This is a genomic window from Pseudescherichia sp. AS216 (assembly GCF_037152055.1).
Lineage (GTDB): Bacteria > Pseudomonadota > Gammaproteobacteria > Enterobacterales > Enterobacteriaceae > Pseudescherichia.
In genome coordinates this window covers 1-57671 of record NZ_JBBCMV010000006.1, presented here as the reverse complement: position 1 = coordinate 57671, position 57671 = coordinate 1, and the positions used below count along the sequence as shown (strand labels likewise).

Annotated in this window: 41 protein-coding genes and 2 other RNA genes (1 of these 43 running past the window's edge); 14 read left to right on the top strand and 29 right to left on the bottom strand. The window is 58.1% G+C overall.

Annotated features, from left to right (window positions below; translation table 11 throughout):
• The 4 genes from WFN61_RS17145 to WFN61_RS17130 form a co-directional block, all read left to right on the top strand.
• Positions 1-200 carry the end of a 23S rRNA (adenine(2030)-N(6))-methyltransferase RlmJ gene (locus tag WFN61_RS17145; RefSeq protein WP_144817967.1) on the top strand. Its footprint begins 643 nt before the window's first position, so the window shows 200 of its 843 coding nt (coding positions 644-843); the start codon falls outside the window, past its left edge; its stop codon occupies positions 198-200.
• A gap of 69 nt (positions 201-269) precedes the next feature.
• On the top strand, positions 270-1622 hold the full coding sequence (gene gorA / locus WFN61_RS17140) for a glutathione-disulfide reductase (protein ID WP_337038984.1): 1353 nt from the start codon (positions 270-272) through the stop codon (positions 1620-1622).
• 213 nt (positions 1623-1835) lie between these two features.
• The gene (locus WFN61_RS17135) at positions 1836-2273 is read left to right on the top strand and encodes a CopD family protein (RefSeq protein WP_186370576.1); all 438 of its coding nucleotides are present in this window, start codon (positions 1836-1838) and stop codon (positions 2271-2273) included.
• A 236-nt stretch (positions 2274-2509) separates the two neighbouring features.
• Entirely contained in the window at positions 2510-4159 is a 1650-nt protein-coding gene (locus tag WFN61_RS17130; RefSeq protein WP_222889307.1) for an alpha,alpha-trehalase, read from the top strand.
• A gap of 45 nt (positions 4160-4204) precedes the next feature.
• Here WFN61_RS17130 and WFN61_RS17125 read toward each other — a convergent pair whose 3' ends face one another.
• Entirely contained in the window at positions 4205-5803 is a 1599-nt protein-coding gene (locus WFN61_RS17125; protein WP_144817963.1) for an STY4199 family HEPN domain-containing protein, read from the bottom strand.
• Positions 5804-6029: 226 nt separating this feature from the next.
• On the opposite strand from WFN61_RS17125, the gene WFN61_RS17120 reads away from it, so the two are divergent.
• Complete coding sequence (locus tag WFN61_RS17120; RefSeq protein WP_222889305.1) at positions 6030-6428, top strand: YdeI family stress tolerance OB fold protein; 399 nt, start codon at positions 6030-6032, stop codon at positions 6426-6428.
• Positions 6429-6478: 50 nt separating this feature from the next.
• Here the strand turns inward: WFN61_RS17120 and WFN61_RS17115 are convergent, their stop codons facing one another.
• Entirely contained in the window at positions 6479-7237 is a 759-nt protein-coding gene (locus WFN61_RS17115) for an SDR family NAD(P)-dependent oxidoreductase (RefSeq protein WP_144817961.1), read from the bottom strand.
• Positions 7238-7355: 118 nt separating this feature from the next.
• Between WFN61_RS17115 and WFN61_RS17110 the strand changes: the two genes are divergently transcribed.
• The 3 genes from WFN61_RS17110 (at position 7356) to WFN61_RS17100 (ending at position 10958) form a co-directional block, all read left to right on the top strand.
• A complete protein-coding gene (locus WFN61_RS17110) occupies positions 7356-8264 on the top strand; it encodes a LysR family transcriptional regulator (RefSeq protein ID WP_257758743.1) in 909 nt (302 codons plus the stop codon).
• Positions 8265-8322: 58 nt separating this feature from the next.
• The gene (yhjD, locus tag WFN61_RS17105) at positions 8323-9363 is read left to right on the top strand and encodes an inner membrane protein YhjD (protein ID WP_257758744.1); all 1041 of its coding nucleotides are present in this window, start codon (positions 8323-8325) and stop codon (positions 9361-9363) included.
• 272 nt (positions 9364-9635) lie between these two features.
• Positions 9636-10958: an MFS transporter gene (locus WFN61_RS17100; RefSeq protein WP_144817958.1), complete on the top strand. Its 1323-nt coding sequence runs from the start codon at positions 9636-9638 to the stop codon at positions 10956-10958.
• A 59-nt stretch (positions 10959-11017) separates the two neighbouring features.
• Here WFN61_RS17100 and WFN61_RS17095 read toward each other — a convergent pair whose 3' ends face one another.
• The 3 genes from WFN61_RS17095 to pdeH all read right to left on the bottom strand — a co-directional run bounded on the left by WFN61_RS17095 (position 11018) and on the right by pdeH (position 14636).
• Positions 11018-11530 carry a hypothetical protein gene (locus WFN61_RS17095; RefSeq protein WP_144817957.1) on the bottom strand — a complete coding sequence of 171 codons (513 nt, stop codon included), beginning with the start codon at positions 11528-11530 and terminating at the stop codon, positions 11018-11020.
• Between the two features lie 200 nt (positions 11531-11730).
• The gene (locus WFN61_RS17090; protein WP_144817956.1) at positions 11731-13791 is read right to left on the bottom strand and encodes an AsmA family protein; all 2061 of its coding nucleotides are present in this window, start codon (positions 13789-13791) and stop codon (positions 11731-11733) included.
• Between the two features lie 74 nt (positions 13792-13865).
• The gene (gene pdeH, locus WFN61_RS17085; RefSeq protein ID WP_144817955.1) at positions 13866-14636 is read right to left on the bottom strand and encodes a cyclic-guanylate-specific phosphodiesterase; all 771 of its coding nucleotides are present in this window, start codon (positions 14634-14636) and stop codon (positions 13866-13868) included.
• A 235-nt stretch (positions 14637-14871) separates the two neighbouring features.
• Here pdeH and WFN61_RS17080 point away from each other — a divergent pair, with 235 nt between their 5' ends.
• Positions 14872-15801: a sugar kinase gene (locus tag WFN61_RS17080; RefSeq protein WP_186370575.1), complete on the top strand. Its 930-nt coding sequence runs from the start codon at positions 14872-14874 to the stop codon at positions 15799-15801.
• Positions 15802-15856: 55 nt separating this feature from the next.
• Here the strand turns inward: WFN61_RS17080 and WFN61_RS17075 are convergent, their stop codons facing one another.
• The 9 genes from WFN61_RS17075 to bcsR form a co-directional block, all read right to left on the bottom strand.
• Positions 15857-17347: a M16 family metallopeptidase gene (locus WFN61_RS17075; RefSeq protein ID WP_144817953.1), complete on the bottom strand. Its 1491-nt coding sequence runs from the start codon at positions 17345-17347 to the stop codon at positions 15857-15859.
• Positions 17348-17533: 186 nt separating this feature from the next.
• Entirely contained in the window at positions 17534-18820 is a 1287-nt protein-coding gene (locus WFN61_RS17070; RefSeq protein ID WP_144817952.1) for a dicarboxylate/amino acid:cation symporter, read from the bottom strand.
• Between the two features lie 156 nt (positions 18821-18976).
• Positions 18977-20983, bottom strand: coding sequence for a biofilm formation regulator HmsP (gene hmsP / locus WFN61_RS17065; protein WP_312174443.1), 2007 nt, complete (start codon positions 20981-20983; stop codon positions 18977-18979).
• Between the two features lie 113 nt (positions 20984-21096).
• Positions 21097-24654, bottom strand: a complete 3558-nt coding sequence (bcsC, locus tag WFN61_RS17060) for a cellulose synthase complex outer membrane protein BcsC (protein ID WP_337038983.1) — start codon at positions 24652-24654, stop codon at positions 21097-21099.
• Complete coding sequence (gene bcsZ / locus WFN61_RS17055; RefSeq protein ID WP_144817949.1) at positions 24642-25745, bottom strand: cellulose synthase complex periplasmic endoglucanase BcsZ; 1104 nt, start codon at positions 25743-25745, stop codon at positions 24642-24644. The genes bcsC and bcsZ overlap by 13 nt, the downstream gene beginning before the upstream one ends.
• A gap of 3 nt (positions 25746-25748) precedes the next feature.
• Positions 25749-28115 carry a cellulose biosynthesis cyclic di-GMP-binding regulatory protein BcsB gene (gene bcsB, locus WFN61_RS17050; RefSeq protein WP_337038982.1) on the bottom strand — a complete coding sequence of 789 codons (2367 nt, stop codon included), beginning with the start codon at positions 28113-28115 and terminating at the stop codon, positions 25749-25751.
• 10 nt (positions 28116-28125) lie between these two features.
• On the bottom strand, positions 28126-30744 hold the full coding sequence (bcsA, locus tag WFN61_RS17045) for a UDP-forming cellulose synthase catalytic subunit (RefSeq protein WP_337038981.1): 2619 nt from the start codon (positions 30742-30744) through the stop codon (positions 28126-28128).
• The gene (gene bcsQ / locus WFN61_RS17040; RefSeq protein WP_257758754.1) at positions 30741-31508 is read right to left on the bottom strand and encodes a cellulose biosynthesis protein BcsQ; all 768 of its coding nucleotides are present in this window, start codon (positions 31506-31508) and stop codon (positions 30741-30743) included. Before bcsQ (WFN61_RS17040) ends, bcsA (WFN61_RS17045) begins: the two co-directional genes overlap by 4 nt.
• 14 nt (positions 31509-31522) lie before the next feature.
• Positions 31523-31714 carry a cellulose biosynthesis protein BcsR gene (bcsR, locus tag WFN61_RS17035; RefSeq protein ID WP_144817945.1) on the bottom strand — a complete coding sequence of 64 codons (192 nt, stop codon included), beginning with the start codon at positions 31712-31714 and terminating at the stop codon, positions 31523-31525.
• A gap of 168 nt (positions 31715-31882) precedes the next feature.
• Between bcsR and bcsE the strand changes: the two genes are divergently transcribed.
• From bcsE to bcsG, 3 genes are read left to right on the top strand one after another with little or no spacing between them, the layout of a single operon-like run.
• Complete coding sequence (bcsE, locus tag WFN61_RS17030; RefSeq protein WP_337038980.1) at positions 31883-33442, top strand: cellulose biosynthesis c-di-GMP-binding protein BcsE; 1560 nt, start codon at positions 31883-31885, stop codon at positions 33440-33442.
• The gene (gene bcsF / locus WFN61_RS17025) at positions 33442-33636 is read left to right on the top strand and encodes a cellulose biosynthesis protein BcsF (protein ID WP_186370577.1); all 195 of its coding nucleotides are present in this window, start codon (positions 33442-33444) and stop codon (positions 33634-33636) included. The genes bcsE and bcsF overlap by 1 nt, the downstream gene beginning before the upstream one ends.
• Positions 33629-35308, top strand: a complete 1680-nt coding sequence (gene bcsG / locus WFN61_RS17020; RefSeq protein ID WP_257758755.1) for a cellulose biosynthesis protein BcsG — start codon at positions 33629-33631, stop codon at positions 35306-35308. The genes bcsF and bcsG overlap by 8 nt, the downstream gene beginning before the upstream one ends.
• Positions 35309-35445: 137 nt before the next feature.
• Here bcsG and WFN61_RS17015 read toward each other — a convergent pair whose 3' ends face one another.
• From WFN61_RS17015 to dppA, 13 genes are all read right to left on the bottom strand, one after another.
• Positions 35446-35820, bottom strand: a complete 375-nt coding sequence (locus tag WFN61_RS17015) for a hypothetical protein (protein ID WP_257758756.1) — start codon at positions 35818-35820, stop codon at positions 35446-35448.
• A 159-nt stretch (positions 35821-35979) separates the two neighbouring features.
• Positions 35980-36987 (bottom strand): glycosyl hydrolase family 8, encoded by a 1008-nt coding sequence (locus tag WFN61_RS17010; RefSeq protein WP_312235037.1) that lies wholly within the window; start codon positions 36985-36987, stop codon positions 35980-35982.
• A 20-nt stretch (positions 36988-37007) separates the two neighbouring features.
• Positions 37008-37490 (bottom strand): cellulose biosynthesis protein BcsD, encoded by a 483-nt coding sequence (gene bcsD, locus WFN61_RS17005; protein ID WP_144817938.1) that lies wholly within the window; start codon positions 37488-37490, stop codon positions 37008-37010.
• A complete protein-coding gene (locus WFN61_RS17000; protein ID WP_337038979.1) occupies positions 37490-41470 on the bottom strand; it encodes a cellulose biosynthesis protein BcsC in 3981 nt (1326 codons plus the stop codon). The genes bcsD and WFN61_RS17000 overlap by 1 nt, the downstream gene beginning before the upstream one ends.
• A 14-nt stretch (positions 41471-41484) precedes the next feature.
• Positions 41485-43776, bottom strand: coding sequence for a cellulose biosynthesis cyclic di-GMP-binding regulatory protein BcsB (bcsB, locus tag WFN61_RS16995; RefSeq protein ID WP_337038978.1), 2292 nt, complete (start codon positions 43774-43776; stop codon positions 41485-41487).
• Positions 43773-45881, bottom strand: coding sequence for a UDP-forming cellulose synthase catalytic subunit (bcsA, locus tag WFN61_RS16990; RefSeq protein WP_144817935.1), 2109 nt, complete (start codon positions 45879-45881; stop codon positions 43773-43775). The genes bcsB (WFN61_RS16995) and bcsA (WFN61_RS16990) overlap by 4 nt, the downstream gene beginning before the upstream one ends.
• A gap of 18 nt (positions 45882-45899) precedes the next feature.
• Positions 45900-46703, bottom strand: a complete 804-nt coding sequence (gene bcsQ, locus WFN61_RS16985; protein ID WP_337038977.1) for a cellulose biosynthesis protein BcsQ — start codon at positions 46701-46703, stop codon at positions 45900-45902.
• Complete coding sequence (gene bcsO, locus WFN61_RS16980; RefSeq protein WP_337038976.1) at positions 46694-47230, bottom strand: cellulose biosynthesis protein BcsO; 537 nt, start codon at positions 47228-47230, stop codon at positions 46694-46696. The genes bcsQ (WFN61_RS16985) and bcsO overlap by 10 nt, the downstream gene beginning before the upstream one ends.
• Before the next feature lie 506 nt (positions 47231-47736).
• Positions 47737-48753 (bottom strand): dipeptide ABC transporter ATP-binding subunit DppF, encoded by a 1017-nt coding sequence (dppF, locus tag WFN61_RS16975; protein ID WP_144817932.1) that lies wholly within the window; start codon positions 48751-48753, stop codon positions 47737-47739.
• Positions 48740-49732, bottom strand: a complete 993-nt coding sequence (dppD, locus tag WFN61_RS16970; RefSeq protein WP_222889283.1) for a dipeptide ABC transporter ATP-binding protein — start codon at positions 49730-49732, stop codon at positions 48740-48742. Before dppD ends, dppF begins: the two co-directional genes overlap by 14 nt.
• Before the next feature lie 11 nt (positions 49733-49743).
• Positions 49744-50646, bottom strand: coding sequence for a dipeptide ABC transporter permease DppC (gene dppC / locus WFN61_RS16965; RefSeq protein ID WP_312283247.1), 903 nt, complete (start codon positions 50644-50646; stop codon positions 49744-49746).
• A gap of 9 nt (positions 50647-50655) precedes the next feature.
• Entirely contained in the window at positions 50656-51675 is a 1020-nt protein-coding gene (gene dppB / locus WFN61_RS16960) for a dipeptide ABC transporter permease DppB (RefSeq protein ID WP_103820436.1), read from the bottom strand.
• A gap of 162 nt (positions 51676-51837) precedes the next feature.
• Positions 51838-53445 carry a dipeptide ABC transporter periplasmic-binding protein DppA gene (gene dppA, locus WFN61_RS16955; protein WP_312174427.1) on the bottom strand — a complete coding sequence of 536 codons (1608 nt, stop codon included), beginning with the start codon at positions 53443-53445 and terminating at the stop codon, positions 51838-51840.
• A 710-nt stretch (positions 53446-54155) separates the two neighbouring features.
• Between dppA and WFN61_RS16950 the strand changes: the two genes are divergently transcribed.
• Together WFN61_RS16950 and WFN61_RS16945 are read left to right on the top strand one after the other, a co-directional pair.
• The gene (locus tag WFN61_RS16950; protein WP_144818085.1) at positions 54156-55322 is read left to right on the top strand and encodes an anaerobic sulfatase maturase; all 1167 of its coding nucleotides are present in this window, start codon (positions 54156-54158) and stop codon (positions 55320-55322) included.
• Positions 55319-57187: a sulfatase-like hydrolase/transferase gene (locus WFN61_RS16945; protein WP_337038975.1), complete on the top strand. Its 1869-nt coding sequence runs from the start codon at positions 55319-55321 to the stop codon at positions 57185-57187. Before WFN61_RS16950 ends, WFN61_RS16945 begins: the two co-directional genes overlap by 4 nt.
• Positions 57188-57362: 175 nt before the next feature.
• Here WFN61_RS16945 and WFN61_RS16940 read toward each other — a convergent pair.
• Both WFN61_RS16940 and WFN61_RS16935 read right to left on the bottom strand, forming a co-directional pair.
• A non-coding RNA gene (locus tag WFN61_RS16940) (RtT sRNA) lies at positions 57363-57497 on the bottom strand.
• Between the two features lie 32 nt (positions 57498-57529).
• Positions 57530-57664, bottom strand: a non-coding RNA gene (locus tag WFN61_RS16935) — RtT sRNA.
• Positions 57665-57671 lie beyond the last annotated feature (7 nt).

Here is a 57671-nt window from a genome sequence, read left to right as displayed (position 1 = left end):
GCATCCGCCGTATTTTGCAGATCGAGCTGGCGGTACGCCCGGACAGCGACCAGCGGGGCATGACCGCCTCCGGCATGATTGTGATCAACCCGCCGTGGAAGCTGGAGCAGCAGATGAACAGCGTGCTGCCGTGGCTGCACAGCAAGCTGGTTCCGGCTGGCATCGGCCACACGCTGGTGAACTGGGTTGTACCCGAGTAATCACAGCCATCGGTGGAACCTTAAGGGCATCGCGTTACACTCTAAGCAAAAATTCATTAAGGAAACGTTATGACTAAGCACTACGACTACATCGCCATTGGCGGCGGCAGCGGCGGTATTGCGTCTATTAACCGTGCGGCCATGTATGGCCAAAAATGCGCCCTGATTGAAGCGAAAGAGCTGGGCGGAACCTGCGTGAACGTAGGCTGCGTGCCGAAAAAAGTGATGTGGCATGCCTCGCAGATTGCCGAAGCGGTCAACCTCTACGGCCCGGACTACGGCTTTGACGCCACCATCAACAACTTTGACTGGCAGCGCCTGGTGGCCAGCCGCACAGCCTATATCGATCGCATCCACAGCTCCTATGAGAACGTGCTGGGTAAAAACAACGTGGATGTGATCCGCGGCTTTGCTCGCTTTGTCGATGCTAAAACCGTTGAGGTTAACGGCGAGACCCTCACCGCCGACCATATTCTGATCGCCACCGGTGGGCGTCCGAGCTACCCGGATATTCCCGGCGCAGAGCACGGTATCGACTCCGACGGCTTCTTTGAGCTTACCGCCCTGCCGAAGCGCGTTGCGGTTGTTGGCGCAGGCTATATCGCCGTTGAGCTGGCAGGCGTGCTGCACGGACTGGGCGCAGAGACGCACCTGTTTGTGCGTAAACATGCCCCGCTGCGCAGCTTCGATCCGCTGATCGTCGAGACGCTGATTGAGACCATCATGGCTGACGGTCCGTCGCTGCATACCCATGCCACGCCGAAAGCAGTGGTAAAAAACAGCGATGGCAGCCTGACGCTGGAGCTGGAAGATGGCCGTAGCGAGACCGTTGACTGCCTGATCTGGGCGATTGGTCGCGAACCCGCCAATGACACCTTCAACCTGGAAGCAACCGGGGTGAAAACCAACGACAAAGGCCACATCATCGTCGATAAGTTCCAGAACACCAACGTTTCAGGGATCTATGCGGTAGGTGATAACACCGGTGCGGTTGAGCTGACGCCGGTTGCGGTGGCGGCAGGTCGTCGTCTTTCCGAGCGCCTGTTCAACAACAAGCCGGACGAGCATCTGGACTACAGCAATATTCCTACCGTGGTCTTTAGCCATCCGCCTATCGGCACCGTAGGTCTGACCGAGCCGCAGGCGCGCGAGCAGTACGGTGACGACCAGGTAAAGGTCTACACCTCTTCCTTTACTGCCATGTACACCGCCGTCACCCTGCATCGTCAGGCGTGCCGAATGAAGCTGGTCTGCGTGGGCCCGGAAGAGAAGATTGTCGGCATTCACGGCATCGGCCAGGGCATGGACGAGATCCTGCAGGGCTTCGCCGTTGCGCTGAAGATGGGCGCAACCAAGAAAGACTTTGATAACACCGTGGCAATCCACCCAACGGCGGCGGAAGAGTTTGTGACGATGCGTTAAGGGTCTTTAAAAACGCTGGGATCGTAGGCCTGATAAGCGTAGTGCTATCAGGCCTCGTTCGTATTGCCGGGCGGCGGCTAAAGCCTTACCCAGCCTACGTTGTTTCAGTGCGCACGCTGCTGAAACCCCTTTCTTGCTCCCCTGGCCCGGAGTATGATCTCAGTTACAACCATTCTCAGTTACAACAATAAGATTACAGCTCAGGGGAAAGCGATGGACTATCGTTGGTTAGACGCCTTACATATCATGGCAGGCGTGATTTGGCTGGGCGGCATCTTTATGATGGCAGCAATCGTTGCGGCATGGTCGCAGAGCCGCAGCGCGGTGGCTAAAGGGGAGAGCAACCCCCTGTTAGAGTATGTGCGCCGCTGGAACCGGTTCGTCACTTCACCGGCCATGATTTTGCTGTGGGCCCTGGGTATTGCCCTAATGTTAAAGGGTGACTGGCTGCTGCCGCTGTGGCTGGGCATCAAGCTGGCGGTGCTGGTGTTCCTCTCGGCGGTGCACGGCATCCTGTCGGGGTCGCTGCGCAGACTGGCAACCGGTGAAACCGCTACCGTGTCCCTGCTGGCACGCAACGCTGCCTGGCTTACCCTGGTGGCCGTTATCATCGTTGTGGCTTTAGCGGTGGTAAAACCGTTTAGCGGCTAAATGTTATCTTGAATGCTCTGAAAATGCAGTCTGTTTAGTCAGACTGCAATGTCACAATTTTATATTTAAAAACAAACCGTTACGCTACATCCCTTTACAAATTGCCGCTTGTAATTGTGATCTTGCGCACACTTTGCACTTCAATACTCATATCAAATGTCTAAACTTTAGACTTAAATAATTACCGGGAAAATACCCGCCATTTTTTACGACGCCATCCGGAGGTCGCCACAGCTATGTTCAACCAGAAAATTAAGTTTGCTGATTCTGTTGAGTTCGAGATCGATGAAAAGATCTGTTACGAGACCGATCCGCGCGAATTAAAACTGGATGAAATGATCGAGGCGGAACCGGAACCGGAGATGATCGAGGGGATGCCCGCTTCTGACGCGCTGACCCCTGCCGATCGCTATCTGGAACTGTTTGAGCAGGTACAGTCATCGGGTCTCTTTGCCGACAGCAAAACCTTTCCTGACTGTGCGCCAAGAATGGATCCGCTGGATATCCTGATCCGCTATCGTCGTATCAAACGCAGGCCTGACTTTGACCTGCGCCTGTTTATTACACGACACTTCTGGCTGCCGCAGCAGATGGATAGCCAGTATGTCTCTAATCCAGAAAACTCGCTGAAAGAGCACATCGACCAGCTGTGGCCGGTGCTGACCCGCGAGCCGCAGGATCACATTCCCTGGTCGTCGCTGCTGGCACTGCCGCAGGCCTATATCGTGCCCGGCGGCCGGTTTAGCGAAACCTACTATTGGGACTCCTACTTCACCATGCTGGGGCTGGCCGAAAGTGGCCGAAACGATCTGCTGAAGTGTATGGCGGATAACTTTGCGTGGATGATTGAGAATTATGGCCACATCCCGAACGGCAACCGTACCTACTACCTCAGCCGCTCCCAGCCACCGGTGTTTGCGCTGATGGTGGAGCTGTTTGAAGAGGACGGTGTGCGCGGGGCGAAACGCTACTATGAGCACCTGCTGATGGAGTACGCCTTCTGGATGGACGGTTCTGAATCGCTGAACCTCAATCAGGCCTACCGCCATGCGGTTCGCATGCCCGACGGCTCCCTGCTCAACCGCTACTGGGACGATCGTGATACGCCCCGGGATGAATCCTGGATCGAAGACGTGGAAACGGCGAAGCACTCGGGACGTCCACCGAGTGAGGTCTACCGCGATCTGCGCGCAGGGGCGGAATCCGGCTGGGACTACTCCTCCCGCTGGCTGCGCGATACCCAGCGTCTGGCCAGTATCCGCACCACGCAGTTTATCCCTATCGATCTGAACGCCTTCCTGTTCAAGCTCGAGAGCACTATTGCTAACCTCTCCGGGCTGAAAGGCGACCGTGAGGGCGAGGCCATGTTCCGCCAGCGCGCCAGCGATCGTCGGGCGGCGGTGAACCGTTACCTGTGGGACGAAGAGAAAGGCTGCTATCGCGACTATGACTGGCGACGTGGCGAGCAGGCGCTGTTCTCGGCAGCGAGTATCGTGCCGCTCTACGTCGGGATGGTCACCCATGAGCAGGCCGATCGGATAGCCGTTGCGGTGCGCGAACGTCTGCTGACCCCAGGCGGTATGATGGCTACGGAGTATGAGACCGGTGAGCAGTGGGATAAACCCAACGGCTGGGCACCGCTGCAGTGGATGGCCATTCAGGGCTTTAAGCTCTACGGCAACGATGAGCTTGGGGATCAGATTGCCCATAGCTGGCTCAATACCGTTAACGGTTTCTATCAGCAGCACCACAAACTGATCGAGAAGTACCATATCGCCAGCGGCACGCCACGCGAGGGTGGCGGCGGTGAGTATCCGTTGCAGGACGGCTTTGGCTGGAGTAACGGTGTAATACGCCGTCTGATTGGACTGTACGGGGAGCCATAGCGCCCCCCCTGTTTATCAGCAAATAATTTATCAGCAAATAGCGTATTAGCGGATCACGTTATAGATCGCAGTCTGGATCGCCAGCCACTGGCGGGTGCTCTCATCAGGCTGCGCTTTATTACGGATCTTTGCCTGCTCGGTTTCGTAGCGTTGGCGCTCTACCACGGCAGAACGGGTACAGAAGGCGCGCAGGTAATCTTTCCGTTGCCCGGTAAGCTTCTCTCCGTTTAGCATCGCGTGACTGAGCGTCGCGGTAAAGCGACGGCAGGGGCGCGGCTCAACCATCTGGCGCTGGTAGCGCAGTAGCAGGGTCAGCACCTCATCATTGCCTGCCGACAACGCCTGCTCGGTCCAGGAGAGCTTCCAGTCCATTCCCCCCTTCAAAAAGAGCTGCGCGATGCGGGTATCGTTGCGGTCTATCGCCGAGCGAAGATTGCTCTCATCCCACGTGATGCCCATCCGGGTCAGCTGCATCCGTGAGGTAGGCGTGTCTTGCTCATTTTGCGTGTTGGTCAGCACCTGCGCCTGAGCGGGCGGCTCACTTACCGCGCGAGCGGGAGGGGTGCTGTTTATCAACATAACGCCGCCGACGATGATCGCCAGCACCATCACGCCAACCGCGCCCCAGAGAATACCCGAGACCAGCCGGATACGCTGCTCCGGTGAGCGAACGGCACGGCGCTCGGGTCGCTCGATATCTTCACCCACCTCGAAAATATCTCCTCCCGCGCCCGCCTTTTTAACCGTCCGCGCTTTAAACGCGTTAAGCTCGTCCACGTCGGTGGTTAACAGGCTGGCCGGATTAACGGTGGTGCGACCTTCGTTGAAGGCGCGCTGAACCGGGGCGGCGATCTGCGGGTAGTAGGTGTCCAGCATAGTCAGCTGGATGGCAGAGAGTGGCTTCTGCGCGGTAAGGGTATTACGGATCTGCCGAATATCATTGAGCAGGGTTTGCAGGGTCTTGCGCGGGTCAGCAAATAGCGTTAGTACCGAACTGTCGTTAAACAGCGAAGCGTAGTGGCGGGAAAACTCTTTTTTATCCACCAGCATCAGCGCCAGCTCGCTAAACAGCATTCCGCTGAGCACGTCGTTGCGCTCCCCCAGCTTTAACCAGCGGCGCACGCGATCCTGACCAAACTGCGTTTTCAGGTGGTTACGTAGCTTGACGCCATCCGGCCAGGCGGCATAAACCAGCCCGCTAATCATCAGCTCTAGGGCGCGCAGCTGGGACAGCCCCTTGAGCTGGGCTTCGCCGTTGACCGTTTCGGTAGAGGTGGGATAGGTCAGCAGAGGCTGCTGCAGACGAAGGTGCTCCAGCGCGGCGACAAAGCGCAGCGCGGCAATCAGCTGATTTTCACTGACGTCCTGTCCGCTTTCATACTGAGGAACCAGCTGCTGAAGATGGCGTAGCTGCATGGTGAACTGCGTTAGCTCGGCATCGTTGAGCTTCAGGCGCTGCGCCACTGCGCCCCAGCCGCCAAGGCTCTGGCGGGCGTTCTCCAGCTGCTCCAGAAACCAGCGCGGATCCTTCCCTTCACTTACGCGAACGTCCAGCAATAACAAAATTTCGATAGACGCCTGGCGAATAATCCCGATGCAGGTTTCAAATTGTTCGCGATTCCTGAGCGATGTGCTGTGTGTCATTATTTTCCCTTAACCACAATTAACGAAAGTTAATTCCAGCCGTCTACGCAGCTTAATTTTTCTTAGATTCCAGTGAGTTAAATCATAAGCCACTTTGTATTAAATATCAGTGATGGAGGTAATAAAAGAGAAAGGGAAATAAAACAGAGCATTCCTTATCCAGAGCGGAATTTCCTATGCCAGGCTTAGTGCAGAGGTATTTGAGGCACATGCGAAAGGAGTATCTATGAAGAAAATGTTACTTGCCGCCACGGTGGCCGCCTTATTCACCCTTCCGGCACTGGCCGAAGATACACCGGGACTGAATACGGATAAAGCACCGCCGCCGCCGCATAAGCTCGACGACGGCTATCGCGGCATTGAAGATGCTCGCACCATGAACGTTAAACAGGCGCTGGACATGCATGACGGGGGTTCCGTCTCCCTGCGTGGGCACCTCACCGCTAAAAAAGGGAATGATATGTATACCTTCCGCGATAAAACCGGTGAGGTCGATGTTTATATCCCTATGGCAGTCTTTGACGGTCGAGAGATCGATTCCGATCAGCTGGTCGGCATTAGCGGCTCGCTGGATAAGAAACAGAAGCCAGCCCAGATTAAAGTGCACCGCCTGCAAAAAGAGTAACTTACCCGGTAGGCCGGGCAAGCGCGAGCGCTGCCCGGCATGCTATACCCTTACAGGAACATCCCGCCTGACACCTCGACGCGCTGAGCGTTCATCCACCCCAGCTCATCGCTGAGCAGGGCCACTATGGCGTTGCCAATATCGTCTGGTAATCCCGTGCGGCCCAGCGCCGTTTGCGCGGCGACGAACTGGTTTAGCTGCTCATCATCACGTACCCGACCGCCACCAAAATCGGTTTCAATGGCCCCCGGTGCAATGATATTCACTGAGATCCCGCGTGCCCCCAACTCTTTCGCCTGGTAACGGGTTAACACTTCCATCGCCCCTTTCATCGCTGCATATGCGGCGTAGCCCGGCAGCGCAAAGCGAGCCAGCCCGCTGGATACGTTCAGGATCCGCCCGCCGTTTTTAATCAGCGGTAACAGGTGTTGGGTCAGGAAGAACGGCCCCTTGAAATGGATGTTCACAAGCTGGTCAAACTGCGCCTCGGTGGTCTCCGCAAAGGCGGCGTTTATACCGATCCCGGCATTGTTTATTAAATAATCAAAGGTGTCGCGCTGCCAGGTCTGTTTTAGCTGATCCTGTACCTGGCGGGCGAAGTTTTCGAAGCTGCTGCTATCGCCAACGTCGAGCTGCAATGCCACGGCCTTCGCGCCTTTCAGCGCAATTTCACGTACTACGGCAAGGGCATCCTCCTCACGACTATTCCACGTCAGGATAATGTCTACGCCCTTCTCGGCCAGCTTCAATGCGGCATTTTTTCCCAATCCACGGCTGCCGCCGGTCACTAAAGCAATACGATGCGTCATAAGAAACCTCATTTCTGATGGTGGGTGATTGAGAAAGAGCTTATTAAGTGATAGATAATCAATAAAGCCTGCTGAATACGCTTCACTGTTTCATTGATGACAACAATAGGTGGCAAGGATGGATAAAGTTTACGCAATGCAGCTTTTCGTTCGTGTTGCCGAGCTGGCGAGCTTTTCCCGCGCCGCCGACTCCCTTGGCGTGCCTAAAGGCAGCGTCTCGCGTCAGATCCAGAGCCTGGAGAACCATCTCGGTACCCAACTGCTGCACCGGACCACGCGCCGGGTTCAGCTCACCCAGGACGGTATGGTCTACTACGAGCGCGCCAGGGATCTGCTCTCTAACCTCGATGAGCTGGACAGCCTGTTTATCCACGATCCGGCCAGCATCAGCGGCAAGTTACGGGTAGACATGCCGGTGGGAGTGGCGCGTAATCTGGTGATCCCGCGCCTGCCCGCCTTCGTGCAGCAGTATCCCGGCATTGAAATTGAGCTCAGCAGCAGCGACCGACTGGTAGATGTGGTGCGCGAAGGCTTTGACTGCGTGGTGCGCGTTGGCACGCTGAAAGACTCCGGGCTGATCGCTCGCCCGCTCGGCAGGCTGTCAATGGTCAACTGCGCCAGCCCCGCCTATCTGGAACGTTTTGGCTACCCGGAAACGCTGGAGGATCTCTCTTCCCATGCGGTGGTGCACTACGCTGTCCATCTCGGCACGCGGCCGCAGGGCTTTGAATTTTATCAGGACAATACCACGCGGTGGATCAAAACCGGCGGTATCCTGACGGTCAACAGCACCGAGACCTATCATGCGGCATGCCTGGCGGGACTGGGGATTATCCAGGTGCCGCGTACCGGCGTGCGTGATGACCTGCGCCAGGGCACGCTGGTAGAGATCCTGCCCCAGTACCGTGCCGAGCCCATGCCGGTGTCGCTGATCTATCCCCATCGCCGTAACCTCTCCCGGCGGGTACACCTGTTTATGGAGTGGCTGACGAGCGTTATGAAGGATTACGTCGATTCACCCGCTTAGGTGATGAGGGTCTATAATTTGCGGTACATCACGCTAAGCAGAGAAGGAAGCCGTATCGATGACCCCGGAAAATAGCGCCAAGCGACCGGTCCCGCACCTGGACTACGAACCTGTTAAAAAGGTCGATACCACCGATAAGCCCGAATCTGAGTCAGAGCCGTTGCTGAGCGGCAAAGCGGAGGGCGTGGTAGAGACGGTCACCGAAGCGGCAGGGAAGATCCAGCGTCGACCCATGGTAGCGCACCTGATCCGCGCCACCGAGCGCTTCAATGACCGGATGGGCAACCAGTTTGGGGCGGCCATTACCTATTTCTCATTCCTGTCGATGATCCCCATCCTGATGGTGTCGTTTGCCGCAGCGGGTTTTATCCTGGTCTCCCACCCCACGCTGTTGCAGGATATCTTTAACAAGATCCTGCTCAACGTCAGCGACCGCACCGTGGCCGATACGCTGCGCAACACGATAAAAACCGCCGTCGAGCAGCGTACCACCGTCGGTATCGTTGGTCTGGCGGTCGCGCTCTACTCCGGCATCAACTGGATGGGCAACCTGCGTGAGGCGATTCGCGCCCAGTCCCGGGACGAGTGGGAGCGCAAGCCCCAGGACAATGAGAAGATCTGGGTAAAATACTTCCGTGATTTTATCTCCCTGATTGGCCTGCTGGTCGCGCTGGTGATCACCCTCTCTATCACCTCTATCGCTGGTGCGGCGCAGCAGATGATCATCTCTGCGCTCTATCTGGACTACATCGACTGGCTTAAACCGGCCTGGCAGCTCATTGGCCTGGCGATCTCTATCTGCGCTAACTTCCTGCTCTTCTTCTGGATCTTCTGGCGGCTGCCGCGCCACCGTCCACGCAAGAAGGCGCTGATTCGCGGTACGCTGATTGCGGCGGTAGGCTTTGAGGTGATTAAGATCATCATGACCTGGACCCTGCCTTCGCTGGTGACCTCTCCGTCAGGCGCGGCGTTTGGCTCGGTGCTGGGCATCATGGCCTTCTTCTACTTCTTCGCCCGCCTGACGCTGTTCTGCGCGGCGTGGATTGCCACGGCAGAGTACAAAGACGACGTCAAAATGCCGGGTAAAGAGACCCTCTAACCACACTATTGGGCTGAATCAAAACGCAAAGTTTCAGCCCAACTCCCCATTTCAGCATTAAAAACCACTCCGTAACTTTTATTTAACCAAAAAGTGGTTTTATCTGCTGATATCTCATTTCTGTGAAGCATTTCATAGATGTGAAAACTCAGGCACGAAAATTATTCACTTTTTGCCGTTTTTATCACCGCCTGCGTGCCCTGTTACAGATTGAAATGTCGCTTTTGCTGTGCGTAATATGGCCCTTCGTTCGCCAAAAATAAGAAAATTCTATGCAAGCTACCGCCACAACGCTCGATCACGAACAGGAAAGCCCCCCGGTCAACTCGCGTAATAAAGTTGTCATCGCCTCGCTCATTGGTACGGCGATTGAGTTTTTCGACTTCTATATTTACGCCACCGCGGCGGTCATCGTCTTTCCGCACATCTTCTTCCCGCAAGGTGACCCGACGGCGGCCACGCTACAGTCGCTGGCGACCTTTGCTATCGCCTTCGTGGCACGTCCAATCGGCTCTGCGGTATTTGGTCACTTTGGCGATCGCGTCGGGCGTAAAGCCACGCTGGTGGCGTCCCTGCTGACGATGGGTATCTCTACCGTACTGATCGGCCTGCTGCCGAGCTATGCCACCATCGGTATTTTTGCTCCGCTGCTGCTGGCGCTGGCGCGCTTTGGTCAGGGTCTGGGTCTCGGCGGTGAGTGGGGCGGCGCAGCGCTGCTGGCAACCGAGAACGCCCCGCCACGCAAGCGGGCGCTCTACGGCTCCTTCCCGCAGCTGGGCGCACCCATCGGCTTCTTCTTTGCTAACGGCACCTTCCTGCTGCTGTCGTGGCTGCTGACCGACGAGCAGTTTATGGAGTGGGGCTGGCGCGTGCCGTTCATCTTCTCCGCCGTGCTGGTGCTGATCGGTCTCTACGTCCGCGTCTCCCTGCACGAGTCGCCGGTGTTCGCCAAGGTCGCCGCAGCCAAGAAGCAGGTGAAGATCCCGCTGGGCACGCTGCTGACCAGGCACATGCGCGTCACCGTGCTGGGCACCTTTATCATGCTGGCGACCTACACGCTGTTCTACATTATGACCGTCTACTCCATGACCTACAGCACGGCACCTGCGCCAGTGGGCCTTGGATTACCGCGTAACGAGGTGCTGTGGATGCTGATGCTGGCGGTAATTGGCTTTGGCGTGATGGTACCGATTGCTGGCCTGCTGGCGGACGCCTACGGTCGTCGCAAGAGCATGATCGTCATCACCTCGCTGATCATTATCTTTGCGCTGTTTGTCTTCCCGCCGCTGCTGGGTTCAGGCAGCCAGGCGCTGGTGATGGCTTATCTGCTGATCGGCCTGAGCCTGATGGGGCTGACCTTTGGTCCAATGGGCGCGCTGCTGCCGGAGCTGTTCCCGACCGAGGTACGCTATACCGGGGCATCGTTCTCCTATAACGTCTCCTCCATCCTGGGTGCGTCGGTGGCACCGTACATTGCCGCCTGGCTGACCGCCAACTACGGCCTGTTCTACGTCGGCGTCTACCTGGCGGCCATGGCAACCCTGACGCTGATTGCGCTGGTGCTGACCCACGAAACCAAAAACCAGTCTCTGTAAGTATAAAAAAGCCCGGTAGCGTTAGCGCTTACCGGGCCTACCCCTCCTGACGAATTCCTTCAGAACCGCCAGTTCAGGCTTACCACAAATACTGAAGGGAAAATGATCCCTGATTCCACACCAAAGTAATGGGTAAAATTATACTGAACCGCATGATAGATATAGGGCGCGAAACCGACGCCGGTGATATTTTTAAATGAGTGATAAATGCCCTCATCACCGCATTTGCTAAATTCGTCAAAAAAGAATTCGCCGGTATATCCGTAAATACCCTTAAAAACAATGTTATCTTTTTCCGCCCAGTCTTTTCTGACACCAAGAGAAAGGCAACGATCCCCGTAGCTGTTTCTCATTGTCCCAACGAGCAAACTGTAATCGGGGTGGTCAGGAAGTTTCTTTTCGATTGAATAGAATTCATTATCAAACTTCTCGGTGTATTGACCATGATTCCCAAGCAGATGGTAGACAAATGAGCCCGTATTAAAAGCAATGGTCTCTTCGGCCTGTGCAAAAGTCGTTACCGCCAGGAGAGCTGCTGCAGAGAAGTTTAAATATTTAAAGCGTGAAGGCATTGTGAAGCAATATCTTGAAGTGATTTAACATGGCAGTAGCGTAGCAGCCATATAGTCAACCAATCCAACACGGTCACCACCGAACCAACGGAAATTCTGAAACTGAGACTGTTCTTACCACCGTTGCACGTCATCACATTAAAATAGCAAAAGCCCGGTAAGCGCTAACGCCACCGGGCTTTTTCATCCTGCTCTCCGGCTTACTTCTTCATCTGCGCCAAAATATTCCGGCACTGATTCTCCTGGCCCTCTGACGGAGAGATCAGCGCCAGCAGCGCTGCGGCCGGGGTAACCAGCGTCGCCAGGGCTGCCGCTACCGCACCGCGGGCGATCAGCGGGCCGGCCTTCACCCCCGCCTGTGGATCCTTGAAGCTGCCACGCACGTAGAGCGGCGAGCGCAGGGTCACGATACGGATCCCCTTACTCTCCGGGTTGATGGTGAGATCAAGCTGCTCTGAGGCGAAGCTGGCGGTGCCGGTGACGTTGATGATCGCGTTCTCGGTATCGAAGGCGAAGATCTGCGGACGCGCCACGCCGTTGACCAGGTTCAGGTTAGCAGCGGCGCAGTTGACCCGCACCTCATCGTCACCGAAAATCTGCCCGACGATAAAGTTCCCGACGTTAAGGCCGAGGATCTCCATCAGGTTGCGGCTGACCACGCCGTCATTCATCAGCAGTTTTAAATTGCCGTTGCTTGTGCCGAGCAGCGCGGCAATAGAGTTACCCGTCCCACGGAACTCGGCATCGCCGTTCATCTCACCGATGGTTTTCTGCATCAGCTCCACATCCGGCATCAGCTCTTTCAGCTTCAGCCGACGAGCCTGAATGTCCGCCCGGCCCTGCATCGGCTTCTTATCCCCTTCAAGATGAATATTGGAAGAGATGGTTCCTCCCGCCAGGCCAAACTTCAGCGGCTGGAGGCGCAGGTCTGCGTTCTTCAGGATGATATGGGTTGAGAGATCGCTGATCGGCAGGGAGCTGCCGTGCTCAATACGCCGCCCTTTGAAGCGCACGTCGGCATCCATGGTATCCCACTTGTCGGTTTCGAAACGATCGTAGGGCAGCACTTTGCCTGCGGGCTGATTGCTCTTCTCGCCCTTCTTCTCCTCCGACTGCTTCGACTTCTCAGCCCCCTTCCCGGAGTCGACGCCAATCAGCGGGCCTAAATCCGCCAGACGCAGCTGGCGCGATTCAAGATCGCCCTCCAGTTTTGGCCGAGGCTTACCGGTGGTGTAGGTCAGGGAGCCATGAATATCGCTGTCGCCGATGCGGCCGTTAAAGCCACGGTAGTCATAGACAGAGCTCTTTTCAGCGTCGATTTTCGCCACCAGCCGACCGTCAGTTTCAAACGGCGGCGTATCCGGCAGCAGCACGCCGGTGAGATCGTACAGCTCGCCCAGCGAGTTACCGGCAAACTTCAGCTTCAGGTCGACCCCGCCCATCTTCATCGGGTCGCTCACCGTGCCGGAGAAGGCCACGCGGGTATTGCCAGAGCGGAAGTCAGCCTGCACCGGGAACGGCGTCCCTTCGCTACGCAGCGCCAGCATGCCGCCAATTTTACCCGTACCGGTCACCTGTTGACCGTTGTAGCGACCCTTCGCTTTCAGGCCAAACACATAGTCGCCTACTTTGGTGTTTTTCTCTTTATCGCTACCCGTCACTTCGCTAAACGGCAGCGGCTTGCCAAGCGGATCGATCAGGATCTCAACGTCAGCCTTGCTGACCTTGTCATCGACCGCCACGCGGCCCTGATCGAAAAGAATATTGTCGAGGCGGAAGGACCAGGCCGACGGCGGCGCATCTTTATCTTTCGGCTCGTCGCTGCCTGCCAGGTTAAAGGTCCAGTTGTTGGTTTTTTCCGACAGGCGGATCAGCCGCGCGTCCGGCTTCTCAAACTTCACCCACGGCAGGTACACGGTTTTGGTCAGCAGCGCCAGCGGTGCCAGGGTGGCTTCAACCCGTGGCAGGTGCACCATGGTGATCTCAGGGATATCGGGCGGGTTGCCAAGGATCACATCCTCGGCATGCACATGCGGCCACGGCACCCAGCTGCGCCAGCCGGTCTCCTGCTTCTGCCGCTCCCAGACCACGCCTAAATCACCGCGTATTGCAAAGGGACGATTCAGCTCAGTGGAGACCTTCTCATTGATAGTGGGTTTAAGACGGTTCCAGTCAAACGTCGCGATAATGATGATGGCCACCACGATCAGCAACAAAAGCGTTCCCAGGACGGCAGTGATTACCTTACTTGTTCTTGTCATGCTTGCATCCTTCCATTCTTGCCTTGCCTGTCATAAAGATAGCTGAGCCTGTGAGAAAGGAGTGCAACCTGATGTTATAGAGCGAGAATAACGCTTTCGAGGTTTGCCAGCGGTGCGGGACGAGAGAGGAAATAACCCTGTGCGGCAAAGGCCGGTGACGCCTGTACGTCGTGCCACTCCTCCAGCGTCTCTACGCCTTCCACAATCACGCCCTGGCAATAACGATTCATCAGCTGCAGCAGCAGCGTAAACAGGTTGCGCCCTTCCGGCGTCTTACGCAGCATGATGAACAGCTCGCGGGCCACTTTGATGTAGTCGTAGTGTACTTCGCTCAGCGCAGAGAAGTTCGCCATCCCGGTCCCGAAGTCGTCCAGCCACAGCGGGCCAATTTCACAGATCGAGGCGAAGGAGGAGTCCTCCGGCAGGCGAATATGCTCAACCAGCTCGAAGCGCAGCCACGGCAGCGTCTCAACCAGCGCCATCATTTGCGGGTTCTGGCGCATCGCCAGCAGCGTTGGACCGTCGACGTTGACCGAGGCGAGCACGTTATTCTGCACAAAAAAGGCGTTTTGCTGGGCGAGGAGGTTGATCTGCTCCAGCATGACATCCAGACGCTGACGGACCGCGACCTCCGCAAAGTAGCGGTCAGGCGCAATACGCTGGGATGGATTATCCGGGTGCGTAACGATCGTTAAGACTTCGATTGCCATCAGGCTGCCATCCACGCGATAGATGGGCTGGTAAGTGTAGGCACGTTCACATTGCAGCCAGTAGCGCCGCTCTTCCAGGCTTTCGATGCTCGCCTCCGGAATGCTTAGCCGCTGGATAACCTGCTTCAACTTCATTGTCAGATGTCCTGTAATAGAGTGAGTGACCTGGCGGAACTCGTCTATGAGTTATCGGCGCGGCGGGTGAGAACTTTATGTTCAATCAAGCAGCAAAATAAAATTGTGTAGCGGGAATCTGCACTTAACACGCGCTAGCTCAAAAATTTATTGGAACGTTGTTTTAATATGATTGACCACGCAGCATGCGCAACGCACACTACTCCCAATATTTATCCGACTCAGGTTGATGACTATGTCCAGTAAAATTGCCGTCATTGGCGAATGCATGATTGAGCTGTCACAGAAAGGCACAGAGGTGAACCGTGGCTTTGGTGGCGATACCTTAAATACCTCCGTTTATGTTGCCCGCCAGGTCGATCCGGCCGCGCTGACGGTACACTACGTTACGGCGCTGGGGACGGATAATTTTAGCCAGCAGATGCTGGATGCCTGGCAGAGCGAAAGCGTCGATACCACCCTTACCCAGCGCATGGAGAACCGTCTGCCGGGTCTCTACTATATCGAAACCGACAGCACCGGCGAGCGCACCTTCTACTACTGGCGTAACGAAGCCGCAGCCAAATTCTGGCTGGAGAGCGAGCAGTCTGCCGCTATCTGCGAAGAGCTGGCGAACTTTGACTATCTCTATCTGAGTGGGATCAGCCTGGCCATCCTGAGCCCGGCCAGCCGCGACAAGCTGCTCTCCCTGCTGCGCGAGTGCCGCGCCAACGGCGGCAAGGTGATTTTTGATAACAACTACCGTCCGCGCCTGTGGGCCAGCAAAGAGGAGACCCAACGGGTCTACCAGCAGATGCTGACCTGCACCGATATCGCGTTCCTGACCCTTGATGACGAAGATGCGCTGTGGGGCGAGAAGCCCGTAGAAGAGGTGATTGCTCGCACCCAGGCCGCTGGCGTCAGTGAAGTGGTGGTGAAGCGCGGAGCGGACTCCTGCCTGGTGGCGATCGCCGGTGAAGCGGTGATTGACGTGCCGGCGGTGAAGCTGCCAAAAGAGAAGGTTATTGATACCACTGCGGCGGGTGACTCCTTTAGCGCGGGCTACCTGGCCGTACGCCTGACCGGCGGCGATGCCGAGGCGGCGGCACAGCGCGGTCACCTGACCGCCAGCACCGTGATCCAGTATCGTGGGGCGATTATTCCCCGCGAGGCAATGCCGAACTGATCGACTGGCATTTCCGGCCCCTGCCGCTGGCAGCGGGCCGGTTAACCGCACGGCGCTACCGCTGAGCGGGAGGAATATCCGTCACGTCCTGATGCACCTCATCGCTGGCAGGCACAAGGGCAGACGTTTCGGCATTCATCACCTGGTCCCAGGTGGCCTGCAGCTCCTTCATATTAAACTCCGGCTCGCCTTTCGGCTGCAGCAGCACCAGCGACTGATCCTGGGTCAGCTGCTGGCGCAGGCTCTGGTTCAGCATCTCGGTCGTCAGGCCATTGAGGAAGTTCTGGCGCAGCCTCTGGTACTGTTCAGGGGCAATATCCACGACCTGGTTTTGCAGAGAGCGCATACGCTGGCTGATCAGCACGTCGGTATCGGTGCGGGCGTAGGTCGTGAAGAGCCTTTGCAGCTCCAGCTTCTTCTGGGCAATCAGGGCGTTAAACTCATCCTCTGACAGGCCGTTGTCGCGTACCTTCTTCAGCTCGCGGGCAATCATCGCGAGATTGGCGCTGAGCTTATCGGGCGCGGAGTCGACGTTAATGGCGCACTGCGCACGCTGGAACAGCACCCGGCAGTCGAAGCCGAGGCCAATATCTTTGGCGTTATTTTTGGTCAGGGTCTGCTGGAGATGCCAGAACAGCGCCTCGCGAGCCACGTCTGCCCGCCAGTAGCGCTCCAGCGCGGCGGATTCACGAATCGGCTGCCACGGCACGTCCCACATCAGCGAGAGCCGATCCTGGCGTACGGCGTCGGTCATGATGCTCACCGGCTCGCGCGGCAGCGGAGAGAGCGTCGGCACCGGAGCAGGCGTCTCTCGTTTCCCCTTTAGATCGCCAAAGGTTTTATTGATCTGCTCGCCAACGGTGCGGCTATCGATATTCCCTACCACAATCAGCGTCATCGCGTCCGGGGTATACCACTTCTGGTAGAACGCCTTCAGCTGGGCAGGATCGACCGGCTTCTTCAGCGGCGAGGCGGGATCGTGTCCCAGCAGGGTCGACCCTTTCAGGCGGTAGCGCCACCAGTTATCTTTGGTCTCTGGCGGCCAGGTTGCCACCATATCGTCGCTATTCAGGGCGTGATTTACCGTTTCCGGCGTCACGGTGAGCTTGCCGGTAATGTCCGAGAGGTAGACCAGCGCCTCTTTCAGCAGGTCGCTGCGGTTATTGGGCAGGCTGAGATTAAACAGCGTGAAGTCGTAAGAGACCAGCGCCGGAGGAAGCGGGCGCTTGGGATCGATGCCCTGCTGCCAGAGCGAGCGCACCTGCGCTGGCTCAAGGCTGCCGCTATTGGACAGGGCGATACGTGGAATAAAATGGCTAAAGCCGCTCTGCTGGGTGCTCTCCGTCAGCGAACCGGTATTCACCAGCAGGCGGATCTCAACCCGATCGCTGGGGCGCTGCGGCGTACTTAACACCTGCCACTGAAAACCGTTTGCCAGTGTCCCCTGTTGCCATGCCGGGTCGGGCTGGAGCGCATCTGCCTGCACGTAACTGGCTGCGATCATCAGCAAACCGCCAGCTATGAGTCGAATTTTTGTGCCCTGCATGTAAACCCCTGATCAACATTCCTGGTTAAAAGACCGCCTGCAACCCAGGCCGCCTAAAATGAAGTTTTAACACTCCGTGTTAGACAGCCAAAAAAGCAAAACGTCACACCGGGAAGTAAAAAATAGGGGGTAATTATGCGCAGGTGCCCGCGCCCCTACAAGGGACAACGGGCATAAGTCAGCAGATTATGAGGAAATTTCGCCTGTTTTGCCGTCTGGCGCACGGTTATTAAGGGTATCTTTCAGCTGTTTGTGGTCCAGCTCTTTCACCCATTTTGCTACCACGATGGTCGCCACGCCGTTGCCGATCAGGTTAGTCAGCGCTCGCGCCTCAGACATAAAGCGGTCGATACCGAGGATCAACGCCAGCCCGGCCACCGGCAGATGCCCTACCGCCGAGAGAGTCGCCGCCAGCACGATAAAGCCGCTGCCGGTAACGCCCGCCGCGCCTTTCGAGGAGAGCAGCAGCACCACCAAAAGCGTAATCTGATGGACAATATCCATATGGCTGTTGGTGGCCTGGGCGATAAACACCGCTGCCATTGTCAGGTAGATGGAGGTGCCGTCGAGGTTAAAGGAGTAGCCCGTGGGAATAACCAGCCCGACTACGGATTTACGGCAGCCGAGCTTCTCCATCTTATCGAGCATACGCGGCAGAGCCGACTCGGACGACGAGGTGCCGAGCACGATCAGCAGCTCTTCGCGAATGTAGCGGATAAATTTGAAGATGCTGAAGCCGGTGGCGCGAGCGATGCTTCCCAGCACCACCACGATAAACAGAATACAGGTGGCGTAGAAGCAGATGATCAGCTGTCCGAGCTGGATCAGGGTCCCCACGCCATATTTACCGATGGTAAAGGCCATGGCCCCAAACGCGCCGATGGGCGCGAGGCGCATGATCATATTGATGATGCCAAAGATGACCTGAGAGAAGCTCTCGATAACGTTAAAGATCAGCTGACCTTTGTGGCCAAGACGATGGAGAGCAAAGCCAAACAGCACGGCAAACAGCAGTACCTGGAGAATATTGCCGCTGGCAAACGCGCCGATAACGCTGGAGGGGATCACATCCATCAGGAAGGCGACAGTGCCCTGCTGCTCTGCCTGGGCAGCGTAGACCGCGACCGCTTTGGCATCCAGGGTCGCGACATCAACGTTCATGCCTGCGCCCGGCTGCACCACGTTGACAATAATCAGACCGATGATCAGCGCCAGGGTGCTGACCACCTCAAAGTAGAGCAGCGCCACCGCGCCGGTGCGGCCTACCGCTTTCATGCTTTCCATGCCTGCGATGCCGGTCACTACGGTACAGAAGATCACGGGGGCGATGATCATTTTAATCAGCTTCACAAAGGCGTCGCCAAGCGGCTTCATCTGTGCGCCGAGTTCAGGGTAGAAGTGACCGAGCAAAATACCGATAGCGATGGCGGTCAGCACCTGAAAGTAGAGGCTTTTAAAGAGTGAGGCTTTCATAGAGGTGTCCTTGAATTAAAAACCACAGGCATTGTAGGGTTAGGTCGCCTGCGGTCTTAAAATAACACCCCAACAACATCGCAGAAATAAACTTACTCTAAATTTGAAACACAAATGTTAAGAAATTTGAGCTGGCTCGCACAAGTGCAATGATTGCTACGCGCTGCCGTCCATCACACGGGAAAGATTATGCTGCTGCTCAAACGCCTCCGGCGCTACCGCACGGCCAAACAGATAACCCTGGGCCATTTCCACGCCCGCTTCCTGAAGCCAGACGTGCTGCGCCTCGGTCTCAACGCCCTCAGCAATAACATCCAGATCGAGACTGCGGGCCATATGAATTATTGACGAAACCATGCTGCTGTCCTCCGGCAGGCCCTTAACAAAAATCTTATCGATTTTCAGCACGTCTACCGGCAGGGACTTCATATGCTGGAGCTGACGCAGGCCCGCATAGCCCATGCCGAAGTCATCCAGCGCAATACGTACCCCGGCGTTGCGCAGCGGACGGAGGATTGCCACCGCCGCGTGTGGATCGTCGATACGACGGCTTTCGGTCACCTCAAGGATCAGGGTGCCGGGCGCAATCTGGTAGCGCTCCAGCAGCCCAAGCAGATCGCGAACCATATCCTGGTGCATCAGCTGCAGCGCCGAGAGATTCACCGACAGCGGCAGCATAATGCCCCGCGCCTGCCAGGCCGCGAGCTGGCGGCAGGACTCCTCCAGCACCCAGTGGCCGACAACGATCATCAGCCCACAGGACTCGATGGTGTCAATAAGCCCCTCTGGTAGTGCCCAGCTACCGTCCGGCTGCTGCTGGCGCAGCAGCGCCTCGGCGCTGACCACCTCCCCGGTAGCGAGATTGACCTGCGGCTGTAGCCAGATGGCAAACTGATGGTTATCCAGCGCGTTTAAGATATCGCTCTCTTGCGTCAGCCGCTTCTGCGCCGTCGCCATCTGCTCGGGGTCAAAGAACTGGATCTGGTTTTTGCCTTTACGGCGAGCAGAGAGCGCAGCCGAGATAGCCCGCCGGTAGAGCTGCTCTGCGGTCACGTCGCCGTAGAACATGGCGATACCGATGCTGGCGCTCGGGCGCAGCTGAATGCCCTGCACCGGCAGACGCTCATTAATAACAGTGAGCACTTGCTGACCCAGCGTAATGGCGTGCCACGGCTCGCTCGCGCCGTGGCCAATAATGACAAAGGTGTCCGTGCTCGCCTGCGCCAGCACCATACGCGGAGCCAGCACCGACTTCATCTTCTCTACCAGCGTCAGGAGCAGCATTTCGCGCTGGCTCTCTTTCAGCACGCCCGCCGTATCCTGGAGGGTTTCACAGGCGATCACCATCAGCGCGGTGGTTTTTTGCCGGGCCACGGTCTGCTCCAGCAGCGCCATCATAAAGGCTTTATTGGGCAGCTCCGAGATGGGGAAACGCGTCGCCTGGCTGTTCAGCTCTTCATGCTGGCGCAGCACCATCTGCTGGTTGCGGTTATAGCCGCGCACCAGCATGCCGATCTCATCGTCATGATGGTGACGGGGCAGCGCCAGCTGGTGCCCCAGCTGATCCTGGGGCGACAGGTCGTTGAGCTCGCGGGCGATCTTGCGCAGCGGGCGAATAATCAGCCGGCTGATGCACCACGTGAGCGCCACCGTCATGATCAGCACTAAAAGTAAGTAAGTAGTGACTAACGTTGAGACAGTACTCATCACGAACTTGTACATGCGGAACGAGTCCGCCTGCAGCACCAGATAGGCCAGCGGCTGTGGGTTGGAGGGGCGCTCCATAGAGTAGATAGGCAGTGAGATCTGCACCGGCAGCTCAAACAGCCGGGTGATGGTCACCGGAACCGGCCGCTCGGGAATAAAGCTCATGCGCAGGGCCTGGAACTGATTCGGCAAGACAACGTCTGCCCGGCTGACCACGCCCGCGGGTTGGATACGCTTAAGGATGGCCTCCGCGTCGGCGATATCGCCTTTCAGGATGGCAGCGGACAGCGGCTCACGCACCGAGCGCGCGATGCTCTCCATCTGCGTGCCAGTGTTGTAGCGATTCTGCTGCACAAAGTGGAACAGCAAAATCACGCAAAAAAGAAAAATAAACACCATGGCGACGATCGAGACCATCGCCATCTGTTTAATGGTTAACGAACGGCTAACGCGCAAATTGACTCTCCAAATACTCCGTGTCCGCAAAAGTAACCGACGGCTACCTGCCTGCTGTCAGAGTATACTCGATTCTGACAGCAGATTAAGACCGGGATAGAGAGCCTTGCGCGTTACCAGTCGGCGTAAGGCGTCAACACCTGCGGCGGCGAGTCCATATCGCCTTGCCAGCCCGCCTGGGAGTAGCGGACGTAGAGCATGCCGTGGCTCGGGGTATAATCCTCCGCCTGCTGAATATCGATAGCCGCGCCAACGGACCAGTTAGAGGTAATGCGACGCTCAATCAGGGCGCGCGCCGTATAGCCAAAGCCGTTGCTTTTAGAGCCAAACTCTTTCTCATCCGCCGCCCGAGCACGATAGGTGTCCGGGATCAGGTTAAGCTTGGGGTAGGTAGCCTGGGTACTGGTGGCCGAGTGCGACCACGAGACCGAACCACCCAGCTCCCACGACCAGTTCTCGGTGCGTTCACGCCAGGTGACCGGCACGGCAAACGAGAGATATTTCTGCGGGCTGTAGTAGCCCCCCTGGCCCAGCGAGTAGCCACTCAGATCTTTGTCGTAGTGCCAGAGCATATTGTTCAGGCCGACGGTGACACGGCGGTTATCTTCGTTGACCAGCTTGTAGTAGTAGCCCGACATCCAGCGCACGCGCCAGTTGTCATCCACATTTTTACCGGTGAGCGTGTCGGCGCTCAGGCTCGCCCAGACGCCATGCGCTTCGCCCTGGTCATAGCTCAGGCTCACCCCACCGCCGGTTGACCGAACGCCACCCCAGGTCTTGCCGGTGCCGCCGCGATCGTTGCTAGTGTCGCGCTCCTCGTCATCCGGAGCGTCCGGATCGTCCGGAGCATAGTAGTAGCTGGAAGCATCTTTCTGACCGCCGAAGGCCAGCAGGGAGCTGGAGATCGGACGACGATGCACATCCAGCGTATAGCCTACCGGGCCGAGATCGTTGCTGTAGCTCAGGCTGCCGACGATATCCACCACCCTGAAGCCCATCGGCGTGGTGCCGATATCCCCCGCCCAGGTGTCGTTGCGCCAGCCAACCGCAATGCTTGCCCCGCCGTCGGACTGGCTCTTATCACCGTTAACGCAGTTAAGTTGGCCGCAGGTCCCCCAGTTGGGATCGTATAGCCCGTTCTCATCGGTGGCGAAGGATCCCACGTCCATATTGACCACGTCGGTACGGAAGAACATCCGGCCATCGGCAAGCGGCGCATCGGCCTGCAGCATAGTGGTATTGGCTTTCAGATCGGAGTAGCCGCCGGTCCCGCTGGAGCCCCAGTAGTCATGCTCAAGCGTGACGTTGAGATCCTGCTGACGGTAGAGATCGGCGGCGTCGCTGCGCAGGCCGCGCTTCAGCCAGTCATCGCTGGCATCGTTACGCGTCTGGCGGGTAAAGGTGTCGTTATCCCGGGCGGGTACTGGCGCAATGCCAGCGGCAACCATCGCCTCGTTATAGCTCGCCAGGGCTAGCTGCGGCTGGCCGTTGGCCTGCTGGAAGCGGGCGTAGTCACGCAGCACCAGGGCGCTGTCCTGCGACGGCGGCAGAGCCTTCGCCTCAGGCACCAGGGTGTCGTAGGTGCGCTGGGCCAACACCTTGTCCCCCAGCTGCGACCGCACCAGCGCCATTCGCCGCTGCATGTTGATAGACGGCGGCTCGGTCTGCAGCATCTCGTTCATTGCTGCCAGCTGCTGGCGCGCCGCAAGTGGATTGCCCTCGGCAATCGCCACCTCTACCAGGCTCAGACGAGCATCGCCGTTAGCCGGTTCACGGGCCAGCACAGTTTCGTACCCGGCTCGGGCAGTAGCGTAATCACCGCGCTGCTGCGCCCAGTCTGCGAGAGTGAGATCGATACGCGTAGAGGCGGGCTGCTGCTTAAGCAGGGCTTCAGCCTCTGCCTCCTTGCCGCTGTCGCGCAGGCGGTTGGCGGTCTCCAGCAGCTGGTTGCCCTCAAGGCGGCTCGCCAGCTCCTGCATATTGCTGTCCCATTTGCTGCGCGGCAGGGTGTTAAGGTGCGCCAGCGCGGCACGATCCTGGTCATTGCCGGAGAGATAGAGGCTGTAGGCGTAGACCTGAGTAGGATCGTTAGGCTGGCGGCGAACCAGATCGCGCATCTGCGCGTCGGCCTCGGCGTGCTGTCCGGCGCTCCAGAGATCGCGGGAGAGGCGGTAGGCGATCCAGACGCTGTCCGGATCGCTCGCCAACCGACGGCGCTGAATTTCTGCCGCCTGCGCCCAGCGCCCCTGGTTCTCCAGGGTTTCAGCCTGCTGCGCCAGCCGGTCGTTGGCAAGACTGCGCTCAATGTCATCCACGCTGCGGCGCTGGCTGGCAGGGAGCGCGGCAATCCAGGCGGAGGCTTTTTCCGGCGACTGCTCGCGATAGAGATTAGCCAGGCCGCGAATCGCGTTGTTGTTGCCGCTGTCCATGCGCAGCGCCTGCTGATAGTAGCGTTCGGCGGCGGCGCTGTCCTTGCGGGCCACGGCGGCGTCCCCCAGGCCCAGCACCGCGTAGCTGTCGGTGTTATCCACCGCGCGCGCCTGCTGGTAAAGTCGTTCCGCCTGCGCGGGATTATTGGCCTTCAGCGCGGCGTCACCCTGCTGGATCAGCAGCCAGTAGCGGTTAGTTTGCAGAAGGCTGTCCCACTTGCTGCGGTTGCTGCTCTGCGGCGCAAGGGCAATGGCTTTCTCTAGCAGGGGAACCGCCCGGGCGCGATCGCCCTTTTGCGAATAAGCCTGCCCGAGCGCCCCGGTGGTTTCACCGTCGTTCTGATCGGCATTCAGCGCCTGCTGCAGCGAGGCGATAGCCTGTCCGCCCTGCCCGGCGTCCACCGCGGCCAGTCCACGGGAGCGGGCACGAAACGCCGGATCGGCCAGCTGCTGCTGCTGTTTCGCCAGCGTCGCCCGGGCGGTCTCCACCGTGTCGCCGTCGCTAAACTGGTTCAGGAACTGTTGCAGCGCCTGCACGCTGGCATCGCTCACCGGCATGTTTTGAATCTGTTGATACCAGATGGCGGCCGCCGCTTCACGGGTGGTGCCCGACTTCGCCATCTGTCGCAGGACGGTATAGCCTTCGTCGCTGCGTCCGCTGGCAAACAGCAGCTGCGCCAGCGAGTTTTGTAGCTGAGGGTTGCCAGGATAGCGGTCGTTGGCGCTCTTCAGCTGAGTAATGGCCTGGCTACGCCGCTCGGGAACCTTTGCCACCAGCGTCCAGTACTCGGCAGCGAGATCGCTCTCCGGCGGGTTACCCTGCAATAGCTTGTCGTAGGCCGCGATGGCCTCCGCCGTGTGGCCGGTCGTCGCCAGCAGCCGCGCCTCCTGCAACCCCTGCCGCCCTTGCGCGGTAGAGAGCGTCATCGCGCTTTGCGCTTCGCGGTAGGCCGCAGAGTTGGGCGCAAGCTGGGCGAGCCGATCGAGCTGCTGCTGAGCGCCTGCGGTGTCGCCCTGGCGCAGCAGATAGCGCTGGCGGGCGGCAATCACCTCGGGATTATTGGGATCGATAAGTTCCAGCCGGTAGAGCGACTGGCGCACCAGATCCTCACGACGGGTCGATTCGCCGAGCCGAACCTGCTCCAGCAGCTGTTGCTGTTGGGCTGTCGGGGCCGCATACGTCTTTGGCATCAGCGCGATGCCCAGTGATAAAGCAAGTAAGCGTAGGGTTAGCGTGCGCATTCCTGGCCCCAGTCAGGTTGGAGTTCACCTTGGGAGGTGAAACGAAAACGGTGCTCATCCCAGCCCTGTCCGAAGAGGGTAAGCACGTAGCTGTAATAGGCGTCGCTGCCGGGCGGGTTATCGGCAACGCGCTGGCGCAGTACCGCTTGTGCATCGCGGTTTTGCATAAACGGCAGCAGGGCGGCAGAGAAGCCCGTCGCGCCGTTGCCCTGAGCCGCACCGGTTGTCACGTTGACCTTCTCCGGCGGCACGCCGTTTTTCGCCGTTATTGCCGCCATTGGCTTAAGGCGCGCCAGCAGACGATTTTTTTGCAGATCGCTGTCGTGCATCATACCGACCCAAAGGTAGACGCGGATGGCGTCGTAGCTGGAGACCAGCTTGCTCTCCGGCTTCAGGTTCCAGCCGCGATTTTTCTCATAGCTTACCCAGTCCGGGGAGAAGCCTTTGGGAGCCGTCTCCAGCAGCAGCCGCAGATTAGTCTCCCGCAGCGTGGTCCAGGGCGCGCCAAAGCGGGTGAGATACTGCGCCACCTGCGGCGGCAGATAGCTGGGGTTAAAGCGCCAGCTCTCTTTCTCGGCGAAGCCAATTTTACCCGGCAGCAGCATAGAGCCCAGCCCCGGCACGCTCACCACCTCTTCGCTGACGATATGCTTGAGCAGCCCCTGGGCCAGCGCGGTATAGCGCGGCTCTTTCCACAGGCGTCCGGCTTCAAACAGCGACCAGACGATCCAGATATCGGCGTCGGAGGCAGAGTTAGTGTCCAGCACGGCCCACTCCTCTTCCCCCTTCTTGCCCCACAGCCAGGCGGGAAGATGGGCCGCGAGATCGCCCTCGGCGAGGTTATCCTCAGTCCAGGTTAAGATCGTGTCAAAGCCGGGACGGTCGTTGGCGGCAAGAGCAAAAAACAGCCCGTAGCTCTGCCCCTCGGAGGTAGTGATCTTCCGGGCGTCGCTGGGGTCGATCACCCGGCCACCGTCGCTGAGGTAATCTTTTTTAAACTGCAACCAGGCCGGCCAGCTACAGGCGGCGTGCGTACTTGCCGCCGCCAGCAGCAGGGTGGCCGCTATCGCGCCACGCAGTAAGGTTTTCATGGCTTACTCATCATCATGCGGGTCGAGACGGCGACGGCTGATGATACGCAGCAGACGCCACAGTACCCAGGCCAGCAGCACGACGCTCACGGCGGCGAGCACCGCCAGCAGCACCGGGTGGTTAGAGAGCGCATACCAGATACGCTCGAACCACGGCAGGTGGCCGACATAGTAGATATCCCCTACCCGCAGACCATTTACGCCGGACTCGCGGATCACCGTGACGGAACCATACATTGCCGCACGCTTACCGCTGTCGTTCATCGCCTCGTTCAGCAGCTCGTAGCCGCGCGGGCTGTCTGCCAGCAGGGCAATGACGCTGCGCTGATCGTTGTACGGGGACTGGAAGCCGACAATGGCCGCCATCGGGCCGCTGGAGGTCACCGCCGTCTGGGCATCAGCCTGGCGATCGGTGTTATCCGGGACGATAGACGGGAAGGTCGTCTGGCGCTGCGGGGTCTTCACCCAGCTCTGCGTCGCCTGCACCAGCAGGTCGATGCGCTTGTCATCTTTCAGGCTATCCGGAATGGTCCCGATGACCAGCACGTCGGCATCCTTGTTCTGGATCTGGCTGCCGTCATTGGTCAGGGTCAGGTTAACCGCCGGAAGGCCGGTTTGCGCCCCAAGCTGGCCGATGGAGTCCAGCAGCGTCGCCAGCTGGCCCTGGGTCGGGTTAGCGGGCAGCACCACGATGGTGTCCGCAAGGTCCGCCATTCGGCTGAACGGGAAGCCCGCGTTAGCAAAGGCGCGCAGGTCCGGCATCGCAATAAAGTGATAGTACTTCGAGAAGTCGATGGTCGAGTCATCGCCAATCACCACCCGGTTCTGCACCGGCTGGAAGGTGACGCAGTTATCGACGGTGCCGCCCGGCATCGGGTTCATGTACTGGAAATCAAAGCGCAGCGTGTTGAGGGCCCCCAGCTGCAGCGCCGGAATAGTAACGGCGGTTTTACTATCCAGCAGCCCCTGCAGAACCGGCAGGCGCAGCAGCAGGCGGTTGGTATCCTGGTTGCTGGTGAGGCTGAAAGATTGCAGGAACTGGTTATTCAGGCTGATATCCATCCGCGAGCTGTCTTTGGTCGGCGGCGCGGTGTAGCGATAGTTGAGATCCATATCGATGCCGGTGCTGCGCAGCAGATAGAGATCCGGCGGCAGGTTCAGCGCCACGCTGATCGGGTTCGGCTCAAGGCCAACCGACTGCAGCTGCTCCTCGTAGCTTTTCAGCTCGCCAAACGAGATCGCCCGGTCGGTACGCACCCAGTTCGGTGCGTCGTACGGCTTACGGGCCAGCAGCGGCTTAACATCGTTTACCTCTACGCGATCGCCCCGGAACAGCACGTTGCCCTGGGCAATGCCCTTCGCCGCCTGGAGCAGATCTTTATCGTCGCGGCCAAGGACCACCAGCAGCTTCACGTACGGGTTCTGAGGGTGATCCATCATCACTACCGTCGGGGCGTTCACCGCCGGCACGTCGCGCAGGAAATCTGGACGCTTATCGTTGGTGGCAAACACGATGGCGTTGCGATCCGGCAGGCCGTTGTAGAGCACCGGGAAGCTCTGGCCGCGCCAGCCCATGCGGGAGCCAAAGAAGGAGGCAACAATGCCCGCCGCCTGCTGCTGCGCCAGCGCCGGTGCGCCAGCAAAGACCATCGGCAGTACCAGCGGACGGTTATCACGGGCGTCATAGAACGGCACCGGGAAGTGTGACAGGTCGTTTTTCAGCGGCAGGGTCTGGTAAGTCATCTCCAGAGAGCTGCTGCGCCCGACGTCCATCCACAGCGTGCTGCTGGCCGGGTTTTCGCAGACGTCGCGGTAGTGACCGACGAACTCCAGCCGCACCCGGTTGAAGTCAGTGATATAGAGCGGGTCGATAGCCAGCTGGGCGAGCGTCTTTTTGCCTAGCTGCTCTTTGGTGACCGGCAGGACGCCCATCAGCTCATCGTTCAGATAGACCTTCAGCTGCGACTGTACCGGCAGCAGCGACGGCGACGGGGTGTACTCCAGGTTCAGCATCGCTTTCGACACCACTTCGTCGCTGCGCATCCCAAACTCGATCTGGCCGTCGGGCTGAACGCCACGCAGCACCATGCTGCCCGGTGGCGGGGCGATCTGGGCGAAAGAGAGCTTAACCTCCCGCGACGGCGCGTTCTCCGCAACGATAGGCGCATTGGCACCGGTGACGCCAGGCATCACCTGGCCGACGGTCTGCGGTTCGGCAGCAGCAGCGGGCACAGCGGCCTGCGCGGCAGGCGTCTCGGGTGCGGCAGGCACGGTAACCATCGAATTGGCCGGTGCTGCATGGGTGACCAACGACGGGAAAGCACTCATCCCAACCGCCACTGCACAAATCCAGGAAAGTTTTCTTTTCATCGCATTATCATCATAGTTGGGCCATAACCGGATCCGGCTGCTGCACCACCATGCCCCGCGCAGGTCGGCGGGGAATGAACGATACAACCCAGGAGATCAGGGAAGTAAGCGTCCGGAAAATCATTTTCACGGACGATGGAGCAAATTCAGCCAGGTGGCGGTAGCCACGGAAGCCAAGCTTAAGAATATCCAACAGGCTCTCCAGCGGTTTATCTTCCGGGAAGCTGTCCTGCCAGAGCGCCCAGGTGTCCGCACGCGCGAAGGTACACTGGACAAAATCGATATGCTGGCGGGTGGTCAGCGGCATCAGCTGCAGGCCTACTTCCTTGCCGTTGACGCGCGCCACCTGGGCCGGGAAAACGTACTCCTGCTGGCCGCGCTTAAGCAGCAGATTGACCTTCTGTCCCTCCAGTACCTGCGACTGGCCGTTGATCTTGATCCCTACCCCGCCGTCAGAGAAGTCGTGCACCGTACAGGAGAAGAGATGACCATCGTCGCGGGCAATGGCCGCTGGCATAGAGATCTCAACCCGATGCGCCCGGCGCACCTGCTTGCTCTCTACCGACACCGCCACCGCACCGCCCAGCACAATCAGGTTGTAGAAGACCCAGACGATACTGACAACCACGGTCAGCATCTCGGTCTCCGGGCCGTAGAAGTAGCGCCAGACGCCCACCAGCACGCCGACAATGTTCAGCAGCACCAGGAAGATATAGGGCCGGGAGATCACCCAGTCGACATACTCCTCCTCGACGAGGCCGCCTTTTGAGGTCACGTTAAACTTGCCCTTGTGCGGGTTAAAGAGCGCCACCATGGTGGGTCTGGCGATATACCAGGCCAGCACCGTTTCGTAGATTTCACTCCAGAACGAGTGGCGGTATTTACCCTGAATTTTGGAGTTAGTCAGGCTGGCGTGAACCATGTGCGGCAGCACGAACAGGGCGATCATCAGCGCCGGCGCATAGATGATATAGGCGTGCAGCAGCAGGAACGCCAGCGGCGCGGTGAGGAAGATCAGCCGCGGCACACCAGAGAGGAAGTGGAACATGGCGTTGACGTAGCAGAGCCGCTGCGCCAGCTTTAGCCCTTTACCAAACAGCGGGTTATCGAGCCGGAAGATCTGTACCATGCCGCGCGCCCAGCGAATACGCTGCCCAATGTGGGAAGAGAGGCTCTCGGTTGCCAGCCCCGCCGCCTGCGGAATGCGCATATAGGCCGAGGTGTGCCCGCGACGGTGCAGTCGCAGAGAGGTGTGCGCATCCTCGGTCACGGTCTCTACCGCAATGCCGCCAATCTCATCCAGCGGACCACGGCGGATCACCGCACAGGAGCCGCAGAAGAAGGTGGCATCCCACATGTCGTTGCCGTCCTGCACCAGGCCGTAGAACAGGGTGCCTTCGTTCGGCGTCTGGCGGAAGCGGCCCAGGTTACGCTCGAACGGATCCGGCGAGAAGAAGTGGTGCGGGGTCTGCATCATCGCCAGCTTCTTGTCTTTGATAAACCAGCCCATGGTCAGCTGCAGGAACGAGCGCGTCGGCACGTGGTCGCAGTCAAAGATCGAGACAAAATCGCCTTTCGCATACTGCAAGGCATTGTTGATGTTGCCTGCTTTCGCGTGTTCGTGAGTGGTACGGGCGACGTACTCTACCCCCACCGTCTCGGCAAACTGACGAAACGACTCGCGGCCACCGTCGTCGAGGATCCAGATCTTCAGCTTCTCTTTCGGCCAGTCGATACCCAGCGCGGCGTAGATCGTGTTCTTCACCACGTTGAGATCTTCGTTATAGGTCGGCACGAAAATGTCCACCGACGGCCACAGGGACATATCCTTCGGCAGCGATACCGGCTGACGGTTAAGCGGCCACACCACCTGGAAGTAGCCGAGCACCAGCACAATCCACGCATAGGTTTCGGCGAATAGCAGCACCAGGCCGCACACGAGGCTGACCGGATCGTTCCAGTTGAGCGTCGAGGTGTAGCGCCACCAGATGTAGCGGCAGGAGACGGTCAGCGACAGGACAATCAGCATTAATGCCGAGAAGCGCCCTGGAATACGGCGCACCAGCAGGGCCACGCCCCACAGCAGCAGCAGGAAGATAAACTGCGACCACGGGTTAAACGGCTGGGTGATGCAGAGCAGAGCAAGGACCAGCGAGAAGAAAACAATCACACCAATGATAAAACGACGCACGCCTGGCTTGAGGTGGGCCAGCTCTTTCTCCCCTTCCATATGGCTTGTTCGGCTGCTCACCCTGGCTGGCAGGGTGTCCAGCCAGGTGAGGTAGCGGCGGCGGAAATGGGTAAAGCGTGCGCGCTTGCTCTTGCGTGGCCGCGCGGCCGGAGCGTTATGCGCACCGATCAGCAGCCAGAGGGTTTGCAGCAGATAGCGGGCCGGATCGAGCGGACGCGGGCGCTCGGCGCGAATATGGGGGTAAAACTCCGCGTGGCGGGCGCGAAGCTGCTGCCAGCGCGGGTGCTCCAGCGGAATAAACAGCCAGGCAAGAATTGTCCACAGGCAGCCGAGGGCTGCGCTAAACGCCGGTGCGCCGTGGCTCCGGTAAAGCTGGTAACGCTCGCTCAGGCGGGCGTTCACCGGGGGGATCAGCAGCAAGGCGGCAAGACGACTCATAGCGCAGGCTCACTAGGGCGATCGCGGGTGAGGCGATCCGGCCCGGCGCAGTGCAGCAGGCACCAGTTGGCCAGGGTCAGGATCTCCTCCGCCGCCAGCGAGTCGCTGCGATATTCGCCCAGAGGCTGCTTCGCTGCCAGGCACTCTACCATCGCCTCATCGCGGTGGATCACCATCGGCAGCAGCCGGGGCTGGCTCTGTAGCCACACCTGGAAGAGATCGTCCTGTAGCTGGCTACCGATGCGCAGGTCGTTAATGAGCAGATGCGTGCCCGACGGCAGTGCCTGCTGATGCAGACGCACGTGGCAGTTAGTATCAGGTTTCACCACGGTGAGGGTATGGTCGCACTGGGCCAGCAGCTCCCGCGACAGGGGCGTAAAGTCCGCCGGCAGGTCGAGCAGGATCCACTGGTAGTGCCCCTCGGCCTTCAGCGCCTGAAGCGCCGCGGTAAGCGGGGCCAGGCGATCGTGCAGGGCGTAGACGTTCTCCCGCTCGCCGGCGGTCAGCTGGCCAAACGGCAGCAGATCGAGATTCGAGGTATAGCGCTGGCCCGCATCGCGCCACGCTTTATCATCCAGCTGCGCCCGCGCCCAGCCATCAGCGTGGGTAAACTCCACGTTGAACGAGAGGCGCAGCATGTTGTCTGGAGAGGCGTCGATCATCAGCACCGACTCCCCCAGCAGCTGTAGCGCCCAGCCTAACGCTGCGGTTACCGATGTGGTCCCCACGCCTCCGCGAATGCCTTGCAGACCCAGAATAGCCATCCACGTCTTCCTTATTAATTATTTTGACGGGCAAACTCAGCGAGCAGCGGCCAGCGTTTTATCGCTGTAGCTAACTGTTCACGTTGGGATATATCGGTGTAATCAATATCTGGCAGTGAAAACACCCGACTTAAGACCAGAAAGTCATTTTGGAAGGTATAACCCAGCGTTGAATCAGTCTGGCTCGTAAACTCTTTATTAGACATTTTTACTGCATCTCATTGATGAAAAACAGACGAACGGTAGCAACGCAGGGTGCCGCTGAAAATTCATTTACATGCTAAATGTGATGCTCTTTAATTTCAATGTTAGGTTTATTTCTCGGCTTTCGCTAGTAAACTAAGGTGCAGACGAATTTGATTAAGAGAGACACCGTGAAGCCCATATTTACCCTTGGCATCCAGTCATTATGGGATGAGTTGAGCCACATGCCAGCCGGCGGAGTCTGGTGGGTCAACGCCGATCGCGAAGAGGATGCCATAAGTCTGGTCAATCATACCCTTGCTGCTCAGCATAAAAAAAGCCGGATGGCGCTGATTACTATGGGTAGCGATCCCAATAAAATTATTAATTTAGAGCCGGGTCACGCTCCTGATAAAATCCATCTTTTTACTATGCCTAATCATAAGGATGGACTATCCTTTTTTACCCGCGATCTCCTGAGCGCTATTGACCCCCAACACTATTTCCTGGTTTTACTCTGCGCCAATAATGCCTGGCAAAATATATCCGCCGATCATTTGCGTGGCTGGTTAGAAAAAATACATGCCTGGACAAAATATCACGACTGCACACTGTTGATAGTTAACCCCGGCAACAATAATGATAAGCAATACTCATTTTTGATGGGCGAGTATCGCTCACTTTTTGGCCTGGCGAGCCTGCGTACCCAGGCCGATATACATCTCTATGACGTCGCCTTCTGGTTTAACGAAAAAGGCGTCAGCGCCCGCCAGCAGCTTATTGTTGAGCAAAATAACGGCAGCTGGAAAATAGCGCAGCAGGAGCAGGCGTCGGTGCAGCCGCGCAGCGATGAAAAACGTATCCTGAGTAACGTAATGGTATTAGAGGGCGCTCCGCCGCTTTCCGAACACTGGACGCTGTTTGATAATAACGAAGCCCTGTTTAGCGAGGCGCGTACCACGCAGGCGGCCACCATTATCTTCTCGCTGATGCAGAACAACCAGATTGAGGGGCTGGCCCGCCATATCCACACCCTGCGCCGCCAGCGCGGCAGCACGCTGAAAATCATCGTGCGCGAGAAGAATGCTAGCCTGCGCGCCACCGACGAGCGCCTGCTGCTGGGCTGCGGGGCAAATATGGTGATCCCGTGGAACGCGCCCCTCTCCCGCTGCCTGACGCTGATCGAGAGCGTGCAGGGGCAACAGTTTAACCGTCCGGTGCCGGAAGATATCGCCGCCCTGCTGACCATGACCCAGCCTCTGAAGCTGCGTGGCTACCAGACGTGGGATACCTTCTGCGACGCCGTAAGCAATATGCTCAGCAATACGCTGCTGCCGACCGATGGCAAAGGCGTGCTGGTTGCGCTGCGTCCGGTGCCTGGCATCCGCGTGGAGCAGGCGTTGACCCTGTGCCGCCCTAACCGCGTGGGCGATATCATGACCATCGGTGATAACCGGCTGATGCTGTTCCTCTCCTTCTGCCGGATCAACGATCTGGATACGGCCCTGAACCATATCTTCCCGCTGCCCATCCCGGATATCTTCTCGAACCGGGTAGTGTGGTTTGAAGATAACCAGATCGCCGCCGAGCTGGTGCAGATGCGTGCCCTGGTGCCGGAGAAGTGGGGTAAACCGCTGCCGGTAATCGACGGGCCCAACCCCATTCTTAACGCTGAGCATAACGGCCAGAGCTGGCGGCGCATTCCACAGCCGCACCGGCTGCCCGGCGGGGCTTCGGAGCAGACATCATGATGCAGTTAAGCGATATTATTCAGCTGGTGGTGCTGTGCGCCCTGATCTTTTTCCCTCTCGGCTATATGACGCGCCACTCTATTCGGCGCATCAGGGCCGTGTTTCGCATGCTGTTTATTAAACCGCGCTATGTAAAACCGGTAGGCATATGGCGCAGTGCTTCGACCGTCAAGGCAAAACGAAAAGATGACTAATCAAACCCTCAATGCCTCTACGCCCTCACCGCTGTGGCAATACTGGCGCGGCCTTGCCGGCTGGAACTTCTATTTCCTGGTGAAATTTGGTTTGCTGTGGGCAGGCTACCTTAACTTTCACGCGCTGTTAAACCTGGTGTTTATGGCGTTCCTGCTGCTTCCGATTCCGCGACGTAGCGTGCACCGCCTGCGCCACTGGATCGCCATTCCTGTCGGCATTGCGCTCTTCTGGCACGACACCTGGCTTCCCGGCCCGCAGAGCATGCTCAGCCAGGGATCGCAGGTGGCCGGATTCAGCGCCGACTATCTCATTGACCTGGTGACGCGCTTTATTAACTGGCAGATGATCGGCGGAATTTTTGTTCTGCTGGTCGCCTGGCTCTTCCTGGCGCAGTGGATCCGCGTCACCGTTTTTGTGGTGGCGATTATGGTCTGGCTGAACGTGCTGACCCTGACCGGGCCGACGTTCTCTCTGTGGCCGGCCGGTCAGCCAACCAATACCGTGACCACCACCGGCGGTAACGCGGCGGCCACTATCGCCGCTGCGGGAGATAAACCGGTCGTTGGCGATATCCCCGCGCAGACCGCGCCGCCGACCACGGCCAATCTCGACGCGTGGCTGAACAGCTTCTACACCGCCGAAGCCAAGCGCCAGATCCGCTTCCCGACGCAGCTGCCTGCTGATGCCCAGCCGTTTGAGCTGCTGGTGATCAACATCTGTTCCCTGTCATGGGCGGACGTTGAGGCGGCGGGCCTGATGTCGCATCCGCTGTGGTCGCATTTCGATATTCAGTTCAAAAACTTCAACTCTGCGACCTCCTACAGCGGCCCGGCGGCAATTCGTCTCCTGCGCGCCAGCTGCGGCCAGCCGTCGCACAAAAACCTCTATCAGCAGGCGGGCAACCAGTGTTACCTGTTTGATAACCTGGCGCAGCTTGGCTTCTCGCAGCAGTTTATGCTCGACCACAACGGCGTATTCGGCGGCTTCCTGAAAGAGGTGCGTGATAACGGCGGCATGCAGGCCCCGCTGATGGATCAGACCGGTCTGCCGACCGCCCTGCTCTCCTTTGACGGCTCGCCGGTGTACGACGACACCGCGGTGCTTAACCGCTGGATGCAGTCCCAGGATGGAAAAGAGAACCAGCGTACGGCAACCTTCTTTAACCTGCTGCCGCTGCACGACGGGAACCACTTCCCAGGTGTGAGCAAAACGGCGGATTACAAAGTGCGCGCCCAGAAGCTGTTTGACGAGCTGGATGCATTCTTTACTACACTGGAAAAATCGGGCCGTAAAGTGATGGTGGTGATGGTGCCGGAGCACGGCGGCGCGCTGCAGGGCGACAAGATGCAGGTCTCCGGCCTGCGCGATATTCCTAGCCCGTCTATTACCAACGTCCCGGCCGGGATCAAGTTCTTCGGCATGAAGGCACCGCACGAGGGCGCGCCGGTGGTAATCGATCAGCCGAGCAGCTTCCTGGCGGTATCGGATCTGGTTGCCCGTGCGGTGGACGGCAAGCTGTTTACCGAGGATAGCGTTAACTGGGAGAGCCTGACCAGCAACCTGCCGCAGACGGCTCCGGTGTCAGAGAACGCCAACGCCATTGTGATCCAGTACCAGAACAAACCGTACGTTCGTCTTAACGGCGGGGACTGGGTACCGTATCCGCAGTAATACCGTTACGCCCGGCGGCGCACCGCTTGCCGGGCCTACGGTGCACGCCGGTATCAACGACTAGCATCTATTTTGTAGGCCGGGTAAGGCGAAGCCGCCACCCGGCGGTGCACCACTTACCCGAAGTATACTAACGCTCATTTTAAACCTTGCTTCAGGCTAAGCACATTCCAGGTGTTATCTATAATAAACTCATAACGGTATTTAACGCCGTTAAGTTTATAAACCGTGTAATACTGATTACCCGGCTTTAAGTTTATATTGATGCATGTATGAGGATAAGATAAATGCACAGGATAATAACCGCTATCTGTGAGGACGGTGTCTTTTCCTGATTCGTTAAGGCCTATATGATAATCACTCAACACATCACTTTTATCAAAGCTATAGCATACTCTTTGACTATCTACTGATACGGTTCGCCATTTGCCAATATCTATTCCATGATTGCCATTACAACTACATGTCGCAACGCAACCCATTAATATCATTGAAAATTTAATAGCAGACACCCTGTAACCCTCTCATATAAATGGTTACTATAGCACCGTAAAAATAGCAAACAATTATTTAGATAATGGATGCATTCCTATGAAATATTCATTTAAATAATGAATATTATTTTGTAGGCCGGGTAAGGCGAAGCCGCCACCCGGCTTTTTTATTGCCTGCTAACGCTGTTCCGCCAGCCAGGAGAGCATCTTCAAACTTGCTGAATAATAGTCATCCTGAGCGGTAATCTGCGGCTCGCCGTTTTTCGTGCCGAGGGTGAGATCCCGCACCGCCAGCTGCCCTTCGTTCATATTATAAGGCGCGGCTTCATTAGTGGTGACGTTCACCCAGGCCGGGGTCTGGCTGCGGCTAAATTTCTGCCACCAGCTGCGCCACGGCGTTAGCAGGGCGCTGTTCGGATCCTGCCAGGCGATGTAGAGCGGAATACGTATCGCATCATAGCTCATGCGCGGCGGCCACTCTTTGGCGGGCTGCATCTTGCCATCGGCAGCCAGCGCGACCCAGTCGGTAGGCAGATTCGCTTCGCCCCAGCCCATCTTGCCCGTTAGGGTCTTCGCGTCACGGATCAGATCGCGCCACACCGTCAGGTGGCTGCGGTCGGCGAACGCCTGCCACGCCGGGAAGATGAAATAGGAGGGGTTGAGATTCACGTAGCTATTGAGGTTGAACCCCTTAGCGCCCGGCAGCATAACGCGGTAGCCCGCGAAGTTGATCACCGTGTGGCTCACCAGCGCTTTGGTGATAGCATCAGAGGCCGCACCGTAGCGCCCGTCATGCCAGCGCGCATCGGCCTTCAGGAGCGCCCAGGCGATCAGCGCGTCGCCGTCGGTGGCGTCATTTTTATCGGGGATGGGGTCCGGCTCGACCGGGTTATAGCGCCAGTAGAACAGCCCGCTATCCTTGTTCTTTAAGGTCTTCTCTGTCCAGGCCCACATCTTGTCGAAGCTGGCGCGATCGTCATTGGCTACCGCCATCAGCATGGCGAAGCCCTGCCCTTCGGTATGGGAGACGTTTTTGTTGCCGGTATCCACGATACGCCCGTCCGGCATCAGAAAGCGGGATTTGTAGGTATCCCAGGCGGTGCCTGCCTGAGCAACTGAGGCCGACAGCAGGCCTACCAGAACAACCGTCGCGGCAACTACACGCTTGACCCTCGTTAAACTCATCGTGGCTAAACTCACTGTGGCTAAATCCTCTGTGAATTGTGGTAACGGAACTGAACGTCGGTATGGGAAAACAGACGCTCGCGCTGTACGGTGACGTGTGCCCCGCCGCCCTGCGCCTGCAGCCAGCGGGCGTAAAGGCCCTCAAGTATCGCACAAAAGGCGTGGCACCAGCCCTGCCGATCGTCATCGCGTCCCAGCGGGAGCCCCTGCTGACGCAGCAGCAGACCGCTTTCGCTGGCTTCAAGATCGATAAAGCCCCAGTTGAACTGACGCAGCAGGGCGTTGATATTCGCCTCCAGCTCGCCCACCGTTTCTGAATCAGGCAGCGGAAAACGCTCGGCCAGCGCCTCGCCCATCTGGCGCAGGAAAGGCTGGCTGTCCGTCTGGCCGACGTTACGCACCATGTTGTCGATCATAATCGTCAGCAGATCGAACCAGCCCGCTGGCGTCTGCTGCTGCTGAAAGTAGCTCATCAGCGGTGAATGTTGACCATTCTGGATCATCAGTTGCCTCCTAACATATAGCGGAAGTAGAGCCCGGCGGTGCTTTCGTTATAGTTGCCGAACGTGTCATAGCCGACCTTGCCGCCTATCGTCATCTCTTTATTCACGTTGTAATCCACGCCTGCCCGCACGGTGTAGCCGACGCCGCTTTCTGAGCTGCCGCCGTAGCGATAGTCACGCGCGTAGCCGAGGTCATAGAGATCCTTCAGGAGATCCTGCGCCTCGCCGCTGGTAGGGAAGTAGTCGCTGCTGTCCTGGCTGTAGGATTGATAGCCGACCGAGCCGCCGACGTTCAGCTTCCAGTTGTCAATTTTCTGCGAGAAATCAACCGGAAGAGAGACGCTGACGTAGTTCTGTGGGCTAAAGTACCCCCCCTGGCCGTAGGTGTAGTAGCTGAGGTTTTTGGAGAAATCCATCCAGCTGACGTTCAGGCCAGTCTGTAGCGCCCGGAAGTCATCGTGATACGGACGGAGATAGACCCCGGCGCTGGCGTTCATGCTGGTGTTGCTGGCCACGTTCTCCCCGAGATAGCTGTAGCCGCCACCGTTGACATAGAAGCCCGCATCGCCGTCGTCGTAGCCCAGCTGCACGCTACCGCCGTTTTTCGTGACCCGGCCCCAGGTCTTGCCTGAATAGGCGTCCTTCATGCCGACGTAGGAGAGCAGGCTGTCGGTCACCGCCCGGCGTTCACCTTTGAAAATCAGCGTCAGGTAGTCGGTCAGCTTCGGCGACCACTGGACGCCGCCCACCAGCGTGCTCAGATCCTGCCCGAGCGGCGTCGTGCCAATATCAACCCGGTACTGTTCGCCGCTGAGCGCCATCGCCAGCTCAACACCGCTGGCCTTTTGCGATTCGGTCGAAGAGCTGATGCGGTTGTCGAGGCTCGACTTAAAGTTCGACACGCTAAGCGCCTTCAGGCGGCCCGAATCATACAGGCTGGCCAGGTTCGCCAGCCCGGCATCGGTCATCGGAGAGAGATTTTCGCCGTTGTAGTCCAGCAGATCGCTGAAGTTTGCCGCCGTGGGATCCGCTGAGTTCTCGGTATTATCAATCGACGAGGTAATGTTGCTGATGGCATTGTTGAGCGGATTGGTGCCGTAGCGACGCCATGCATCTCCCGAGGCGCTGCCCGCGCTGAGGGTGATCGGCGTGGCGGTAAACTCGAAGCGCGATTCGCCAAACGGCGAGCTGGACCACGTCAGCGGCGCTTTGGCTTCGGTCAGCTTGCTGGTACCGGATTCGCCGTCGCGACCGCGGATCTCTACCCCACCCTGCACCCACATACCGGTTTTTTGCTGCAGATCCTGCATCATCTCATCGACCTGACGCAGGGTGCGGCTCTGCACGGTTTCCATCGGCAGGTCGGTGCGTGTCGTGCCTGGCAGCGTGCTGCCCGGCTCGCGTGCCGTCTGCGCCACCTGCCACGGCAGGTTATTATCCTCGCCGTACGTTGAGCGCGATGCCATCTTGCTGTTACCCACGAACGGGTTGTCCGCCAGCAGCACACCGCCGATGGTAGGCGTTGCGGCAGCGTTGGTGGACGCCATTCCCAGCAGCTTGCCTCGGGCGCTGCGCAGGTAAGTCATCGCCTGCTGATGATTGCCTTTCGCCTCCTCCAGCCGGGCCAGGAGCAGCATGCGATCCGCTGAGCTGTCGTTGCGCAGACCGCCGGCAAGCGTCTGCGCTTTCTCGACGTTGTTCTCTGCCAGCGCCACGTCAATCGCCCCCACGCGAGCGGCCTGATCGTCGGTATCCCGGGTTATCAGGTAGTCGTAAACCACCCCGGCCTCTTTGTTCATCTTGCCGGTCTGATAGAGGCGGGCCATAGCGAACATCAGATCGGTATTCTGCGGATCGCTCTGCATCGCCCGCATCAGCTTGTCATAGGCGGCGGCATAGTTACCCTGCTCGCGCAGCTGGTCGGCCTCGTTGATCACGTAGCCGTTGCGGATCCCCGCCAGCTGCGTGGGCGTGCTGCGGGCCTGTAGTTCGGGATTGGCAAGAAAGGCCTGCGCCTCGTTGTCTAACCCGGCTTTGTTCAGGACCGTAACCTGATCGGCGTAGTCTCCGGCGTTGCCCTGCACGCCCTGGCGCAGGTTTTCCCGCACCAGCGCAACCGCGCCGCTGAGATCCCCACTCTGGGCCAGCAGCTTCGCCAGCTTGCCCGCATCCACCGGGCTTTCCGGTGGCCGATGCGTTAGGGTTTTCAGCGTGTTGGCGGCGGCAACGTTATTGCCCTGGGCCAGGTAGCGCTCGGCGGTGGCTAGCTGCAGGTTGTAGTTCACCCGCTGGGCCAGATCGCGCATCTGCCCGTTCTGGCTGGCGGGCGCAATGCGCGACAGCAGGGTTTGCGACTGCTGCCATGCCCCGTTCTCGCTGGCGAAAAGCGCTGCCGCGTAGAGCGAGCTGGCCCCCGCGCCGTTGCGCGCAACCGGTGCCATCACCGAGCTGGCTTCGTCACCGCTGCCGCTCTTTTGCAGCAGGCGGGCCAGATCGAGACGCAGCCACGGATCGTCCGGCAAGCGGCTCACGCCCTGCTGGAGGATAGCGATAGCCTGCTGGGTGTTGCCCGCTGCGGCGGCCTGCTGAGCCTGGCGGCGGATGGGATCTCCCGGCAGACCGGTGACAATGCGCGGCTGGAGCTTCGCCTGCAGGCTGGCGGGCAGCGTGCGCAGCATCGCCTGGGCCTCGTCAGACTTATTCTGCTCCCGCAGGACGTAGAAGAGGTTCTCCCTGGCGGCGGCGTTTTGCGGCTGGTCGTTTAACACCGCACGCAGAGCCTGCTCTGCCTGGGGATAGTCTTTGTTATGCCGCAGGACGTCGGCACGAAACAGCTTCGCTGCCGTGCCACGTTCGCCGCTCTGCTGAGCCAGCGGGGCAGAGAGGGCCAGCGCCTGGCTGACGTTGCCCTCTTTAAGCGCCTCCTGCGCCTCGCCGAGCTGGCCGTAGAAGGCCGCATCCTCTGCCTGGGTTTTGCGCTCCGCCGAGGCGTCGCCGCCCTGGCTGGCGGCACGGTTCAGGTATTGCGAGGCGGCTTTGTAGTCGCCGTTGCGCTGGGCGATGTAGCCCAGCCCGGCCAGGGCGTCGGCATCTTCAGGATTGGTTTGCAGCACCTGCTCAAACTGGCGCTTCGCCGAGCCGGTATCGCCGCTGTTGAGGGCGGTAAAGCCCTCGCCCTTCGCCGCACCGCCGACGTTTTTTCGGTAGTAGGCCTGCACGTCGCCATCCTGGGGGTGGCGCTGGAGGAAGTTATCGTACAGCCGTTCGTCGCCAGCCTGCGGCCCCAGCCACAGCAGCGCCTGGCGCAGGCCGTCATCTGCCTCGCGGCTGCCGCTGGCCATCGGCTCCAGCAGGGCAATGCCATCCCGGCGAGTCTCTTCCCGCCACGTTAGCATTTTACCCAGCGCGACCCGCGCCGCGTTGTCCTGCGGGTTCTCGGCAACGAAACGCTGGAGCTCCCATACCGCCTGCGGGTAGAGCGACTTGTCGCTGCCCATGGTCAGGTAGTATTCCGGGGCCAGGCTTGGCGGCGGCGTATCGCCATTAAACATGCTGCGCCAGGTTGCCAGCGCTGCCGGCACATTGCCGCTGCGCGCCTGCTGGCGGGCTAACGTCAGCTGTCCCTGAGGCACCTGCGCCAGCTGTTTGGCGTTATCCAGCGCCTGGAGTCCCGCGTCAGCGGGTGCCACGGCGGCAAGCCGGGCACGCCACTGCGCAGCGGTTTGCAGATCGCCGTTTTGCTGCGCCCAGAGCGCCATCAGATAGAGCGCCTGCGTATTGTTGGCATCCACCATCAGCACTTTCTTCAGCGACTCGCTCGCGAGATCGTCATGGGACTTCTCATGCCAGTAGTTAGCCTGGTCAAACAGCGCCTTTAACGCCGCATCGTTTGGCGCAGCCTGCGCGTGGCTTACCGCGCCGAGCGTCAGCGCGCCTGACAGGCAGAGGGTAGATAACCGGCGGGCGGTTTTAATGGTCATTGTTGTCACCCTGTTCACTCTCCATCCTGCGGATCCAGCCGCTTACGCGCCCGTTTTTTCAGTAGGGCATACAGCGCCAGCCCGACGATAATGCTGAAGCACAGCCCCAGCACCGCCAGCAGCCCGGAGTGCTGGTTGGCATACCAGATCACCATCAGGTGCATCGGCATCTCGCCGCGCGGGTACTGCGCACCGACCCGGAAGCTGCGCACGCCGTTTTCGTTGGTAATGATCGCCGCGTCGCCGCGAATGCCAGCGTTGATCTTCGGCGAGGTGAGATCGCTGTGCAGCCGCGAGAGCTGGTCGTCGCTGCTGCCGATAGCGGTCACCACCGTGCGCCCGCTGCTCCACGGCGAGCGGAAGCTGACGAAGCCGCGCCAGGCCTCGTTCGACGAGAAGTAGCGATCGGCCTCAAGGCCATCCGCATTCCAGTCCCCGGCCATCCAGCGCTGGATCTTCTGCCACTGGGTCGGCTCGCGGACGCTAAGCAGGCTGTCGTGGGCCACAAAAGGCGAGCTTTTTAACAGCTCGCGGTTGAAATCGTGCTGATCCAGCCCGGTCACCGCCAGCACGTCGCGATCCTGCAGCAGCGCCAGGTTCGATCCCGCAGTGGGTATGCCCAGCACCACGCGGTTGTGGCTCAGCGCCGTTCCGGTGGCGTTACCGGCGCGGGCCGCCATGTCCAGCAGCGTCCCGACCTGGGTTTCGCTCGGCTTCTCCGGCAGCAGCAGCACGGTTTCTGAGTAGTCTGCCAGCCGGGTGAAGGGGAACGAGGCCCCCACGAAGTAGGAGAGGTTCGGCAGCAGCGCGAAGTGGCGGGTGTGGCTCAGATCGATCCACGAGTCATCATCCACCCGGCTCTTGATGTTGTTGTTCAGCAGCACGCTGCACGGCGCACTCTCCTTCGGCACGATGTTGAAGTAGAGCGACAGCTGGTTGTCGCCGTAGATCATGTACGGCTCCAGCGGCATGTCGAACTGCTCCTGCCGCGCGTCGCCGCCCATTTTGTGCCACAGCGTCTCCAGCGCGCCCTGCTTGTTGACCGGCAGGTTGTGCAGGAAGGTGTCGTTCATGGTCATGCTCAGCCAGGAGCGATCTTCATCAATCCAGCTCTCCGACGGGAAGCGGTAGCCGATGCGCAGCGGAATGGTCTCCCCATCCCAGAGGAAAAGATCCGGCGCGGCGCGGAAGGCAACCCGCAGCGCATCGTGCCAGATCCCGTTCACGGTCATGCTCTGATCCTTGCGGATCAGCTCCGAGAGCTTCACCGGACGATCCGTGGGGATCCAGCGCGGCGCGTCGTAGGGCTTGCTGACCGGGATCGACTCGCCTTCCACCGTGACGCGTGGGGTTTGCAGGGCGAAGTTATCCCGCGTCAGACGCCAGGCCGCCGCCCGCAGGGCGCGATCGTCGCTGCCCACCACCAGCAGCAGCTTGTAGGTAGGGTTCGCCGGATTATCAATAATGCTTAGCGTCGGCCCGGTACTGAGGGGCAGAGTCAGGCCGCCGATGCGCTCGCCAGGGTGACCAACCAGAATGCCGTTCTTCTCCGGCAGGCGATCGGTAAGGGCGGCGAACGAGACGCCGCGATAGTCTGCCTGGATGCCCATCCACGAGGAGATCAACGCCGCCGCACTGATGGTGTCCGCCGTCAGCTTCGCCGGGAAGGCAAAGGCGATGGTGGCAGGCGTCATCTGCATGCTGTCAAAGAAGGGGCGCGGGAAGTGGCTAAGATCGGCGCCAATATCCAGCTGTTGGCCCTCAAGGCTAAACTTCGAGTCCGGCAGGATGGTCACGCGATACTTATCCGTGAGATCGCGCTGGCACATCATCGCGTCGCCGTCGTTGATCTTGAAGCTGATGGTATTGCTGGAGACCAGCAGCGCCGCCGGCACGTCAAGCTGGAAGCGGGAGACGTCGCTGTCGGCGGCCCCCAGCGGCACGGTGCCCAGCGGCTGGCCGTTGAGCATCAGCTGCATCGTGGCGTTACGGGTCGCCATCGCCGGGGAGACCTTGAGGTTTAGCGCCAGCTGGGCATTAGTGATCACCTGGCTCACCGGCAGGGTGAAAGCCACCCCGCCCTGCAGCTGGCCGCCGCTGAGGACAATACCCTGCGGCTGGCCCATCTGCGCCAGCGAGATGTCGCTTACCACCGACGGGATGAACGCCGCCGGGGCGGGCGTCGGGCTTGCCACCAGTGGAGGCAGATCCAGCGGCAGCAGATCGGCAGGCGTGGTCTCTTCCCCATAGAGCGGGGTAATAAACAGCGCGCTGGCCAGCAGCGCCAGAGTGGTTAAACGCCTCATACGCTGCTCTCCTCCTGCGCTGCTTTCAGCACCGCACGCTGGCGGCGGTTTTCGCGGCGAGACTTCCACGTCAGCCAGAAGAGGTCAAACACGCAGCGCATAATGGTCAGCATTGAGCGGAACGGATTGTCCTGCGGACGCGGCGGCTGGATCCACGCATCGGCGCGGGAGAGCACCACCCGCACCAGCTCGCGGCGGCGGGAGAGCGGAATATCTTCAAACATCAGGCGCACGTAGGCATCGTCGGCGGCGATGGTTTTCACCGGAATGCTGATCGCCCCCGACTGCAGCAGCAGCTCAATCTCCTCGATCTCATCGGTCAGATGACGGTCATCCGGCACCGCGACGCGGCAGCCGCCCATAGAGAGGTCAGCGGTCTCGCTGCGGGAAGAGATACCGCTGGCGTAGTGGATCAGCGCCGGGATTTTGACGTCGATACGGATTGTTTTCCGCGTCTGCCGCGTTTCCCTGGCAACGGCGATCGCCGCCAGCAGGAAGATCAGGCTATAGAGACCCCAGCCAACGTTAAGGGCGATAACCTTCGGATCGACGGCAAAGTGGTCCCAGGCGAAGGCGCGCACGATGCCCCAGACCACGGCGATCAGCAGCAGGAAGGCGATCACCAGGTGCGGGCGCACGACGCTGAAGTCAAAGTAGCCGACGTTGAGCAAGCCGCCCTTATCGGTCACGTTAAACTTGCCGCGCTTCGGGAAGAGCATAGTGACCACGGTGGGCAGCACGATATGGAACGCCAGCACCAGGTCATAGATCTCGCCCCAGAAGCTGTAGCGGTAGCGTCCGTTCAGCCGCGAGTTAAGGTAGATCGACAGGAACAGGTGCGGCAGCGCGTAGGCAAAGACCAGGCTCGCCGAGGAGTAGATGATGTTGAGGTTAAACAGCAGGTAGGCCAGCGGCGCAGTCAAAAAAATGATACGCGGGATGGCAAACTGATAGTAGAGCATTGCGCTGAGGTAGCACAGGCGCTGCTGGAACGTCAGGCCGCGACCAAACAGCGGGTTGTCGAGGCGGAAGATCTGCGTCATGCCGCGCGCCCAGCGGGTACGCTGGATGATGTGCAGCACCAGACGCTCGGTAGCAAGCCCGGCGGCCAGCGGAATATCAATAAACGCCGAGCCCCAGCCCAGGCGCTGCATTTTCAGCGCGGTATGGGCATCTTCGGTCACCGTCTCTACTGCAAAGCCGCCAATCTCCTCCAGCGCGCTACGGCGGATCACCGCACAGGAGCCGCAGAAGAAAGTGGCGTTCCAGTTATCGTTACCGCGCTGGATCGGGCCGTAGAACAGCATCCCTTCGTTAGGGATATTGCGGCCCACGGAGAGGTTGCGCTCAAAGGGATCCGGCGAGTAGAAGAAGTGCGGCGTTTGCACCAGAGCCAGCCTGGGATCCTTCAGGAAGCCGCCGACGGTGGCCTGCAGGAAGATACGGGTTGCGACGTGGTCGCAGTCGAAGACGCAGATCAGCTCGCCGTTGGTGAGCTTCATGGCGTGGTTAAGGTTGCCCGCCTTGGCGTGTGAGTTGTCGTTACGGGTGATGTACCCCACCCCAACGTCGGCGGCAAACATGGCAAACTCGCTGCGCTTGCCGTCGTCGAGGATATAAATTTTCATTTTATCCTTGGGGTAATCGATGCACTGCGCCGCCAGCACGGTGTCGCGCACCACGTCCAGCGATTCGTTATAGGTGGGCACGTAGACGTCTACGGTCGGCCACAGGTTCATATCCTCCGGCAGCGGCACGATCTCGCGCTTTAGCGGCCAGATGGTTTGCAGGTAGTTCAGCAGCAGCATGACCCAGACGTAGAGATCGGCGAGGAACAGGCCGATGCCTAAAATGGTCTCTATCTCGGAGTTAAAATGCAGGGTCTGGGTCGCGCGAAAGTAGATATAACGCGTCGACATCAGGAACGACATCACCACCATGATCACGGAGATGCTGCGCTTTTTGCTGTAGCCCATTAAAAACAGAATGCCGATGCTGATCAGGCCAAAGAGATACTGCTTCTGGCTATCCATTGGCGTGATGACCACCAGCACGGCGGCAGGCGCCAGCGCCAGGATCAAGAGATAAAACAGGAACTTTTTCATTGTTCGCCCTGGCGAAAATTAGAATCCAGACATCTTTGGCTGGGTGTGAACAGTGCCGTCGCCGACCCTCACGCCCAGAATATTGGTCACCTTTCTGGCAATCAGCTCGATATCAAATGCCGCCGCCGAGGCCGGGCTAAAATCGAAAATTGACTGCTGAGAGGCGTTGGCTTCGATCACGCTCTCATCACGATGAACCACGCCAATCAAACGCTCGCCCAGCCGCTGCTCCATAAAGGCGGTCACGTCGCGGCTGATCTGGCGACGGTTATCGCTCTGGTTCAGCACCACGTAGTAACCCGCCTTGCGGTTAAGCACGTCGCCGGTTAAACGGTTGTTTTCCACCTGCGGCAGCAGGGAGAGGGAGGCGGTATCGGCCAGCAGCGAGACCAGGTGCAGATCGGCCAGCCGTGACAGCGCTTTTAGCGCAGGCGAGGGGCCGGGCGGGAAATCGGCAATGATAATCAGCCCAGGGTAGTTAAGCAGGGTGCTCAGACCGCGCAGCAGGAAGTGCTCATCCTGTACCAGACGCGCTTCAAAGGCCTCGCGCTGTGGCTCGGTCGCATCGCCGTAGGGCAGAACAAAGATGTTGCCGCCCGCCGAGAGCACAAACTGGCTCCAGTCGGGGGATTCAGCTGCTTTCGCGACGAAGCCGCGGCCGTCAGAGAGCGGGACACCGAAGTGCAGGCGCAGCGCATTCTGCACGTCAAAATCAATCGCCAGCACTTTATTGCCCGCGCGCGACAGCGCATAGGCCAGATTCGCCGTCATGGTTGTTTTTCCCACCCCACCCTTCGGGGAACAGACACAGATCAACGGCATGAAGCGATCCTTTCTAACAGCGATTTCAACGGCTGGTTTTTTTCAACGGCGGGCTTTGTCTCTGCGGCTTTGGGCGCAAAAAGCTGCGAGAAATTCACGGGTGCGGCGACGGCGGGCGCAGCGGGTGCGGGAGCCGGCGTCGACGCGGGCATCGGCACAGGTTCGGCTGCCGGGATCGGTGCCGCAGGGGCAAATGCCGGGGCAGCGGGCGGCGTAGCCAGCTGGGCCGCAACGCTCTGGAAAATCGCTGGCGCAGCGTCAGGTAGCTGAGCCGGGGCGAGCGCCGCTGGCGCAGCAAACGGCTGCTCTTTCAGGGCAAAGGTATCCGCATCAACGGACTGCGGAACGGGCAGCGAGACATGGCTGCCCATCGCCAGCGTGGACGCTTCGGTCGCGGGAGAGAGCTGGTTGATAATGGCCCAGTTGCCGTAGTCATGCGCGAGGTTTTGCGACGAGAAATCTTTAAAATCGTGTTGCTGTGTGTGAGTCTTGTCTTTAAACCTCTGCAAATCATCATAATTATTCATATCTATACTCATGATTTACAAACAAAAAAGCCCCACCACCATATTGACCAACGTGGCTATTCATCTGTAAGGGTCTCGAATTTTATTATGTGTTGATACAGGAGCCGCTAGCCGTCTTCCGTATGTTTGATTATTACGTCTTTATATGACTGCTCTACGACTTTCGGCCTATTTACAGCAGTAATATAAAGATTTGCGGGACACATGCTATCTGTTTTTGCCGCAAAAAACAGCAAAGCTTTAAATAGCGAATAAACAGCAATCAGTTGGAATATAATGCTAATTAAAAACAAATTAGACTTTTAACAGGGGTTATTTAGCGCTTAATTTCAGCGTAACAGGTTGAATAAGATAGTTCTTAATTTAATAAAAAGTTACCGTATGAAATATTTAGAAATACTTTAACGCAGGGCGCTACGCTTATCAGGGCTACGTCGCTTCGGTTTTTAAGGAATAAAAAACCGGAGGCCAGGCTCCGGTTTTTAGGATGGGTAAAGCAGAGGGTCTCAGAGAGGATTAACCGGCTTCTCGCCGTTCTCATCCTGATCCACCGCGAAGCAGGCCACCAGCTGGCCACCGTACGATTTCAACTGCGGCTGAAGCTGGGTGCAGGGACCAAAGCGACGGCGGCAGCGGGCGCTGAAGGCACAGCCCGGCGGCGGATTCAGCGGGCTAGGCAGCTCACCGGTCAGCTTGATACGCTCCCGACGATCGTCCGGGTTCAGACGCGGCGTCGCAGAGAGCAGCGCCTGGGTATAGGGATGACGCGGATTGCTGAAAATCTGCTCCTTGGTGCCCTTCTCTACGCAGCGGCCGAGGTACATCACCATCACTTCATCGGCAATGTGCTCTACCACTGACAGATCGTGGGAGATAAAGACGTAGGAGAGCCCCAGGTCCTGCTGCAGATCCATCATCAGGTTCAGCACCTGCGCACGCACGGAGACGTCGAGCGCCGATACCGGCTCATCGGCAATTACTACGTCCGGATCGAGCATCAGGCCGCGGGCAATCGCAATACGCTGACGCTGGCCGCCGGAGAACATGTGCGGGTAGCGATCGTAATGCTCGGTCTTCAGCCCCACCTTCGCCATCATCGACAGCGCTTTTTCACGCAGCTCTGCTTTGCTGAGGTTGCTGTTAATCTGCAGCGGCTCTTCCAGGATCTGGCCCACTTTTTTACGCGGGTTCAACGAACCGTAGGGGTTCTGGAAGACAATCTGAATCTTCTGCCGGCGCAGCTTCTGCGCCTGCGGATCGTGCTTAAGCAGATCCTGACCCTGATAGTAGAGCTCACCGCCGGTGGGCGTCTCAATCATGGTCAGCAGACGGCCGAGCGTGGATTTACCACAGCCGGATTCGCCCACCACCGCGAGGGTTTTCCCGCGTTCGAGAGAGAACGATACGCCGTCCAGGGCTTTTACCAGGCGCTCGGGGGCAAACAGCCCTTTCTTCACCGGGTAGTGTTTTTTCAGGTCAATAGCCTGTAACAGCACAGGGGTTGTGGCCTCATGCGTACTCATAGTTAGGCCTCCCGGCATCATCGAGTGGATAGTGACATTTTGAGCGACGTCCGTTGTCCACCAGGTTCAAGCCTGGCTCTTCGACGCGGCATTTATCCGTAGCATACGGGCAGCGCGGATTGAGCAGGCAGCCGGTCGGGCGATCGTATTTACCCGGCACCACGCCCGGCAGCGAGGCCAGACGGGCTTTGTCCTGAGCAAACTCAGGCAGCGCACGCAGCAGCGCCTGAGTGTAGGGGTGACGCGGCGCACGGAAGATCTCGTGCGAACTGCCAGACTCGACGACCTGCCCCGCATACATCACGATGATTTTGTGTGCGGCTTCGGCCACCAGCGCCAGATCGTGAGTGATCAGGATCAGCGCCATGTTCTCTTTCTGCTGCAGCTCCAGCAGCAGCTCGATGATCTGCGCCTGGATAGTCACGTCCAGCGCGGTGGTCGGTTCATCGGCAATCAGCAGCTTCGGCTGGCAAGCGATAGCCATCGCAATCATCACGCGCTGGCTCATCCCGCCGGAGAGCTGGTGCGGATAGACGTCAAGACGCGACGCCGGGTCCGGGATGCCCACCTGGTTCAGCAGGTCGATTGCCCGCTGGCGACGGGTGCGCTTGCTGCCGCCCTGATGCACCTTAATGGCTTCCATAATCTGAAAGCCAACCGTGTAGCACGGGTTAAGGCTGGTCATCGGGTCCTGGAAGATCATTGCGACGTCGGCACCCACCAGGTTACGACGCTCTTTTTCCGAGATGCGCTTCAGGTCCTGACCGTTAAACTCCAGCTTCTCTGCCATCACCCGGCCTGGGTAGTCAATCAGGCCCATAATCGCCAGCGAGCTGACGGATTTACCAGAGCCAGACTCCCCGACAATGCCCACCACTTCGCCCTGCTCAACGCTGTAGCTTATGCGGTCTACGGCACGGAACGGTGTCCCTTCGTCGCCGAAGTGCACCGACAGTTGATCAATATTCAATAACGCCATTCTCGTGCCTCTTACTGCTTCAGTTTGGGATCGAGCGCATCACGCAGACCGTCACCCATCAGGTTAAATGCCAGCACCGTCAGCAGGATCGCCAGACCTGGGAAGGTCACGACCCACCAGGCACTCTGTGCGAACTGCAATACGTCGGAGAGCATGGTGCCCCACTCCGGCGTTGGCGGCTGCGCACCCATGCCAAGGAAGCCAAGGGCGGCCATATCGAGAATGGCGTTAGAGAAGCCGAGCGACGCCTGAACGATCAGCGGTGCAAGGCAGTTGGGTAAAATATTGATGAACATCTGACGCATCGCCCCCGCCCCCGCCACGCGCGAGGCGGTAACGTAGTCGCGGTTGACCTCAACCAGCACGGCGGCACGCGTTAAGCGCACGTAGTGCGGTAGCGCCACGAAGGTCAGCGCCAGCGAGGCGTTGACTATCGACGGGCCGAAGATAGCCACCAGCACCAGCGCCAGCAGCAGGCTCGGCAGCGCCAGCATGATATCGACGATGCGCATGATGATGTTATCAACGAGACCGCCGAAGTAGCCCGCCACCAGCCCGAGCACGACGCCCATGATCAGCGACAGGACCACCACCAGACAGCCCACCAGCAGCGACAGGCGTGCGCCATACATCAGGCGCGACATGACATCGCGGCCCACGTCGTCGGTGCCGAGAATATGCGCCAGACTGCCCCCGTCCTGCCATGCAGGCGGTGCCAGCAGCGCGTCACGGAACTGATCCGCCGGGTTGTAAGGCGCAATCCAGTTGGCAAAAACGGCAATAATCAGCACCACCACCACGTACACCAGGCCCACGACCGCGCCTTTGTTGCGTTTGAAGTAGTGCCAGAACTCCTGCAGCGGCGTCATTGGCACCGGTGCGGAGACAACTTTATCTTGAGTAACTTGTGACATGATGGCCCCTTACTTCTTATGCCGAATACGCGGGTTCACCACGCCATAGAGCAGATCGACCAGCAGGTTGACGAGGATGATCATCGTCGCTACCAGCAGTACCCCACCCTGCACCACCGGATAGTCGCGGCGTTGCAGCGCGTCAATCAGCCAGCGGCCCAGCCCCGGCCAGGAGAAGATGGTTTCGGTCAGGATCGCCCCGGCCAGCATCGTGCCCACCTGCAGACCGATAACGGTCACCACCGGCAGCATAGCGTTACGCAGGGCGTGAACAATAATCACGCGCATGCGGGTCAGGCCCTTGGCGCGGGCGGTACGGATGTAATCTTCACCCAGCACCTCCAGCATCGCTGAACGGGTCATACGGACAATCACCGCCAGCGGGATAGTGCCGAGAACCACCGCAGGCAGGATCATATGCGCCAGCGCATCGATAAAGTTGCCCTCTTCACCCCAAATGGCGGTGTCGATCAGCATAAAGCCGGTGAGCGGATTGCTGTCGTCGAGGAACACCATATCGCTGACGCGCCCCGAGACGGGGGTCAGGTTGAGCTGCACCGAGACCAGCATGATCAGCATCATGCCCCACCAGAAGATCGGCATGGAGTAGCCGGTCAGGGCCAGGCCCACTGCGGTGTGGTCAAAAATGGAACCGCGCTTCACGGCGGCGAGAACGCCCACCGGGATACCGACGGCCACGGCAAAAATCATGGCGCAGACACCGAGCTCCAGCGTCGCTTGAAAACGCGGCACGAACTCTTCCCACACCGGAAGACGGCTTTTCAATGAAATCCCTAAGTCGCCGTGCAGAACGCCCCAAACGTAGTTGACGTACTGCTGCCACAGCGGCTTGTTGAGGCCCAGCTCAGCCAACAGCTGCGCATGGCGCTCGGGGGAGATACCACGCTCACCCGCCATGATCATCACCGGGTCACCGGGGATCATATGGACAAAGGCAAAAGTGAGAAGGGTGATACCGATAAACGTCGGAATAACTAATCCCAGACGTCGGAGGATGAACTGCAACATAACCCGGATTCTCTCTGATGACGCACGCCCAGTGACGTGACGTCTGTATTGCTCACAAATCTAACGCCGGGTGGCGCTACGCTTACCCGGCCTACACTCGTAGGCCCGCGCAAGCGTAGCGCCGCCGGGCATGGGGTGCAGTCGCACCCCTTACGCTTTTTATTATTCGACAGACACGTTTTCGAAGTGGTGTTTGCCTAATGGATCAACAACGTAGCCTTTCACCTCTTTACGCACTGGCTCGTACACGGTGGAGTGAGCAATGATCAGCGCCGGAGCCTGATCGTGCATCACCACCTGAGCCTGTTTGTAGAGCTCGATACGCTTGTTGTGATCGTCCGCAGCGCGTGCCGGCTGGATCAGATCTTCAAACGGCTTGTAGCACCAGCGAGAGTAGTTAGAACCCTGTTTTGCTGCATCGCAGCTGAACAGGGTGGCGAAGAAGTTGTCCGGATCCCCATTGTCCCCGGTCCAGCCCATCATCACGGCCTGGTGCTCGCCTGCTTTAGCACGCTTCAGGTACTCGCCCCACTCGTAGGTAACAATTTTGGCCTGCACGCCGATCTTCGCCCAGTCAGCCTGAATCATCTCAGCCATACGGCGAGCGTTCGGGTTGTACGGACGCTGTACCGGCATCGCCCACAGCTCAACGGTGAAGCCTTTATCCTGACCGGCCTCTTTCAGCAGCTGCTTCGCCTTCTCAACGTCGTAAGTATAATCCTTAACGTCGTCGTTATAGCCCCACATGGTCGGCGGGATCAGGTTTTTCGCTGCGGTGCCCGCGCCCTGGTAAACGGCCTTGATGATCGCCTCTTTGTTGACCGCATAGGTCAGCGCCTGGCGTACTTTCACGTCATCAAACGGTTTTTTCTCGGTGTTGAAAGAGAGGTAGCCCACGTTCAGGCCCGCCTGCTCCATCAGGTTCAGGTTTTTATCCTGCTTCATACGCGCGATGTCAGCCGGGTTCGGATACGGCATGACCTGGCACTCGTTTTTCTGCAGTTTTGCATAGCGTACAGAGGCGTCAGGCGTGATGGAGAAGACCAGACGGTCGATCTGCGGCTTGGTGCCCCAGAAGCCTTCAAACGCTTTGTACAGGATGCGGGAGTCTTTCTGGTATTGCAGCAGCTGGAACGGACCGGTACCGATTGGGTTGAGGTCCACTTTCTCCGGCGTGCCGGCTTTCAGCATGTTATCTGCATACTCTTTGGACATGATAGAGGCGAAGTCCATCGCCAGGTCAGCCAGGAACGGTGCTTCCGGACGCGAGAGAATAAACTGAACGGTATGATCGTCCACTTTTTTCACTTCGCTAATCAGGTCCGGCAGGCCCATGCCTTCGAAGTATTCGTAGCTGCCGCCAGAGATTTTATGGTACGGATTGTTCGCGTTTTTCTGACGGTCGAAGGAGAACACGACGTCGTCGGCGTTAAGCTCACGCGTCGGTTTAAACTCTTTGTTGTCCTGCCATTTTACGCCCTGACGCAGATGGAAGGTGTAGGTCTTCCCGTCTTCGCTGACGTCCCACTTCTCAGCGAGGCCCGGGATAACTTCGGTGGTACCGATTTTGAACTCAACCAGACGGTTATAGATAGGTACTGAGCTGGCATCGTAGGTTGTACCAGACGTAAAGAGCTGCGGGTTAAACCCCTCCGGCGAGCCTTCAGAACAGTAAACCAGGGTTTTTGCCTGCACACTTGCTGCGACAGTCAGAGCCACCAGGCTGAGACCAAGCTTCAGCATCCCTGACTTCTTCAAGGAAATACTCATTATTCTGCTCCAATGTGATATGTGTTGTTTACCCGTTGCAGCGGGTATAACCGACAAACCTTTATTTATTTTTTACCGGTCTGGTCGGCGGTGCCCAAAGGCAGCTTAAGGGGAGGTGATTCCTTTCAAAAGGTTGACTGAGTTGCAGTGCAGATTCTCCGTGAAATGCCCCTCATGCCCTACAATCTGTCAACAGAATGTCAAAACGTCAATACAGGTAACCGGGTTTTACATCGAAGGTGAGAATTGACAAACAAAGCGTAAAAAAAGCGCAATCCGCTATTTCCAGCAGAGAAATTTGTGCTATGGCCTGGATGGCAGGACGATCAACTCCTCAGACCATTTGAACCAGCGTTTTACATTAGTGAATATTGTGAAAAAATTCTGACAGGATGATGAATATGTGAGCGATTAATACCGCGAACGTTAAAACGCACAGCGGAAAATGCTGAGTTAGCCATAAGCAACGCGAAAAAAGATTCATCTATGTATAAATAAATACAATGGAATATGTCACAAAACGGTGACGTCTCGGTACAAAAAATGGCAGCCTGGCCCCGCCTGGTACGCTCTCTTTTTCCCCGCCCTGCCCCAAAAGCAGACTGAACAGCGCCCATTTGATTAGCGTGCTATTAGTTACATTTTAAATTACTTTGTCAGAAGAGATGAATTTATCATCCGCACATCTGTTTCTGGGAGAGCAAATGGCGATGATAAATAACTTTAATACGGTAGCAAAACCGGGCGGTAACCTCTGCAATCTGGCGTGTGACTACTGCTTCTATCTTGAAAACAGCGTGCCGCGTAGCGCCTGCGCCATAATGGATGATGCTACGCTGGAAGCCTATATCCATAACACTATTGCCTCGACGCCGTCGCAGGAGGTGGCGTTTTGCTGGCAGGGCGGTGAGCCAACGTTATGCGGGATCGGCTTCTTTGAAAAGGTCATTGCATTTCAACAACGCCACGCTAGTAACAAAACTATTCATAATAGTCTGCAAACCAATGGCGTATTGCTTAATGACGCGTGGGCGCTATTTCTCAAAGAGCATAGGTTTCTGGTGGGTCTCTCTGTCGATGGTCCCCCTTCTATCCACAATACCTGGCGTAAAACAGGCTCAGGAAAACCCACCTACTCAAAGGTCGTTCGCGCCATTCGCTGCCTGCAAAAACATGACGTGCCAATCAATGCCATGGTGGTGGTCAGCCAACGCGCTGAAGCGCAGGGTAAATCGGTCTACCGCTGGCTAACCCAGGAGCTTAACCTCCGTCATATTCAATTTATTCCGCTCGTTGAACCTCATACCGCCTGGGCAGTAAGTCCTGCAGGCTGGGGGCTGTTTCTGCGCGACGCCTTTGATGAGTGGCTAACAAAAGACGTTGGCGAGGTGTTTGTCCAGTTTTTCGATAACCTTCTTGGCGTCTGGATCGGAGAGCCTGCCACGCTCTGCACTATGCAACCTACCTGCGGACAAAGTTTATTAGTCGAGAAAAATGGCGATGTGTATAGCTGCGATCACTATGTCTCCCCGAAATATAAGCTCGGCAATTTAACCCAGGACTCCATGTTGGCATTAGCCAACTCGCCTTTTCAGCAGCGTTTCGGACAGGAAAAAGCCCGCCTCTCTGCACGCTGTATAGCCTGCCAGTGGCGTTTTGCCTGCTATGGCGGCTGCCCTAAGCATCGGGTTATTTCGCACGATAACGAAGCGCAAAACTACCTGTGCGCCGGCTATTTAGCCTTTTTTCGCCATATTACCCCCTATATGAACGTAATGAGAAAGCTTCTGCTTAATCATCAACCTCCTGCGTGGGTGATGGATAACGTCCCGGAGATCCGGGAACAGGTCAAAAAATTAATGGAGCTTGAGAAGTGAAACCTAAAAATGAAATTAATGAGAATCGTCGCGATCTATTAAAAGGGCTAGGCATTGCCGCTGTTGCCAGCCTGCTACCGGAAACAGGGCGTGCTGCCCAGACCTGTACCGCCCCAAAGGCCGCCTGGGATGTGCCTTTTACAGGAAAAATTCCCGACGCCGTTCCGCAGGGCTATAACATATTATTGATCACCTGCGATCAGGAGCGTTTTTTTGATCGCTACCCTTTCCCGGTACCCGGACGCGAAAGGCTGATGAAAACCGGGGTGGTTTTCACCAATCATCAGAATAGCGCTAACGTCTGCACCCCATCACGCTCCGTAATGTACACGGGCCTGCATATGCCGCAGACCCGCATGTTTGATAATCTTGGCTTCCCGTGGATGAATTACGATCTTGACCCTAAACTGCGCACGGTAGGGCATATGATGCGGGAGCTGGGTTATTACTCGGCTTATAAAGGCAAGTGGCACCTCACCCAGGAAATTGACCACCCTGTGGCAGGCAAACCGGAAGAGGAGGTGAATATAGGTGATATCCCGACGCCTCGCTTGCACCAAATTATGGATGGGTACGGATTTTCTGACTATCACGGGATAGGCGATCTTATTGGTAAAAGTAAAGGCGGGTATTTCTTTGATTCGGTGACAACCGGGCAGTCTATAAGCTGGTTACGCAATACCGGCAGGCCGCTTAACGACCAGCAAAAACCCTGGTTTGCGGCCATAAACCTGGTTAACCCGCACGACGTTATGTTTATAGATACCGACGAACCCGGAGATAAAGTGCAGTGGAAAGGCCCCCTGGATAACGAAGACCATAGTCTGCATCCAACCCAGCCGCCGCATAACCAAATCTATCAGCAGAGCTGGGGGAACTATCCGCTGCCTGCAAACCGCCATCAGGCGCTGGATGAGCCAGGAAGACCCTCGGCGCATAAAGAGTACCAGCAGGCGAGAGCGGCAATGGAAGGGCAATTTCCTGACGAAGATCGCCGCTGGCGTAAATTGCTGGATTACTATTTCAACTGTATTCGTGACAATGACCAACATCTTGAGGCCATTCTCAACGAGCTGGATAATCTCGCCTTAACGAATAAAACCGTTATTGTGTTTACCGCCGATCATGGGGAGCTGGGCGGTGCACACCAGATGCACGGTAAAGGCTCTTCGGTCTATAAAGAGCAGGTGCATGTGCCCATGATAATCCGCCATCCTGCTTATCCTGGAAATGTGCGTTGCAACAGCTTAACAAGTCATCTGGATCTAGTGCCGACGCTGGTGGGTCTGACCGGGTGTGATACATCACTGCGCGATAAAGTGCTGGCTGGCAGAAAGGGGCACGACATGAGCGCGCTGTTGTCACAACCAACACAAGCGAGCCTGCATGCGCTTCGCTCTGGCGCGCTCTATTGCTATGGGATGATCCTGTATATGGATGCCAAATATACCGCGACGTTCCGGGCGCTAAAAGCTAAGAACCTCCCCCATGACCAATTTAAAAAAGAGATGGCTAACGTTCATCCCGACTTTGAACATCGCTCCGGTATAAGAATGATTAACGACGGGCACTATAAATTTGCCCGCTATTTTTCGCTCAAGCAGCATAACTCACCGAAAACAGTGCATGAGCTACTGGCCAATAATGACGTTGAGTTATTCGATACGGTTAACGATCCTGATGAAAATAATAATCTGGCAAAAGACCCAGAAAAATATCAGGCGCTGATCATGGCAATGAATGAGAAGCTGAACCGGTTAATTGCCGATGAGATAGGCAATGATAATGGAAGCTATATACCACCCTTTGACGGTAATCGCTGGGATCTGACGGCCTCCGAGATGCACCAGTATATGCGGGATTAACGCTACGCCTGCCGGGCCAACAAAACGTGCATAATGCAGACCAGAGCTATGGGATACACAAAATCATTCGCGCTGTATCGCGGCGGCAAGGGAACGAATCCCGATGAGCTTACTGTAGTAAGTGATTCGGGTGAGTGAGCGCAGCCAACAAAGAGACAGCGTGAAGGATGAAGTGTATCCGGTGATAGAGGATGACTCGTCACTGTGTGACTCGCCCTGCGGGTCGTTGCTAAAGCAACGCTCTCTCGCTGCGCTCGAGTCGAACCTCCTTGCCCCCGGAGGTTCTCATCCTCTCAGGCACAGATGCAAAAAAGCCTGCTCTAAGAGCAGGCTTTTCAAATTTGGTCGGTGATAGAGGATTACTCGTCACTCCGTGACTCGCCCTGCGGGTCGTTGCTAAAGCAACGCTCTCTCGCTGCGCTCGAGTCGAACCTCCTTGCCCCCGGAGGTTCTCATCCTCTCAGGCACAGATGCAAAAAAGCCT

Coding starts and splice junctions, on each gene's coding strand:
- WFN61_RS17070 (WP_144817952.1), bottom strand. CDS start 18,820: ATGAAAGCCTCACTCTTTAAAAGCCTCTACTTTCAGGTGCTGACCGCC.
- bcsB (WP_337038978.1), bottom strand. CDS start 43,776: ATGAGGCGTTTAACCACTCTGGCGCTGCTGGCCAGCGCGCTGTTTATT.
- dppA (WP_312174427.1), bottom strand. CDS start 53,445: ATGAGTATTTCCTTGAAGAAGTCAGGGATGCTGAAGCTTGGTCTCAGC.
- WFN61_RS17080 (WP_186370575.1), top strand. CDS start 14,872: ATGTCCAGTAAAATTGCCGTCATTGGCGAATGCATGATTGAGCTGTCA.
- pdeH (WP_144817955.1), bottom strand. CDS start 14,636: ATGAAGTTGAAGCAGGTTATCCAGCGGCTAAGCATTCCGGAGGCGAGC.
- bcsF (WP_186370577.1), top strand. CDS start 33,442: ATGCAGTTAAGCGATATTATTCAGCTGGTGGTGCTGTGCGCCCTGATC.
- WFN61_RS17010 (WP_312235037.1), bottom strand. CDS start 36,987: ATGAGTTTAACGAGGGTCAAGCGTGTAGTTGCCGCGACGGTTGTTCTG.
- bcsZ (WP_144817949.1), bottom strand. CDS start 25,745: ATGAAAACCTTACTGCGTGGCGCGATAGCGGCCACCCTGCTGCTGGCG.
- WFN61_RS17120 (WP_222889305.1), top strand. CDS start 6,030: ATGAAGAAAATGTTACTTGCCGCCACGGTGGCCGCCTTATTCACCCTT.
- WFN61_RS17075 (WP_144817953.1), bottom strand. CDS start 17,347: ATGCAGGGCACAAAAATTCGACTCATAGCTGGCGGTTTGCTGATGATC.
- WFN61_RS17115 (WP_144817961.1), bottom strand. CDS start 7,237: ATGACGCATCGTATTGCTTTAGTGACCGGCGGCAGCCGTGGATTGGGA.
- dppB (WP_103820436.1), bottom strand. CDS start 51,675: ATGTTGCAGTTCATCCTCCGACGTCTGGGATTAGTTATTCCGACGTTT.
- bcsQ (WP_337038977.1), bottom strand. CDS start 46,703: ATGCCGTTGATCTGTGTCTGTTCCCCGAAGGGTGGGGTGGGAAAAACA.
- bcsD (WP_144817938.1), bottom strand. CDS start 37,490: ATGATCCAGAATGGTCAACATTCACCGCTGATGAGCTACTTTCAGCAG.
- bcsO (WP_337038976.1), bottom strand. CDS start 47,230: ATGAATAATTATGATGATTTGCAGAGGTTTAAAGACAAGACTCACACA.
- WFN61_RS17135 (WP_186370576.1), top strand. CDS start 1,836: ATGGACTATCGTTGGTTAGACGCCTTACATATCATGGCAGGCGTGATT.
- bcsG (WP_257758755.1), top strand. CDS start 33,629: ATGACTAATCAAACCCTCAATGCCTCTACGCCCTCACCGCTGTGGCAA.
- WFN61_RS17110 (WP_257758743.1), top strand. CDS start 7,356: ATGGATAAAGTTTACGCAATGCAGCTTTTCGTTCGTGTTGCCGAGCTG.
- gorA (WP_337038984.1), top strand. CDS start 270: ATGACTAAGCACTACGACTACATCGCCATTGGCGGCGGCAGCGGCGGT.
- dppD (WP_222889283.1), bottom strand. CDS start 49,732: ATGGCGTTATTGAATATTGATCAACTGTCGGTGCACTTCGGCGACGAA.
- WFN61_RS17000 (WP_337038979.1), bottom strand. CDS start 41,470: ATGACCATTAAAACCGCCCGCCGGTTATCTACCCTCTGCCTGTCAGGC.
- WFN61_RS17100 (WP_144817958.1), top strand. CDS start 9,636: ATGCAAGCTACCGCCACAACGCTCGATCACGAACAGGAAAGCCCCCCG.
- WFN61_RS17130 (WP_222889307.1), top strand. CDS start 2,510: ATGTTCAACCAGAAAATTAAGTTTGCTGATTCTGTTGAGTTCGAGATC.
- bcsQ (WP_257758754.1), bottom strand. CDS start 31,508: ATGGCTATTCTGGGTCTGCAAGGCATTCGCGGAGGCGTGGGGACCACA.
- dppF (WP_144817932.1), bottom strand. CDS start 48,753: ATGAGTACGCATGAGGCCACAACCCCTGTGCTGTTACAGGCTATTGAC.
- bcsA (WP_144817935.1), bottom strand. CDS start 45,881: ATGAAAAAGTTCCTGTTTTATCTCTTGATCCTGGCGCTGGCGCCTGCC.
- WFN61_RS16950 (WP_144818085.1), top strand. CDS start 54,156: ATGATAAATAACTTTAATACGGTAGCAAAACCGGGCGGTAACCTCTGC.
- bcsB (WP_337038982.1), bottom strand. CDS start 28,115: ATGAAAAGAAAACTTTCCTGGATTTGTGCAGTGGCGGTTGGGATGAGT.
- WFN61_RS17095 (WP_144817957.1), bottom strand. CDS start 11,530: ATGCCTTCACGCTTTAAATATTTAAACTTCTCTGCAGCAGCTCTCCTG.
- WFN61_RS17090 (WP_144817956.1), bottom strand. CDS start 13,791: ATGACAAGAACAAGTAAGGTAATCACTGCCGTCCTGGGAACGCTTTTG.
- bcsC (WP_337038983.1), bottom strand. CDS start 24,654: ATGCGCACGCTAACCCTACGCTTACTTGCTTTATCACTGGGCATCGCG.
- WFN61_RS17125 (WP_144817963.1), bottom strand. CDS start 5,803: ATGACACACAGCACATCGCTCAGGAATCGCGAACAATTTGAAACCTGC.
- bcsR (WP_144817945.1), bottom strand. CDS start 31,714: ATGTCTAATAAAGAGTTTACGAGCCAGACTGATTCAACGCTGGGTTAT.
- yhjD (WP_257758744.1), top strand. CDS start 8,323: ATGACCCCGGAAAATAGCGCCAAGCGACCGGTCCCGCACCTGGACTAC.
- bcsA (WP_337038981.1), bottom strand. CDS start 30,744: ATGAGTCGTCTTGCCGCCTTGCTGCTGATCCCCCCGGTGAACGCCCGC.
- dppC (WP_312283247.1), bottom strand. CDS start 50,646: ATGTCACAAGTTACTCAAGATAAAGTTGTCTCCGCACCGGTGCCAATG.